This window comes from Roseburia sp. AF15-21, assembly GCF_003479505.1.
Lineage (GTDB): Bacteria > Bacillota > Clostridia > Lachnospirales > Lachnospiraceae > Roseburia_C > Roseburia_C amylophila.
Genome location: NZ_QUHG01000003.1, coordinates 230685 through 288355 on the forward strand (window position 1 = coordinate 230685; position 57671 = coordinate 288355).

The following is a 57671-nucleotide window of genomic DNA, read 5'->3' on the forward strand; positions in this document are numbered from 1 at the left end:
CCAATGAAGCATTGAAAATGGCAGACGGTGATTTTGTTGTGCTGACAGACCATGATGATTTACTTTCTCCGGAAGCACTGTATCAGTGTGCAAAAGCGGTACAGAAGGAGCCACAGACAGATGTGATTTATTCGGACGAAGATAAAGTGGATATGAGTGGAAAGAAGTTTTTTGAGCCACATTTTAAATCCGATTATAATATTGATTTGTTGTGTACCATGAATTATATCTGTCATCTCTTTGTTGCTCGCAAAGATGTGATGGAACAGGCTGGGCTATTTGAAAGCTGTTATGATGGTGCACAGGATCATGATTTTATTTTACGCTGCACCGAGAAGGCAGAGCATATCGTGCATATTCCGAAGGTGCTGTATCATTGGCGGTGTCATGCACAGTCAACCTCCGAGAATCCGGAAAGCAAGTTATATGCCTTTGAGAATGGGTGCAAAGCGGTAAAAGCACATTATGACAGAACCGGAATTCCGGCAGAAGTGGAGCAGGGACCCTTCTATGGGATGTATCGTACCCATTATCTCTGGAAGGAGCAGCCGTTAGTATCTATTTTGATTCCAAATAAGGATCATGTTGCGGATTTAAAAAAATGTATGGATTCCATAGAAGAAAAATCCACATACCGGAATTTTGAATTTATCATTGTAGAGAATAACAGTACAGAAGAAGAGACCTTCGCTTATTATAAAGAGATTGAGAAAAGGGATAATGTCAGGGTCTTATATTACAAGGAAGATTTCAATTATTCAAGAATCAATAATTTTGGTGCAAAAGAGGCGAATGGGGAATATGTCCTGCTTCTGAATAATGATACAGAAATGATTGAGCCGGACAGTATCAAAGAAATGCTGGATGTATGCATGCGTCCGGACGTGGGAATTGTGGGAGCAAAGTTAATATTTGAAGATAATACCATCCAGCATGCCGGAGTCATCATTGGATTTGGCGGTGTTGCAGGACATGCCTTTATCGGACAGGACAGAGATGATAATGGATATTTTTCAAGAATTATAAGCGTTCAGGATTTGTCAGCAGTAACGGCAGCCTGTCTGATGGTAAGGCGAAGTGTATTTGATGAGGTAGAGGGCTTAAATGAAGAATTTAAGGTAGCCTTTAATGATATTGATTTTTGCCTGAAGGTAAGAAAAGCGGGCTATCTTGTAGTATATAATCCATATGCACAGTTTTATCATTATGAATCAAAGTCCAGAGGGCAGGAGGATTCCGCTGATAAGGTGGCGAGATTCCAGCAGGAGATAGGTTTATTTGGAGAACGATGGGGAGAACTTTTAGAACATGGAGATCCGTACTATAATCCAAATTTAACACTGGATAAAGCAGACTTTTCATTAAAGGAATAATAAAATGATAAAATAAAAGATAGTAGATACAATGAAACATAATGGAGGTTTGGAAATGATTAATTTCAACGAACCACCTTATATGGAAAAAAGCATGGACTATATCCGTAAGGCGGTAGAAAATAAGAAAATATGTGGGGATGGGGAATATACCAAGAAGTGCAATGCCTGGTTAGAAGAACATACAGGAACAAAAAAGGCATTGCTGACAACATCCTGTACCCATGCAACAGAGCTTGCGGCAATTCTGTCAGAAATCAAGCCGGGAGACGAAGTAATTATGCCGGCTTATACCTTTGTATCAACAGCAGATGCTTTTGTGTTGAGAGGGGCAAAGGTGGTATTTGTAGATATCCGGCCGGATACCATGAATATTGATGAAAAACTGATTGAACATGCAATTACGGATAAGACAAGAGCAATTGTTCCGGTACATTATGCCGGGGTATCCTGCGAAATGGATACTATTCTTGCAATTGCAAAGAAATATAATCTTCTGGTGATTGAGGATGCGGCCCAGGGTGTGATGGCTTCTTATAAGGGGAAAGCACTTGGAACCATGGGAGATTACGGATGCTACAGTTTCCATGAGACAAAGAATTACAGTATGGGAGAAGGCGGAGCACTTTTAATCCGGGATGAGAAAAATGTGGAAAATGCAGAGATTGTCCGGGAGAAGGGAACTAACCGCAGCAAATTCTTCCGGGGACAGATTGATAAGTATACCTGGGTAGAAGCAGGTTCTTCTTATCTGCCAAGTGAATTGAATGCAGCATATCTTTATGCACAGCTTGAAGCAGCGGATAAGATTAATGAAAAACGTCGGTCTATCTGGAACCGCTATTGGGATGGATTGGAAAAATTATCTGATGAGGGTAAAATTATCCGCCCAACGATACCGGAGGGCTGCGTACATAATGCACATATGTTTTATCTGAAAGCAAGGGATTTAGAGGAAAGAACAGCTTTAATCAGTTATTTAAAGGAACAGGGGGTACAGGCAGTATTTCATTATATTCCATTACATACAGCACCGGCAGGTCGGCGCTATGGTATGTTTGCAGGAGAAGACCGTTATACAACGAGGGAAAGCGAGAGGCTGGTCCGCCTGCCGTTATATTATAATCTGTCATTGGAACAGGCAGACTATGTGATAGATAAGGTTAATGCATTTTACAAAGAGAGATAAATGAAAATACAGGAAAGAGGACAGAGGGCAGAGTAAATGGTTATTGTTATTGGGGCAACAGGATTTATTGGAATGTATACCGTAGACCGCTTCTTGGAAGAAGGTTATGAGGTGCTGGCAACTGGAAGAAATGCAATCATGAAGCAGGAACTGGAAGCAAAAGGCGTTACCTGTGTGTCATTGGATATTTCGAAAAAAGAAGATTTTGATAAATTACCGACAGAAGGTGTAGAGGGTGTCATTTTACTGGCAGGTCTGCTTCCGGCAAATGCACCGGTGGATATCAGTGCAGATGAGAATGCCGCAGACTATATCCGCATTAATGTGGAAGGAACCGTTAATGTATTAGAGTATTGCCGGAAGAATGGCATTAAGAAAGTGATTTCCACCAGCAGCTATGCAGATGTAAGAAATGCATGGAAAAAAGGCGTTGCCTTAAAAGAGACAGAGCCGAGAGATTTTATGTATACCGGAGACCATGCGGTATATGTGATTTCCAAAAATGCAGCCAATGATGTGATGGAATATTATAATGAGCAGCATGGCATGCAGTGTGCATCTTTCCGCCTGCCACCGGTATACGGAGTAGGACCTCATTCTGAGATTTATGTGAATGGTAAATATTATAAGACCGGAATCCAGACCTTTATTGAGAATGCAGAAGCCGGAAAAGACATTGAAATCTGGGGTGACCCACAGATTTCCAGAGACATTATTTATGTAAAGGATGTTGCAAGAGCATTTGTGCTGGCATTACGCAGTGATAAGACCTATGGTCTTTATAATATGACATCCGGTACAGAACTAACTTTAGAGGAGCAGGTGCAGACCGTTATTGACGTATTTGGACCGGGTAAGGGATCTAAGATTGTCTATCGCCCGGATAAGCCAAATAATACACCATCCTTTTTGTTTGACATAACAAAGGCGAAGGAAGATTTCGGTTTCGTGCCGGAGTATCTTTCTTATCGTGCAATAATGGAAGATTATAAAAAAGAATTAGAAAGCGGAAGATGGGATAAGTTTATCGCAAGCCGCCGCAAGGAAAGTTAAGTGCCGGGAGGATGGCAATATGAAGAAAATTGTAATTATAGGAGCGAATTCTTTTCAGAATCCGCTCATTTTAAAGGCGAAAGAGATGGGATATGAGACACATGTATTTGCATGGAAAGATGGCTCTATCGGAGAACGGACAGCAGATTATTTTTATCCCATCAGCATTGTGGAAAAGGAAGCAATCTTAGAAGAATGCCGGAGGATTCAGCCGGATGCAGTTGCAACAATAGCATCTGATCTTGCCAATATTACCGTGCAGTATCTGGCAGAGCAGCTTGGATTACCACATAATTCTGACAACTGTATCTATATATCTACCAATAAATTTGCCATGCGGGAAGCTTTTTCGAAGCATGGTGTGCCTACACCGGGCTTTGTCAGTGTATGCGAAGGGGATGATTATGCGGCGGCTGTAGCAGATATGCAGTTTCCAATGATTGTAAAACCGACCGACCGTTCCGGAAGCCGCGGTATTATGAGGGTGGAGAGCCTTGAGGAGATTGCTCCGGCAGTGGAAGAGGCAGTGCGTAATTCCTTTGAAAAGAAGGCAATTATTGAAGAATATATCGAAGGCAATGAATATAGCTGTGAATGTATTTCTTATCAGGGCAGACATCATGTGCTGGCGGTGACAAAGAAATATACCACAGGATATCCTCATTTTATTGAGACCGGACATATGGAGCCACCGGAGCTTTCTGAAATCGAAATGAACCGGGTGAAGGAATTTATTCCGAAGGCACTTACTGCTCTTGAGATTGAAAATGGTGCTTCCCATTCGGAATTTAAACTGGATGCCGATGGCAATGTAAGAATCATTGAAATCGGTTCCCGTATGGGTGGCGACTGTATTGGCTCCCATCTGGTATATTTATCTTCCGGATATGACTTTGTCCGCATGGTAATTGAGACTGCTTTGGGACAGGAACCGGAACTGACACCGGAACATGAGCCGATGTGTGCGGGAATCCGCTTTGTGTTTACAAAGAAGGATCTGGATGTTTTGGAAGAGATTAAGAGCAAAAGTCCGGAACTGCTTCAGATGGTAAGTGAAATGGAACCGGTAGGGGAACATCAGGTAGTAGACAGTGGAAGCCGTTTTGGTTATTACATTCTGGCTGGAAAAAATCAGGCAGAGATTAAGGATTGGTTGGAACGATGAGTAAAGTAGAAGGAAAGAAAAAGTGGCTACTGCTGATTTTACTGCAGCTGGTAATTATGATATACACATTATCCGGTGTGGCAGCAAAGTTTGCAGCAGGATATGAGTTTTTATCCATGGGATTTATCCTGTGTTACGGAGTAGAAATCTGCATCCTTGGATTGTATGCCATTTTCTGGCAGCAGATTATCAAAAGGGTTGATTTGTCGGTAGCATATGCAAACCGGAGCATTGCGATTTTGTGGTCTATGATCTGGGCAGCACTGATTTTTGGAGAACATATTTCGGTACAGAATATTATTGGTGTCCTTCTGGTAATTGCCGGCACCATGATTGTGAATAAGGAGGGATAGAAGGATGATATACTGGCTTTTTCTTGTAGCGTCTGTTATTGTTGCCTCTTTTTCTCAGGTCTTATTAAAGAAAAGTGCAGCAAAGAAGTACGATAACGTGATTAAGGAATATCTGAATCCTTATGTAATTATCGGATACATGATGATGGTTGGAACAACGGTACTGACGATTTTAGCTTATCATGGCATTGAGTATAAGAATGGCCCGGTCATTGAATCATTGGGTTATATTCTGATTATGATTTTAAGCTTTTTCTTTTTTAAAGAGCCGATTACAAAGCGTAAAGTATTTGGAAATGCACTGATACTGCTTGGTATTATCGTGTTTTACCTATAGGAGGGTATGAAAATGGATATATCAGTTGTAGTTCCGGTCTATGGATGCCGGGCAGCACTGCATGAATTGCATAGACGTCTGGTGGAATCAGTCAGCACGATTACCGATGATTTTGAAATTATTCTGGTAAATGATGCCTGCCCGCAGAATTCATGGGAAGTAATCGAAGAAATATGTAAAGAAGACAGCCGTGTAAAGGGGATTGAATTATCCCGGAATTTCGGACAGATTATGGCAATAACTGCAGGTCTGGATGCTTCCAAAGGAGACTGGGTTGTCGTAATGGACTGCGATCTGCAGGACAGACCGGAGGAAATTCCGAATCTTTATCGCAAAGCACAGGAAGGGTACGATGTAGTCTTTGCAAGAAGAGCTCATAGAAAAGATTCTTTCTTAAAAGTGCTTGTCTCAAAGATGTTCTATAAGATTTATTCTTTTGCATCGGATGGACATTATGACCCGGCAATCTGTAATTTCAGTATCAGCAAACGGGTGGTAATCGATAATTACTGTAAGATGCGTGAGATGCACCGTGCCTTTGTAATTTATGTGAAATGGCTTGGATTTAAGCAGACTGCAATTGATGTGGAACACGACCAGCGTTTTGAGGGAAAATCCTCTTATAACATGAAGAAACGTTTTAAGATGGCGGGAGAGATTTTAACCTCCCAGTCGGATAAACTTTTGAAATTCACCATGGGCTTTGGATTTCTGATGTCCATCATTTCAGCACTGGTGATTATCGGACTGATTATCTATTATTTTACCGGACATGTGGCAGCAGGCTGGACCAGTATCGTGGCAACCAACTGTCTCATCGGAGGAATTATTATTATGGTAGTCGGTCTGGTAGGCATTTATGTAGGAAATATCTTTATGCAGTCAAAACAAAGACCCCTTTATGTGGTACGCCAGATGCTGAATGAGGAGAAGGAAGATGCAGATTCAAGTCGATAGGAAGAAATGGTTAAAAAATGCAGCAGTATTGCTTGCAGAACTGGTTCTGATTCTTACAGGGCTGGTTCTGGTGGGAACGGTTGGAACAAGAGGTTTTGACAATCTAAAGATATATACCACTATTTTTCCACAGTATCAGGATATGGATGAAGTGTTAGCCGGGGCCAACGACCTGATTCCATCGGAGGATGGAAATGGTTATGTGACCGGAGAAGATACTTATTTTGTGATTCCGGTGGATTCGGATAAGTTAATTGATCTTGAGATGAGCCGTATTGAGGGCGAGGGAATATTAGGAGAAATCTGGCAGTCGGAAAACGAGACCTTTGCAGAAGAATCGTCTCCGTATACCTTTGAACTGGGGCACAATCCGGTTCAGATAAAGAAAACAACAAAGTATATCCGGGTTAAGATTTCTTCCCAGCCGGGGTTACATTATAATCTTACAAATGTAAGCTATCGCAATCCTTTCAGTGTGTTTGCAAGAATGCATAAGAAGGAGATTGCAAAAGCGGGAGCAGCACTGTGGCTTCTTTGTATTTTACTGCATGGAATGGAGTTGATTCCGGCAGAGTATAAAAAGCTTCGCAAGTGGCTGACAGTTTTTGTCTTTCTTGGATTTGTAGGAATTACAGCACTGTATGTATTCTACGATTTTATTTTTGGAGAGCGGCTTTTTATCTATATGGATATGGGCGCAGATACGATGCAGCAGTATTATCCGTATTATCTAAACTGTGTGCGAAGAATTACGGAAGGAACATTTTCCATTTGGAATTGGGATTATGGACTGGGAACCAGTTTTATCAATAATATTTCACAGACCCTTGATCCCTTTGGGCTGTTTGTGATATTAGGCGGCGTGGTACTCGGTATCGGAAAAGTAAGACGGCTTTTGGTAATTGCGCAGATTTTAAAAATTATCATTTCAGCATTGCTGTGCCGCTATTTCTTAAAGCTGTTTCCGGTAAGTGAGAAAGCTGCTTGTATCGGCGGGTATCTCTATGCTTTTAACGGATATTTGATGCTCTGGGGACAGCATTACCTTTTGGGAACCATCTGTATCTATCTTCTTTTGATATTGATTTTTTTAGAGAAGCTGATTCAGAAATTTAAGATAAGATATGTGGCAGGGCTTGGAATTTCCGTTGCAGCATCGATTATCTACAGTTATTACAATACGTATATGGCACTGGTATTTGCGGCAATCTATTGTATACTGCGGCTCTTGAATCCAAATCTTGGAATGAATGTGAAGGAGTGCATCAAAAGAGGCTGCTGCATATTAGGAAGTGTTATATGTGGTGTGCTGACCGGTGCAGTGACGCTGCTTCCGGCGGCATCCTATCTGACCTCCAGTTCTTCCAGACTGGTTTCGGAGGCATCGGCACTGGCAAAATTCTTTGGCGGTTTGTTTTCGTCCTATACCATGGCACAGAATGCAGAGACAGCAGGCAGACTGATTTCGAATAACTTATATTATATCAACGATTATAGCTGCATTGATGGCTGGACTAATTATTATGAGATGCCAAATGTGTGCTTTACGATATTTATCTATTTCTTTTTGGGACAGCTTCTTGTACAGAGCATAAAGCGATGTAAGGATGTAAAGAAAATATGGTATGGCGTGTTGATAACTCTAGTCGGAATTTTATTAATCTTTAATCCGGGTGTTGCTATTGCATTCAATGGATTTGCTTATGCACAGACGAGATATACCTTTGTGCTTATGCCGATAGCAGCTTTACTGGTTGCTGTGGAGTGGGACAGACTTATGATAAAAAAAGAGTTCAGCTTCACCGGGCTGCTACTTGGATTGGTAGCCAGCATGTATGTAGTGATTGAAGCATATAACCGGGCATCGGATGAAGTGAAGAAATATGATGCAGTAATTCTTACCTTATTTGTTGCTTTTGCAATTATTTTACTTGCGGTGGGACTTTGGAAGAATCGTCAGGTTCAAAAGGTTGCGGGGAGTCTGTTTTTGGTATGTATTCTGTTATCCACCTGTCTGGAAAGCCATATGACCAATAATAACCGTTGGACAGCATATACCTGGACAGAAGCAATGGGATATGATGGTCATACCATGACAAATGATACGATAGATGCCCTGCAATATTTAAAAGAGCAGGATAAAGGCTTCTTCCGTGTGGATAAAGGATATGCAGCGGTATCTACCTATGGAGATTCCCAGGTCATGGGTTATTCTTCTGTAACAGATTATAACAGTACCATTAACCGGCATCTTGCAGATTTTTATAATATGTTATATACCAAAGTAAAGGTCTCCGATGCCCAGAGGATTTTTGAATACTCGGATGAATCGGAAGTCTATCCAATGAGCCTTATTAACTTAAAATATATTTTATCTATGGGAGAATTGGATTATTCCTGGTGTGAATATGTTGGTAGAACAGGCAGCGTTTATATTTACAGAAATAAGTATGCTGATTCTGCTGCGTCCTTCTATACCAATACGATTTCTAAGAGCGAATGCGAATCTATGGATGAGACAGGACGGAGGCTGCTTTTAAGGGATACCTTAATCGTACCGGATGGAGAGGATGTGCTGCATGATACCGAAACCGGAGAAGTGACACTGGGTTCATTTGTAGCAGATGGAAAATATTTTATCGGAACTATTTCGAATGAAAAGGAAGGCTTTCTGCTTCTTACAATTCCGGACCAGGATGGATGGGAAGTTTATGTTGACGGTAAGAAAACAGAGATTATCAATGGAGATTATGGTTTTCTGGCAGTGAAGCTTGCGGCGGGAAATCATGAAGTGAAGGCAGTCTATCATATCCCTTATATGAAACAGGGGGTAGTAGTAAGTATTCTTGGAGCATTATTGCTGACAGGTTATTGTCTGTGGCTGTATCACAGGGATAGAAAGAGAAAACAGGGGTAAGGAAAATGAAGGAAAAGTTAAAGAAGATACCACCGAAATATATCGTGGCGGGAGTAGTTCTTATTGTCATGCTGTTGTTGCTGGTAAAGCATCGGAGCATATTCTATAACTCTAATCAGGATAATTATAATGATATGAGTGGGGAAGAGGAAAATATTGCTGCTGAAGATGCAGTGGTGTCACAGTATTTCACAATTTCCGGTAATATGCAGAATATCGCGTTGCTTATGACGAATGATTCCGGAGAGGACGTTACGATTCAGGCAATGCTTAGGGATGCAGAGACGGATGAGGTATTAAGTGCAGTAAAATGTAATGTGCCAAAGTCTACCGGAACAGAAGAAGTGGTAAGCATGGAACTGACCTTAGATGGGGTAGAGGGAACACGAAGTGTATATCTGACGTTAGAAGAGGAGACCAGGGCATCGGAGGTATATTATTGTGCCTTGGCCGGAGATTATGAGCAGACGCTTCTTGTTAATGAAGAGGCAACGGCTGCAAGACTTCGTATGTCGGTAGTCTATGGTGGTGGACTCAATAAGACATTTTTTGTTCTGTTTGCACTGGGAATGGCAGTGGTAATCGGAATCTTTGTAATGCCGGTAAAATGGGCAAAGCCGGAAAATATGGTACTGATACTGGTTTTTGTGATGGGACTTAGCATGGCAGTAATCAATCCGGCATTTCAGGAATGTGACGGACCTTCCCATTTCTACCGGAGCATGGACGTGTCCTATGGAAATATACTTGGTTCCTTTGCTAATCTCACACATGAGGATGGTGTGATTTATGTGCCGGAAAATGTGCAGGAAATTGCTTATCGACAGTTGACACCAAATGGCAGTGAAGGAACTGCCTATATGGAATATTTAAAGAGCCATAAGTTTTCTAAAAATAAGATAAAGATGACTTATTATGACAGTGTGACTTCCGTAGTATACTGGCCACAGGGGCTTGGAATCTTCCTTGGAAGGACGTTCAATTTCAGTATTTATGGTGTAATATTGATGGGACGTATCTTCAATTTGCTGGCATATATGGGACTGGCATATGCAGCGGTGCGGTTTATGCCGTTTTATAAGAATCTTATGGCAATGTTTGCAGTGATGCCTTTAAGCATTTATCAGGCATCCTCTCTTTCCCAGGATGCAGTATTAAATGGTGTGGGCTTCTTATTTGTAGCACTGTGCTGTTACTATGCTTTTGATGAAAAAGTGAAACTGAACTGGAAGAAAACACTGGTGCTTGGACTTTTATTATTGATGATGTTCTTAAGTAAATATGTCTATGCGTGTCTTGGCCTTTTGGTGTTTATGATACCGAAAGATAAGTTTAACAGCAGAAAAGATTACTGGAAATCCTTTATAATCGCATTACTTCCGTTCGTCATCTTAGGTGGCTATGTTATGCTGCGGGTATCCTCCGGAATCAGCGGCTTGCAGGCAGGTGCCAGCGGCGGTGCAGACACCATGACACAGATGCAGTATTTAAAGATGTATCCGGCTGCGGCAGTAAAGGTTATCATTTCTACCTTGTTGATAAATATCAATGCATATCTGATGCAGTTAAATATTTTAGGCAGTATGAATTATCCACTGACACTGTTTTTGGTATTTGGACCATGTTTCCTTTTGGGTGTTGGTCTATTAGACGGTCAGGAAGTAAGAGGACGGATTAAGATACGACACCGGATTATTATGCTGCTTGCTTTTATAATCACTTTTGCAGCAATTATGATGGGACTTTATATCGGGGATGGCATTGCCAATCCGGTAGGTTCTTCTGTCATCAATGGTATTCAGGGTAGATATTTTATTCTGATGCTGATACTTCCGTTTCTGGCACTGGGAAGTGACCGGGTGAAACAGGACATCAGACATTTTACGGTAAAATGTTCCGGATTCATGGGCATCATGCTTTTATATGCAGTATTTATGCTGGTGAACACCTGTTACTAAAGGAAGTTAGAATAAAGAAAAGCTAGAATAAAGAAAAGTTGGAACAAAGAAAAACAAAGGAAGACTTAAGGAAAAGGGAGATAACATACGATGGGATGGAACTTTGGAACTACAATTTTTTATGGAATAGCAGTGCTGGCACTTTTAAGTGGTGCATTCTTTAGCTATAAGTCAGAGCGGAAGCAGGCAGGAATGACATGGATGGTATTGCTGTTGATTCTGATGAACTGCTATCACACTTTCTGGGCAGCAATACTGAATGTGATTCATATTCCGGTTAATATTATTTCAATGGGAATCATTGATTTGCTTACCGGCGGATTGCTCTGGTTCTTTATCGTAAAGAAAAAGAAATGGCAGAGGTATGAGTTTGCCATAGCAGATGCAGCATTTCTTGTAACCGCAGTGGCAATTATTGCAATATTTGCCAAGGTAAGATATGGCGGAATGGCTTTTAATATTAATTTCCTGACCATTGATCCGGCAAATCATTTCCGGGCAGCTATGGATTTAGTAGAGACCGGAACCGTAACCAGTATGTTTTATGAGACGGTGTTAAACGGACTGCTTTTCGAATTCTTAGCTCCATTTGCACCGGTGGACTATTTCTATCGTTTCTTTGTCTTGAGCGAACTGATACAGCTGATGATGTCGGCATTTATCTTCTATGGAATTGCAAGAAGGTTAAGCAAAGACCGGTTTGGCAGAGTGGCAGCTTATGCCCTGTCCTTTATCTATATGATTGGTTATCCGCTGTGCGCCATGCTCTACGGCTTTGTTTACCTTGGCATGGGTGTAACGGTTATCGGAATGATTATCATTTTAACAGATGTTTACTTAAAGGATGATATGCCAAAATGGCAGAATATTGTATGCCTGATGTTAGGCTGTCTTGCCATTTTTGAATGTTACGTCATGTTTATGCCGGTTACCTTCTTTGCTTTGATCACCTGCATTTTTGTAAAACAGTTTAAAGCAAAGAAACTGGTATCCAAAGATACCGTGGCAATCTGTCTGACGGTATTCCTGTTCCCATGTATGGTAGGTTTTTATTATACATATGCAGGCATTTTTACCAATGGAGTAACCGTATCTTCCGCACTGGTAAATGAGGGGGCCTGCTACCGGGATTTGTTTTCAAACTTTGTGCTGTTTATTCCATTGATGCTCTTTGGATTCTATGGAATGTGCAGGAAGAAAGAAAATAATCTGGTATTGTTTTTGGCACCATATACGCTTCTGTTTGCTTTATATCTTTTCCTGAAGACAGTAAATGGACAAGCATCTACCTATTATTTTTACAAGATTCATTTCCTGCTGTGGCTGATTGCACTGGTGCTGGTCTACTATGCAGTTGTCTATGCAGAGAAACAGGCAAAAGTCCTGATAACTGGAAGCTTTCTGATGTGGGTGTTCCTGACAGGAATGTATCTTGGTAAAATAGAAGAGAAAATTGCCATGCATAGTGAATTGATGATTTCTACTTACAAGGCAGAAGATTTTAATGATATTTTGCGTTATAATTATGTATCATTTGGAATGCCGGGATATTCCAAAGAAAAGGAAGAACTTTACCACTGGGTATATAATGAATTGATTTGTAAGGGCGAGGAAATTGTCCCGATGGCAGGATACTGGGAAGATGATTTATGGTATCAGGCAATTTCAGACCAGCGGTATTATGGCTGGGGACAAAGTGACCCGGATCATACGGATTATTTTAATCACCTGAATGAATCCGGTGCCAACTATATTCTGGTATTAAAGGACAGCCAGATTTATGCGGATGAACAGGCTTATTTTGATTCGTTAGAGAGAATATATGATACCGGGATAGGTTTTGTGGCAAGAAAGGAATTGTATGAGTAAAAAAGTAAATGTATTATTGGCTGCTTATAACGGAGAAAAGTATATTAAGGCGCAGATTGACAGTATTTTAAATCAGTCCTATCCCAATGTGGAACTTTATGTCCGGGATGACGGCTCTAAAGATGGAACCCTTGCAATTGTAAGGGAATATGAAGAAAAAGGACTGCTTCATTTGGAAGCAGGAGAGAATGTGGGCTTCGTAAAAAGCTTTGAATGGCTCATTGCAAATGGCGGCGAAGCAGATTATTATGCTTTCAGTGACCAGGATGATGTCTGGTTTGAAGACAAGATTAAGATGGCAGTGGAAAAATTAGAACATGCAAGGGAAGATGTGCCGGTATTGTATTTTTCCAATTATGATTTCTATGACGGAGATTTAAATTTCATGGCGCACCGGGATGGGAAGACGCCGAATATTTCTTTTGTGAATTCATTGGTGGATTGTGTGTCTCTTGGCTTTAACAGTGTATTTAACCGCAAAGCAAAGGACATGGTAACAGAGCAGATGCCGGAGAAATCTACCGGACATGACTGGTGGATGTATATGGTCTGTGCTGGAATGGGCGAAGTAATCTATGATGAGCGTCCGACGGTAAAATACCGCAGACACAATAATAATGTCAGTGATGGTGGGGACAGCTTTATTAAGTTCCAGATCTGGCGTTTTAAACGTTTTTTCTTGAATCACTATTTCCATCATATTCATGAGCAGATTAAGGAATACAGTGAACTTTACAATGAAAAACTGACCCCGGAAAATCAGAAGGCACTGGCACTTTTTACCAGGGATGGTTTTCATCCGCTGATTGCACTGCGCAAGGTTTTTTATCCGAAGAAGTTAAGACAGAAAGTCGTAGATGAGATATTTGTGCGTCTGGTATTCCTCATCGGAAGGCTATAAGTTGCAAATTTTAAGAAAACATAGTAAACTGTATAAGTTAACAAGAAGGAGCAACGATGAAATTTACTGTTTTAATCGTAACCTATCATCCGGACTGGAAGAAATTATTAGTTACACTGGATTCTGTCATGGCACAGACCTTTAAGGATTATGAAATCGTAGTCTCAGATGATGGTTCAGAAGAAAACTGTTTTGATAAGATAGAAGCATATTTTACGGCACACCAGTTTGCAAATTATACCCTTATTCCTCATGAGAAGAATCAGGGAACAGTAAAGAACCTCATAGATGGTCTGGCAAAAGCAAAGGGTAAATATGTCCGGGATTTTGGACCGGGGGATGCATTCTATAATGAACATACCCTGCAGCAGGTGTATGACTTTATGGAAGAGAATCAGTATGAGTCCTGTTTTGGGCTGATGAGGGGCTATTGCCGCAGGGAAGATGGCGGTGTAGATTATGTGGAATTTCCGCATCCCTTTGATTTATCTCCATATAAGAACTGGAATGAGGATAAGATTGTAAAGAATCTGGTGCTGTATCGGGACAATGCTTCCGGTGCATGTACCTGTTATACCGTAGATTATTATATGACTTATCTTAAGAAGATAGAGGGAACGGTCATTTATGCAGAAGATATTTTTCAGATGATGGCAGGCTTAGATGGCAGACCGATGCATTTCTTCCCGGATTATCTGGTATGGTATGAAGCCGATACCGGAGTATCCACTAAGAAGAAAAGCAGCTTCTCGGAGCTTCTTGCACAGGATGTAGACCGTTTCTATGCCATGATTCAGGAGCAGTACAGCGATAATCCATATGTGAAGAAGCAGAAAAAGGTATTGGGATTATATAAAATCAGAAACCTTTATCTTCGTACTTTGTTACGGCTGTTCCGCAATCCGGATGCCATCCGTTATCTTGTAAGCCATATGCTGCAGGTGCGAAAAGGCGCATACCAGCCGGCGCATAAGCAGAAGGGATTTTTGGATAATCCGGAATTCGGCAAAGAAAAAGCAGAGTAAGAGTAAGAAAAGAATTACAATAGAAAGTGAAGCACAGCAATGTGGAAGAAGGAGAATGTCCATGGAAGTGATTAAGTACAGATTTCAGCAGCATGGGGATGAACGCGGTCAGCTGGTAGCATTGGAAGAGATGCGTGATATTCCATTTGAAATTAAGCGTGTTTACTATATGTATGATACCGTAGATGGTGTACGAAGAGGCTATCATGCACACCGGTGTTTAGAACAGATTCTGATTCCGATTCATGGAACCTGTAAGATTCATCTGGATAACGGCAGTGAGACGGCAGAGGTCTTATTGGACAAGCCATATGAAGGCTTATATATTGCAAATAATATGTGGCGGGAAATGTATGATTTCTCTGAGGATGCAGTGCTGATGGTACTGGCATCAGAATATTATGATGAAAATGATTATATCAGGGATTACGATAAATTTCTTGCATTTGTAAAAGAGGAAAATAAGGATAAGTAAAGGAGAATTGTCATGAAAATACCATTTGTGTCATTTGAGAAAATGCATGATGAAATCAAGGACGAACTTACCGGAAAATTTCAGCAGGTTTTAGCAAAAAACTGGTTTATCCAGGGAGAAGAATTAGCAAAGTTTGAAGAAGAGTATGCCGCATATTGTGGCGTGAAATACTGTGTCGGTGTAGGTAACGGACTGGATGCACTGTTCCTTCCACTGAAAGCATATGGAATCGGAACAGGCGATGAAGTCATTGTTCCATCCAATACCTTTATTGCAACTGCACTGGCAGTTTCTTATACAGGTGCAACTCCGGTATTTGTAGAGCCGACTTTAGAGTCCTTTGACATTGACCCGGCAAGAATCGAAGAGAAGATTAGTGATAAGACCAAAGCAATTATGGCAGTACATCTTTATGGACAGCCGGCACCAATGGATGAAATCATGGAGATTGCAAAACGTCACAATCTGAAAGTAATCGAAGATTCTGCACAGGCACATGGCGCACTCTATAAGGGAAAACATGTGGGAAGTCTTGGAGACGGAGCCGGATTCAGCTTTTATCCGGGCAAGAACTTAGGTGCATTAGGAGATGCCGGAGCTTTTGTAACCAATGATAAAGAGCTGGCAGATAAAGTACGTGCCCTTGGCAACTACGGTTCTGATTATAAATATCATCATATCTATCAGGGAAATAACTCCAGACTGGATGAGATGCAGGCAGCTTTCTTAAGAATTAAATTAAAGAACTTAGACCGCTGGAATGCAAACCGTATTGAGACAGCAGAGAAATATCTTGCCGGAATTAAGAATCCGGAAATCGCTCTGCCAACTATAATGCCGGATACGAAGCATGTATTCCACATCTTTGCAATCCGCTGTGCACGCAGGGATGAATTAGAGAAGTTCTTAAATGAAAAGGGAATTGGAACCAATAAACATTATCCGATTCCAATGCATCTGCAGGGCGCATATGAAAGCCTTGGCATCAAAAAGGGAGAGCTTCCACTGGCAGAAGAGATTTCTGCAACAGAGCTTAGCATTCCGATGTATTATGGAATGACAGAGGAAGAAACCGGATATGTCATTGATGCAATCAATGCATTCAAATAGAAGAGGAGAGACTATGTTTCGATTTGAAAAATATGAGGACAGTTTAGAGGAACAGTGGGATAAATTTATCGCAGAAAAATCCATAAATGGAACCTTTTTACAGAGCCGCCGGTTCTTCAATTATCATCCGGCAGGCAGATTTAAAGATGTATCTCTGGTAGTATATAATGAAAAAAATAATATCGCAGCCCTGATTCCGGCATGTGAATTGGAGCAGGATGGAAAAAAGGTATTTTTCTCCCACAAAGGAACCACATTTGGCGGTATCATTATCGACAAGAAGCATCACAATGCCAAACATGTAGTGGTATTAGTAGAAGAATTAAAAGATTATCTTAAGGAGCAGGGCTATAACGAGGCTTATCTTAAGATGACTTCCGATATTTTCTCAGAAGTAGAAAGTGATTTATTCCAGTATGCATTCCAGCATGCAGGCTATACGGAGCATAAGGAACTGAGCACTTATGTAAACTATGCTACCTATAAAGAGGCAATTCTATCTAACTTTGCACAGGGAAAACGTACCAATGTACACAACTGTGAGAAGGAAGGTCTGGAATGCAGACCGCTGACGACAGATGATGAGATTAAAGAATTCTATGATATTCTCTGTGAGAACCTTTCCAAGTATGATACCAAACCGGTACATACTTTAGCAGAGCTTTTAGATTTCAAGAATGACCGTTTCCCGGAGGAATGCGGCTTCTTTGGCATCTTCAAAGAGGATGAAATGTTAGCTGGCTCCATGATGTTTTATTTCGATAAAGTAGGCTGTGCCCATACACAGTATCTTGCTGCAAGACAGGCGTTTAATAAATTAAGCCCGATGACCTTTATGTATTATTCCATGATTGTGGAAATGAAGAATCGTGGCTATAAACGGATTTCCTGGGGAACAGCAACCGAAGATTTGGGTAATTATCTGAATATGGGACTGATTACCAGTAAAGAAGACTTCGGAAGTTCCTATTGTAATAACCTGACCTACTCAATTACATTGTAGGCACTGGAGGATAGTATGAAAGTAAGCGTCCTTGTGACTTTTTATAATCAGGAAGATTATGTGGATGAGGCATTGCAGAGTGTCTTTGACCAGAAATGTGATTTTGATTTTGAGGTGCTGATTGGTGACGATGGTTCTACCGATGGCACCATGGCAAAATTACAGAAATGGAAGCAGAAATATCCGGAAAGAATGGAAATTTATGTGATGGACCGGGAACCTGGTGTGAAATACAACAGCAGCCAGCGGGCATCAAGAAACCGTCTGAATCTTTTGCAGTATGTAAAGGGAGAGTATTTTGCTTATCTCGATGGGGATGATTTCTATATCGATGACCATAAACTGCAGAAGCAGGTAGAGGTTATGGATCAGCCGGAAAATGCAAAATATGCAGTCTGTGCCCACAATGTCTATGCCTATGATGAGAAGACGAAAGAAAATACACCATTTTTAAACTGCAATCATACGATGAAATTAAAGGGAAAAACCTATTGGGGACGTTTCTATTTCCATCCGGATTCTATTCTGATGCGAAGTGCCTATATCAAGGATATTCCGATGGATGTGGTAGCAGATTATTTTAATGATAATACCATTACGTTCTGTTTTATCAAGCATGGGGATGTATATTATATGCCGGATATTATGGCGAGCTATCGTCAGACCGGAGACGGCATCTGGACGGGAAATTCCCGGTTTATCAACTATCTTAGAAATTTGATGGACTATGACTTGGAGCAGAAGATTGCACCGGAATTTATCCGCTACAGTCTCGTACGTCACCGGGCAGATATGAGTTTCATGCATAAATGTAAGGAACAGCCAGCCGGAGAAAAGGTGGCTTTCTATGAGGAAAAGATAAAAAAAGACGGACTTACAGTATCCGAGGCGTGGTTAGAATATTGCAAGACCGGAAAGATGTCTGATAAAAAGGCATTAAAATTATACCGGAAGGCAATGCTTTGGTATTTTGTATGCCATGTAAAATGGCTGTTCATTGACAGTTTATTATTACACAATTAGGATATCTGGAATGGATGGAATCAAAGATGAGTGAGAAGAAAAAATTTGGCTTTGTGGTATTGCATTATTGCACTCTTGATATGACGAAGAAGTGTATTGCGGCAATTCAGGAGAAAATGGCACAGGCCGATTATGAAATTGTGGTAGTAGATAATGCATCCGGCAACGGAACCGGCAAAGATTTAGCAGAGTGCTATAAAGACACAGAGCATGTAAGTGTTCTTTTGAGTAAGGAAAATCTCGGCTTTGCCAAAGGCAACAATCTTGGCTATGTATATGCAAGAGAAGAGCTGCACTGTGATTTTATCTGTGTGATGAATAATGATGTGATTTTATTGCAGGATAACTTTGCACAGCTGGTGGAGGCAGCCTATGAAGCCCATCAGTTTGCAGTAATGGGACCGCATATTGAATTAAAGGATGGCAGGGAAAATGCCATGTATTATGAAATTGCATCCATTGAGGGTTTGAAAAAAGAACGCCATGTATATGAGACGAGATTAAAACACATTACCTCTTCCATTTATCCGCTTTGGAATCTTTGGGACAGAGCAAAGCTGCTACTTCGCATCTTCCTTGGAAAGATTCATGTCATGCCGGAATTAAAGAAACATGAAGACTGCACAGAAGGCTCCTTGGAATATCAGGATGAGCTGGTACTGCATGGCTGCTGTCTGATTTTCTCGCCGATTTATCTTACAAAATATAAAGATGCATTCGTGCCGGATACCTTTATGTTCCGGGAAGAAGAACTTTTATATTTAAGATGTAAAGAAGCGGGAATACCGATGGTATACTGTCCGGAGGTAAGAATTCTTCATCTTGAGGATATCTCTACGGATTATATTTATAAGACCGAGCGTAAAAAAGAAATCTTTAATCTGGAGAATCAGATTAAATCACTTGGAATTCTCTTGGAACATTTAGAGGTAATGCAGAAGTAACAGCGAGGACATATTGTGAAAGAAGTAAAATCAATCAAATTTAACTTTATAATGAATCTGATTCGGGTTTTGATGACGATATTATTCCCGCTGATTACCTATCCGTATGCAACGCGGGTACTGAATTCTGCCGGAGTAGGACGGGCTGCCTATGTAGCATCCATTGTCAGCTATTTTCAGCTGATAGCATCCTTTGGTGTCAATAATTATGCCATTACAGAGGGCGCAAAAATCCGTGATGATAAAGCAAAATTAAATAAATTTGCTTCGGAAATGTTTTTCATCAATCTGGTATTTACGGTGCTTGCCTATATCGGATTTGCAGGTGCGTTGTTCCTGCCGAAGTTTGACGGCTATGAAATGCTGCTGTTAATCAGCAGTTCTACGATTCTATTTACCACCCTTGGTATGGAATGGCTTTATGAACTGTTGGAAGAGTATGAATATATTACGATTCGTTCCGTTATTTTCCAGGTGGTAGCACTTGTAATGCTATTTGTGCTGGTGCGGAATGAAGGTGATGTGGCATGGTATGTGGTATTGACTGCGGTATCTACCGTTGGCTCCGGTGTGCTGAATTTTATTCACAGCAGACATTACATCCATTTATTTGAAACAAGAGTCCATTGGGCTGATATCAAGGTTCATATGAAACCGATGGTATATATGTTTGGCGTTTCGATTGCATCTGTTATTTATCTCAATTCCGATATTACAATGTTGGGATGGATGAAGGGAGATAAGGATGCGGGAATCTATACAACGGCATCGAAGATGAATCAGGTTTTGTGTACGCTGATTAAATCTCTGAGTACGGTTATCATGCCCCGGATGGCATATTATCTTGAAAATGACCAGAAGGATAACTTTGACCGGCTGTTAAAACAGGCATTCCGTTTTATGATGATGTTAATTGTACCATGTATGGTGGGTATGCTTTTGATTTCGCCGGAAGTCATTCATCTGATATCCGGTAAGAATTACAGCGAGTTTTTCCCGAGTGTTACAACATCGAGAATTCTTGCCATCAATTTGTTCTTCTCGCCGATTAACGGCTTTATTGCATATCAGATATTTATGCCAAAGAAGAAAGAGAAGATTATTTTCTGGGCAACCTTGGGTGGTGCAATCAGTAACCTTATCATTAACTACCTGCTGATTCCGGTATTAAGCTACGATGGAGCAGCAATTGCTACCGTATTGGCAGAGGCAATGGTAATGTTAATCTGCATTATCTTAGGACATAAGATGATACCGTTTAAGGGAATGATGCAGGGTGTCTGGAAATATGTCATCGCATCCGTTCCGATGGTCATTGCATATGTGCTGTTTCAGAAGGTAACTTTCAGCAGTTATTTGATTTATATGTTACTGATGATTATCATTGGAGTAGTAACCTATGGCATTATGCTTTTAATCTTAGGGGATGAACTGGTGCGTGAAGAAGTACGCATGATATTTGGAAAATTGAAACACAATGAAAAATAAGGAGGATACACATGAAAATTGCAGTAGCAGGAACCGGTTATGTGGGATTGTCAAATTCCATTTTATTAGCACAGAATAATGAGGTATGGGCAGTCGACATTGTTGAAGAGAAGGTCGATCTGATTAATTATAAGAAATCTCCAATCGTCGATAAGGAGATTGAAGAATATTTAGCAGAGAAACCATTGAATCTGCGGGCTACCACAGATGCAAAGGCAGCATATGAAGGAGCAGATTTTATTATCATTTCCACTCCGACCAACTATGATGAGAAGAAGAATTACTTTGATACATCATCCGTAGAAGCCGTAATCAAGCTGGTTATGGAATATGCACCGGATGCAATTATGGTTATCAAATCTACAGTTCCGGTTGGCTATACCGAAAAAGTAAGAGCGCAGTTTGGCAGCAAAAATATCATCTTCTCTCCGGAATTCTTAAGAGAAGGAAGAGCATTATATGATAACCTCTATCCATCCCGTATCGTAGTGGGATATCCGAAAGAGGATGAAAGCTTAAGGGCAAAGGCAGAAGAGTTCGCGGGCTTATTAAAACAGGGTGCTATCAAAGAGGATATTCCGGTATTATTAGCACACCTCACCGAGGCAGAAGCAATCAAATTATTTGCAAATACTTATCTTGCACTGCGTGTTTCCTATTTTAATGAGCTGGATACCTATGCAGAGGTAAGAGGATTAAATACCAGACAGATTATCGAAGGCGTAGGCTTAGACCCGCGAATCGGTAACTATTATAACAATCCGTCCTTCGGATATGGCGGATACTGCCTGCCAAAGGATACCAAGCAGTTACTGGCAAATTATGCGGACGTTCCAAATAATATTATCGGAGCAATCGTTGCGGCCAATACGACAAGAAAAGATTTCATTGCACAGCAGATTTTAGATAGAAATCCTTCTGTAGTAGGTATTTATCGTCTGACCATGAAGACCAATTCCGATAACTTCCGCCAGTCTTCTATTCAGGGCGTTATGAAACGTCTGAAAGCAAAGGGCATTGAAGTAGTGATTTATGAGCCAACCTTAAAGGATGACAGCTTCTATAATTCCAAAGTAATCCGTGACTTAGACGAGTTTAAGAAGATGTCCGATGTTATTGTATCCAACCGTAACAGTGCAGACTTAGAGGATGTGCAGGACAAGGTATATACCAGAGATATTTATGACAGAGATTAATTTTAGAAAATAAAGCTGCCTGATTAGAACGACGAGATTAGCGCAGTGAGATTAGAGCAGTGAAAAAAGGAGACAAGATGAAACTGAGCCTTTATAACCTCAGAAAAGGTTTCCGATATTTAAAAAATTATGGTTTAAAGGAATTCTTCATCCGCCTGAAAGAAAAAGGAGAACCGGAGCAGATTTCCTATGCGGAATATGCAGCAGGCCATAAGGTAACAGAAGCACAACTTAAGATACAGACAAAAGAATCTGATAAGTGGTCCTACCGACCGCTTATCAGTTGTGTTTATATGGGAGAAAATAGAGAAGATGTATTGGCTATGTTAGAGCAGCAGAGCTATACGAACTGGAATGTAACCTGTATCAATAAGCTCTGTACCGGAAAAGAAATAGAACTTTCCGGGGAATACGCAGCTCTTATTGAGGCGGGTGACACCTTAGAACCGGATGCTTTCTATGAGCTTGCCCATGCCATTGCTTTTCCAAAAGAGACAAGGCAGTCAGGAATTCACTGGGAAGAAATCGGAAAGCCGGATTTGATTTATACGGATGAAGATGTCAGATGTCCGGATGAATCAAAGACAACGGAGACAGCAGAGCCTCTTTTAAAGCCGGACTTCAGCCCGGATTATCTGGAAAACTACTGTTATATCAGACATTTATGCTGCATCAGAAAAACGGTATTCCTGCAGGCACTGAAAGAAAATGACGGAAATCCTGCAATAGAAGAACTGATCTGCCGGGCGGCAAAGCAGTCCGATAGTATCATCCATATTCCCAAAGTGCTTTATCATACAAAGGCGGAGCATGCACCGAGAGTAGAACATGCCTCTATGGCAGCGGGTAGTCACGAAAAGAAGCAGCCACTGGTATCTATTCTGATACCGAATAAAGACGAAAAAGCTTCTTTGGAAAAATGCATCACATCCATTCGGCAGGGCAGCTACCGGAATTATGAGATTATCATTATAGAAAATAACAGTAAAAGCGAAGAAATCTTTGATTATTATAAAGAGCTGCAGATGCAGTATCCGGATATCCGCGTGGTAGAATGGAAACCTGAAATACCGGGTACTTTTAATTATTCAGCCATTAATAACTATGGAGCATCCTATGCAAAAGGAGAATATCTTTTATTCTTAAATAATGATATTGAGATTATAACAAAGGATTACATGGAACGGATGCTTACCCTGTGCGGAAAAGAAAATACCGGAGCAGTGGGAGCAAAGCTTTATTACCCGGATGATACGATACAGCATGCCGGAATTGTCATAGGCATCGGTGGACATGCCAGAGGAATTGCAGCCAATATGTGTGTAGGACAGGTACGCAGCGATAGTGGGTATATGTATAGAGCCAGCCTGCGGCAGAATTTAAGTGCAGCAACAGCAGCATTTCTTATGGTGCCGGCAAAGGTGTTCCGTGAGGTGGACGGATTCTGCGAAGCTTTATCAGTAGCATTTAATGATGTGGATTTGTGTCTTAAAATCCGGAAGAAGGGTTATCTTATTATATATGAACCATCCGTAGAAGCGTACCATTATGAATCAAAGTCCAGAGGACAGGAGGATACAGAGGAGAAAGTACGCCGTTTTCAGGAAGAGATTGAATATATGAGAACCCGCTGGATTGATATTTTAAAGCAGGGAGATCCCTATTATCATCCCGGACTGACCCGTTACCGGACAGATTATTCCCTGGGACAAAAGCACTAAGGCATTGCAGAATTTGTAAGAAAGTGGTAACTTTGTAACTGAGTATAGAGAAAAACAAGTAACAGGGAGGTAGAGTTACACATGATGAAAGTTTATATTTGTCCGAAATGTGGCTGGATACGGACGGTTTCAAGAAGAAATGAAGTGGAATGTTTTAAATGTGGAAATGAAAAGATGGTTCTGGCAAAGATTCCGTATGAGAAATATGGGAAGATGAGTGAGAAAGAACGGAAAGACTATTCGGAAAGCTGGCTGTATATTCACAGAAACAGCATTTGACAGAAGAAGAACATACTTTTTTCACAGAAAATTAAGAAAGAATTCGGTTGTACCTGACAGGGTAGGACTGGTATAATATTCCTAAAAAGATGGCTTGTATTGCATAAGAGGGAATAGATTATGTATAAAAAAGAACGAAAAAGCTGGATGAAGCATCTTGACTTTACGATTCTGGATATTATCTGTCTGGAACTTGCATATGCCTTATCCTATTTTATGCGTTTTGGAAGAAAAAATGAGTTTTTAAATGAGGAATATCAGCGATTAGCGGTAGTCCTTATTTTGATTGATATCTGCGTGGTATTTTTCGGCGAATCCTATAAGAGCATTCTGCGGAGAAAGAATACGCAGGAATTTAAGCATGTTGTTATTCATACAACAATCATTGTTGCTGGAATGATGGTATATGGATACTGGACCAGACAGTCTGACTTTTCCAGACAGATTTTCCTGATGTTCTGGGGACTGTCTATGATTTTTGAATTTGTCGGTCGTTCCGGACTTAAGAATTTTATTAAGAAAAAGATGATGAATGATAGAAATCTGTCTGCCATGATAGTGGTAACGACAGATGAACTGGTGGAGAGCTGTCTTAAGGAATTTGAAAATCTGCCATATCGGGAATTTGCCGTGCACGGAGTTGTTGTAGTGGATGCAATGCGTAAGGGAGAAATTATCCGGGGCATTCCGGTGGTAGCAAATGCAGATGATTTCTTTGAATATGTAAAAAATAATGTGGTAGATGAAGTATTTATCAATGGCAATACGATAGCCAGCAGCCAGGCACTGGCAGATGATCTGCTGGAAATGGGCGTTACGGTGCATTTTAATCTGGTACATGCTTCCAAGCTGATGCCGAATAAAGTAATCGAGCAGTGCGGAAATTATATGGTTTTAACTTCCAGTATGTGTATTGCAACACCACGTCAGTTGTTTTTTAAACGTCTGATGGACATTGTAGGCGGTTTTGTGGGATTGGTGATTGCCGGTATTGCTACCATTATTTTTGCACCGATTATTAAGAAGCAGTCACCGGGACCGATTTTCTTTTCTCAGATTCGTGTGGGGAAAAATGGCAGGAAATTCCGCTTTTATAAATTCCGTTCCATGAATGTAAATGCAGAAGAACAGAAAAAAGAGTTGATGGGGCAGAATGAGATGTCAGGGCTGATGTTTAAGATGGAAGATGATCCGAGAGTATTTCCGGTTGGCAGGTTCATGCGGAAGTTTTCCATTGATGAACTGCCACAGTTCTGGAATATTTTAAAAGGGGATATGAGTCTGGTAGGCACAAGACCGCCGACGGAGGAAGAATTTGCCGGATATGAGGCAAGGCACCGGGCAAGACTCGGAATTAAGCCGGGACTTACCGGAATGTGGCAGGTCAGTGGAAGAAGCAACATTACGGATTTTGAAGAAGTGGTACAGCTGGATACCTACTATATTACAAACTGGTCACTGGCATTGGATATTAAAATCTTGTTTAAGACCATTCAGGTTGTTATAACAGGAAAAGGATCGAAGTAAGCAATGGGATTAACGAAAAAGGCTGCATATGCAGTTGGAATGATACGCAAGCATGGACTCCGGGGACTGGCGATTAAAGTAATGGAAACAAAATATGAGCCCATAGACCATGAATATACGAAAAACTGGCAGAATTATATGGTGACAAAAGAAGAATGGAAGGTGCAGCGGAATACGTTGTTTGAACATATGCCGCTGGTTTCTGTTGTAGTACCATTATATGAGACACCGGAATGCTTCTTACGGGAACTGATAGAGGGCATGCTGGGACAGTCCTATGAAAACTGGGAACTGTGTCTTGCAGATGGAAGCCCTACCGATAAAATCGAACGTTTTCTTGCAGAAAATTATAAAGAGGATGCAAGAATACGTTACCGCAGACTGTTGGAAAATGGTGGGATTTCAGAGAATACCAATGAGGCAGTTGCGATGGCAATGGGTGAATATATCGGATTATTGGACCATGATGATGTGCTGGCTGCCAATGCCCTTTATGAAGTGGTGCGGATGTTAAATGCCCATCCGGATGCACAGGTGATTTATTCCGATGAAGATAAAATTGATGCAGAATCCGGGATACACAGCCGGCCACATTTTAAGACGGATTATAATCCAGAATTACTGATGCATTATAATTATATCTGCCATTTTCTGGTGGTAAAGAAGACCATGTTAGAGAAGGTGGGGGATTTCAATCCCTGCTATGATGGTGCCCAGGACTATGAACTGGTGCTCCGCCTGACGGAGCAGACGGATGCCATTTATCATATTCGAAAGATTCTTTATCATTGGAGAATACACAGTGGTTCCACGGCAGGCAGTTCCCTGTCCAAGGATTATGCCTATGATGCGGGAAAGCGGGCATTGGAAGCTTACGTGCAGAGGCGGAAAATCCCGGCAGAGATTAAAGAAGCCCAGGGGCATAATTCTTATGAAGTGATTTATGAACAGGAAGTTCCGGAGCCGGAGCTTATTAATCTTGCGGAAATAAAGGAAAAAGATGCTTTAAATGAACTGGTAGAAAACAGCACAAGGGAATATCTTTTCATTTATGACAGCCGTCGCACCAGATTGCTTGGGGAGAGAGAACGAAAAGAACTGGCACAATATGCCTGTTTAAATAAAGTGGGACTGACAGGTGTCCGGTTTAAAAAACACCGGAAGTTAGTTTCGGCAGGCATTGGCGTATTACCGGATGGAAAGATGGGATATCTTTTTGAAAAACTTCCGGTCTGCTTCAAGGGATATTTCAACCGGGCAGTGCTTCCGCAGAATGTCAGCGCCGTTCCGCTGGAACAGTGTATCATAAAGAAAGAAGCATATCTTAAGGCTGGCGGAATTGCGCTGGATAAAGAACCGTTAGAGCGGGCAATAGATTTTGCCGGACGTCTGAAAAAAGCGGGATATCAGATTATGCTGGATGCAAAACTTACAGCAGTTTATAAGGAATAGAAAATGAAACATGTATTTATTATAGGCAGTAAAGGAATTCCGGCGGCTTACGGCGGGTTCGAGACATTTGTAGAGAATCTGACCGGACAGGCAGTCAGTGAAGAAATTCAGTACCATGTGGCGTGTATGTCCGACCATAATGAAGAATTTACTTATCATAATGCGAAATGCTTCCGGGTGAAGGTGCCGGATATCGGACCAGCGAGAGCCGTGTATTATGATTTGGCAGCATTTCGTTACTGCATTCAGAAAATTAAAAAAGAAAAGATAGAGGATGCCGTTGTCTATGTGCTGGCATGCAGAATAGGACCATTTGTGGGGCACTTTAAAAGGCAGCTGCACCGGTTGTCTGGTACACTTTATGTAAACCCGGATGGACATGAATTTATGCGGGCAAAATGGAATAAATGGATTCGTAAATACTGGAAATATTCGGAAAAGGGAATGGTAAAGCATGCAGATTTATTAGTCTGTGATTCAAAGAATATTGAACAGTATATCAGGGATGAATATCATAAATATCAGCCGAAGACCACATTTATCGCATATGGAACACTATCTTATAAAGCAGGTGAACCAACAGAGGATTTGCTGGCATGGTATCAGAAGTTTGATATCAGAAAAGAAAATTATTATCTTATCGTCGGGAGATTTGTTCCGGAAAATAATTACGAGACAATGATTCGGGAATTTATGGCATCTGATTCCACAAAAGATCTTGTAATTATTACAAATGTGGAAGAAAATGCTTTTTATGAAAGCTTAAAAGAAAAAACCGGCTTTTTAAATGATAAGCGGATTAAATTTGCAGGAACCGTGTATGATGCTGCATTGCTGGCAGAAATCCGCTACTTTGCTTATGGATATTTCCATGGACATGAGGTGGGAGGAACCAATCCATCCCTTCTTGAGGCACTCAGCACCACAAAACTGAACCTGCTTTTAGATGTGGGCTTTAATAAAGAAGTGGGAGAAGATGCCGCACTGTACTGGAATAAGGAAAACGGAAATCTTGCCACACTGATTCAGAAGGCGGATACTATGGATGAAGCAGAGCGGGAGGAGCTTGGCCGGAAAGCGAAGGACAGAATGAAGAAATGGTATAGCTGGGAAGCAATTGTACAGCAGTATGAAACACTGTTTCTTACAGGAGAGGAAGAGAGAGAATGATATCGGTCTTAGTAGTAACCTATAACGGAGAAACCTATATCAGAGAACAGATAGACAGCATACTTAAAAATATCGGACTGGGTGATGAACTGGTGGTATCGGATGATGGTTCACTGGATACTACGAGGGAAATCCTTAAGTCCTATCAGGAACAGGATGCAAGAATCCGTGTTATGGAAGGACCGGGTGAAGGCGTTATTGCCAATGTGGAAGCAGGACTTAGGGCGTGCCGGGGCGATTATATTTTTCTTGCAGACCAGGATGATGTCTGGATGCCGGATAAAGTAGAGAGAGTCATGGAAGTATTCCAGAGGAAGAAAGCCATGGTTGTGGTTCATGATGCCAGAGTGACAGATGCTGCATGCAAAGAGACACTGATGCCGTCCTTTTTTGTTTACCGCCACAGTGGAAGAGGTGCGATTAAAAATATTATTAAGAATACCTATATGGGCTGCTGCATGGCATTTCGGAAAGAGGTATTGGATGCAGTACTTCCGATTCCGAAGGATGTTACCATGCATGATCAGTGGATTGGTGTGAAATGTGATTTGAAATATCACCGCACGGTATTTTTAAAGGAACCATTGATTCTTTACCGGAGGCATGAAAAAAATGTATCCGATTTTTCCCATAACAGCGTGGGTGTAATGATTAAGAATCGCTTAATTTTTCTAAAAAGGATATTAAGCTATCATGGATAATATTGACACAAAAAGTGTTTTGTTATATATTAGTTTCAATTGTTTTGAAAAAATGAATAGAAACTGTTTAACATTAGGAAAATAAGATAATGGAGATGACTTATGAGTACAAGTAGTAATAATAGAAACCGTAAAAGAAAGAAAATGACCAGACGCCAGAGAAGAAAGAGAAAATTGATTCTTTTTATAGTGGAAGGTACTGGTTATCTTAATTCTTCTGGCAGCATTATTTGTAATTATTAAATTAAACAAACTCAATAATACCGGTGATTTGGATGAAGATAAGCTGAATATTAATATTGATGCCAAAACCCAGGAATTGTTAGATGGTTATACGAACATTGCATTATTTGGTATTGATAACCGCAGTACCGGCAAATATGAGTCCGGAAACAGTGACTGTATCATGATTGCAAGTATTAATAATGATACGAAGGAAGTAAGACTGATATCGGTTTACCGTGATTCCTTCCTGGCAGTAGATGATGATGACAATTTAAGAAAACTCAATGCAGCATATGCAAAAGGCGGTCCGACCGGTGCAGTTGCAGCATTGAATAAGAATCTTGATCTGGATATTAAAGAGTATGTAGCTGTGGACTTTAATGCAGTTATGGAAGTGGTAGATGCACTGGGTGGAATTGAACTTGATATTAGTTCCAAAGAAGCAGAAACCATGAAAATATATATCAATGAGATGAATGAGGTAATGGGAACCAATGGAACAGCAGTTTCCGGACCTGGACTACAGACAGTGAACGGAATCCAGGCATTGGCTTATTGCCGTGACCGTTACAGCGGTGGTGATGACTACGGCCGTACCGAGCGTCAGAGAACCGTTATCAGTAAAATAGTCGAGAAGGCAAAAGCAGCCAGTCTTCCTACATTAAATAAGGTGATTGATAAATTATTCCCGGATATTTCCACAAGTCTTAGCAGTTCTGAAATATTGGGACTGGCAGCAGGCATCAAAGACTACGAGCTGGCAGATACACAGGGCTGGCCATTCCAGCTTACCACAGAGCGTATGGGAGGAAAGCTTGGCGATGTAGTAGTTCCTACAGATCTGGAAACCAATGTAAATTTACTGCATCAGTATTTATTTGATGTAGAAGATTATGAGACAACACAGACCGTAAAGAATATCAGTAAATCCGTAATCAATGAGACTGGAAAGACTGCTTCGGATACAGTAAGAGATACAAATCCGTTTACGGCAGAGGACACAGAGGCGGATACCCAGACACAGTAAAGAAAGATAAATAAAAATATTCATAGGAAAAGCTGTCTGGAATAGGACAGCTTTTCTTTCGCAGGAAATAAGGAAGAGACGAAAAAGAGACGGAAAATGAATTCAGAAAAGTTGTTTCTTATATCATGACAGGAGGTTCTCCATGGCGGGAAGAACATCGGAAAAAGGGAATACAACAGGAAAAACAATATTCTGCTTTATCGGAAAGGTGATAGGAGCCGGAATTACAGCATTTGCAATTCTGGCGCTTTTTTGCGTATTTTATTACAACCCTCCGGTACATGAACCATGTGGAAATGGAGTGACCAGCTATGTAAGACAGGCAGATACGTTCTGGGCGAGAGGAACGGAAGGTTTTGCCATGGGAACTACCGATAACAATGGTTATAACAACAGTTATCCTTCTGAGGGAAGAAAGACTGCTATTTTAATGATGGGTTCTTCCCAGACGGAAGGACTGTATGTCAACGAGGATGATTGTGCATCTTATTTGCTAAATGAGAAATACGACGAAGATGGAAGCAGCCGCTATGTATACAATGTGGGAATGTCAGCCCATACCATTTACCGTAATATCAGTAATTTGGAAAATGCTCTTAAGGTTTATCAGCCTGCTGAATATGTTGCGTTAGAGACCGGAACACTGGCAATGAATCCGGTAGAAGCTGCTCAGGCATTAAATCATGAAATGCCGGAGCTGACAGCGGGAAGCGGAATACCGGCACTGGAAGTATTAGAAAAGAATCCTTATATCAAGCTATTGTATCAGCAGTATAAGAATCTGCAGAGCCAGAACAATGGAGAAGCAGATGTAACAATTACGGAAAATGCCGGATATGATGTATTTGGTGATGACACCTATGCGGCCACGGAGGAACTGCTTTCTTATATCAGCAGGACGGCGGAAGAAGCCGATGTTCAGGCAGTGATTTATTATATTCCGGATATGACATTGACAGAGGATGGTAGTTATGAATGCTCTGCAAGTGTGGACACCAGAGATACTTTTGCAGAATTATGTGGAAAATATAATATTATTTTTGCGGATATGACAGATTCCGTAGAGGAAGCCTATGTGAAAGAGCATATCGTAGCCAGTGGATTTGATAATACAACAGTTGGCTATGGGCATCTTAATGCATATGGACATGAGCTTCTGGCACAGTGCATTTATGATGCAATCGGAGAGGAGGAGCAGAGATGAGTTTTGCAAGTGTAAGCTTTTTACTGTTTTTTCTTGTAGTGCTTCTTCTTTTACTTCTTGTACAGAGGGTGCTGCCTTTGGCGGAAATAAAGCGCCGCATCATATGCCAGGGAATCCTTCTGATAGCCAGTTATGTTTTTTATGGCTGGTGGAATATGCGGCTTTGCCTGCTTTTAATGGGAATTACATGGATTTCCTTTTTTACCGCGGTAAAAAAAGATGAAAAGCATCTGCGGCAGAGCCGGATTTCTCTTCTGATTGGAGTAGGCACGCCTTTGGCGGTCCTTGGAATTTTTAAATATTATGATTTCTTTGTGACTTCCTTTTGTGATGTGTTTCATCTGATACCGGGAGTACTGAATCTGATTCTTCCGGTAGGAATTTCCTTTTATACCTTTCAGGCATTGAGCTATACCATTGATGTCTATACCGGGAAGATAGAAAAAGAAAAAAGCTTTTTGCAGTTTGCGTTGTACTTAAGTTTTTTTCCACAGCTTGTAGCGGGACCGATTGTAAAAGCATCGGAGTTTCTGCCACAGCTTAAGGAGAACCGGAAGGTTACACTTGCGGGACTGGAAAGTGGAATACAGATATTTGTATTTGGTATGTTTAAAAAAGTGGTACTGGCGGACAATATTTCTGTATTTGTGGATGAAGTATATCGCAGTCCGCAGATATTTGGTTCCGGAACGGTTGCACTGGCAGTAGCAGCCTATGCCATTCAGATTTATATGGATTTTTCCGGTTATTCGGATATGGCAATCGGCTGTGCAAAATGTATGGGCTATGAATTACCGGTGAACTTTAACCTTCCATATATATCCCATAATGTCAGTGAGTTCTGGAAACGGTGGCATATCAGCCTTTCAAGCTGGCTGATGCAGTATCTTTATATTCCGCTGGGTGGTAACCGCAAGGGACGTATTCGTACTTATGTAAATCTGATGATAACGATGCTTTTAGGGGGACTCTGGCACGGTGCAGAATGGAGCTTTGTATTGTGGGGTGGTCTCCATGGACTGGCTCTTTGTATCCATAAGGGCTTCCGGAAACTGGCTGGGTATCAGAAAGGGCAGGAGAGAAAGAAAAATGTTCTGGTGGATACCTTATCCATCCTCGGAACGGACATTTTTGTCTGCATCTGCTGGATATTCTTCCGGGCAGAAAATGTGCCGAAGGCATGGCTGGTATTAAAACAGTTATTTGGCTTCCAGGCGGGCATTACACATCCGTACAGCTTTGCCATTGCAGCAATTATTATTCTTTGCATTGCAACAGTGGCTGCATATCTTAGGGCAGCAAAGAAAAAAGAAAAGACCGTCAATGGTTTTTATCCGGTTATGGATTTAAATCATTTCTGGTCTCTTGTGATTTTCTTTGTTGAGATAGGCCTTATCCTTGGTCTGGCTTATGTGAAGGGCAGTCCGTTTATTTATTTTCAGTTTTAGGTAAGGCAGTTTGTGTGTCTGCCATGGAGGTCTTTGGTGTCATCGGTTCATCAATAATGAATGGTGGACGGTTTCTGGTGGCATCATAAATACGCCAGATGTAGGAACCAATAATACCGATGGAAAGCATAATAATTCCCATACCCATTAAAAGTACGATTAATAATGAGGTATAGCCTTCTGCAGTTATAATTCCGGTCATTTTCCGGTAAATTGTAATAAAGAACAGAATGAGTGCAAAGAGAAATACTCCGGCACCGGCTGCAGTGACCATGGTAATCGGAAAGCTGGAGAATCCTATCAGGGAATCCGTGGCAAGTTTTATTTTTTTGTGAAGAGTCCATCGGGAATGTCCGATGGTTCTTTTTTTCCGGATATAAGGAACAGTTGCAGTCTGAAAGCCACTCCACAGGACCTGTCCCATAAGAGAGGTATTTTTTTCCTTCATTGCGACCAGCAGGTCAATGATTTGGCGGTCAATCAGAAAACTGTCAAATCCACCTTTGGGCATGGTGGGAAGTGCAACCTCCTTCATAATATAGGCATAAAGGGAAGAAACAGCTTTCTGTGTAAGAGGTTCCTCACGGTCAGCACGGGTAGCAAGTACTACCTTATTACCATCCCTGTATTTTTCTAACATACTTAAGATTAATTCGGATGGTTCCTGTAAGTCTGCAGCTTTGCGGACAGCACAATCGCCACTGCAGCGGGAGAGTCCTGCAAGAATGGCAGCATGTTCACCAAAATTACGGGATAATTTTAATGGGATAATATGTGTATCCAGGCGGGCAAGCTCGCAGATGACATCATAGGATTTATCTTTGGAACCATCATCAACCATGAGAATTTCATAGTCACAATCTAGTTTACATAAAACCTTTTCCCGCAGATCATTGTAAAGTGGAAGAAGGTTATCATGGTTAAAATACACTGGTATTACAATGGATAGTTTCATAACATTGGCTCCTTTCATAAACTATTACTTCTTGATTCTTTATTATGATAACGTATGTTTTTGTAAAATCAATAGGGTAAAGAAAGTCTTAAGAAAATAGTAAGAGAACTCTTAGTTGTCTGGATAAGTTTTCAGGAGTATAATACCAACGATTCATCATGAAGAAGAAATTAATAATGAAAAGGAAATGAGAATGGAAAAGACAAATCAGACTCTGAAAAGAGGGTATTTAATATGTTTATTTCTGGCATTGACAATTTGGAGTATGGCAACTACTTCCGGAAGCGGGCCGGATGAAGCAATGAAATATGATATCTGTAATTATATAGCGTCCCATGGAAAGCTTCCTGATGGAACGGACCCGGCGCTAAGAAATCCAATCTGGGGAATATCATATGGATTTACTCCGATTCTGTCATATATGATAAGCGGAGTTTTTTTGAAAATAGCTTTTTTATTTACCACAAATGCGTATTGGCTGTATGTGGCAGTCAGATTCACCAGTGTACTTTCCATAACCGGAATGGCATATTTGATGTTTCAGATAGGAGAGTACTTATTTCAAACCAATAGAAGCAGATTTTTGTTCGTAATGTCTGGAACCCTGCTGCCCCAGGTAATGTATCTTGGAAGTTATCTGAATAATGATTCCTTTGCATTATTTACAATTGCATGGATTATTTATGCCTGGCTTAGGGGCAGGGACAGACACTGGGACTGGAAAAGCTGTATCCTATTAGGAACTGGAATAGGGTTATGTGCATTATCTTATTATAATGCCTACGGTTATCTTTTGATGAGTATACCGTTTTTCTTTATTTCCTACTGGAAGGAAAGGCAAATAGAAGGTGAAGGAAAAAGAACTGACATGCATCGGATGTTCAGGATGGCAGCAGTAATTGCTATTGTAGCAATACTTTTAGCTGGCTGGTGGTTTATCCGGAGTGCAATATTATATGATGGTGATTTCCTTGGACTTCGAACAACGGATAAATATGGGGAAATGTATGCACAGCCGGGATTCCGTCCGTCAGAACGGCCGACGCCATATCATCAGGGTTGGTCATGGTACCAGATGTTATTTACTTCCGGCTGGCTGAGAACATCACTGATCAGCTTTATTGGAATATTAAGGACCTGCGACTGGAGTCTGATGGGCAGGGGCTATCTGGGGATTGGAATACTTTTTCTTGCTGGAATCATTGGCTATCTGGCAGGCGGGTGGAAAAGAAAAATATTTTCGTCAGACAGACTGCTGCATATCACATTTCTGATATGCATGGTAATTCCATGCGGATTGAGTATTTATTATTCTTTTTATAGTGACTATCAGCCACAGGGGCGGTATCTGATGCCGATGCTGATTCCGTTTCTTTATTTTGTCACGACAGGACTGACTTTGGTACTTGAAAAGATACCACAAAAAGTAAATCGTATGTTATACGGTGGAATTTATATGTTTTTCATATTGATATCTGCAGCAAGTTTTTATTATGTTCATGCGCTGATATAGATTTCAAAAAAGGACTGGATAATCCTTGGTTTATCTTATATAATGTCAAAAGGACTATAAAGACAGTTCTATAAAAGACAGGATGAAACAACAGCAATTGGAATAGAATGTAAAAGAAAAGCAGGAGGAAGAATTATGTGCGGAATTGTTGGATATATAGGGAAGAAACAGGCTGCACCAATTTTGTTGGATGGACTTTCAAAACTGGAGTATCGTGGTTATGATTCGGCAGGTATGGCAATCTTTGATGGGAAGAAGATTAACATGGCTAAGGCGACCGGAAGATTAAAGGTATTATCTGAGCTGACCCATGAGGGTGCTACCTTGCCGGGAACGGTTGGAATCGGTCACACACGCTGGGCAACCCATGGTGCACCGAGTGATATCAATGCGCATCCACATTTCAATGAAGCCGGTACGATTGCTGTGGTACACAATGGTATCATTGAAAACTATATGAAATTAAAGAAAAAGTTATCAGAAAAAGGCTATAAGTTTCGGTCAGACACGGACACTGAGGTTGTGGCCCAGCTGCTGGATTATTACTATACCGGGAATCCATTGGAAACCATTACCAAGGTCATGCATCGTGTGGAAGGTTCTTATGCACTGGGAATTATCTTTGCAGAGAATCCTGATGTTATCTATGCAGTCCGTAAGGACAGTCCTCTGATTGTAGGAAGAGGTGAGGGGGAGAATCTGATTGCATCCGATGTCCCGGCAATTTTAAAATATACCAGAGATGTATATTTTATTGAAAATGAAGAAATTGCCCGCCTCTCCGAGGAAAAAATAGAATTCTTTAATGTAGACGGGGAATCTATCGAAAAAGAATGCAAACATATCGAGTGGGATATTCATGCAGCAGAAAAAGGCGGCTATGAGCATTTCATGTTAAAAGAAATGAATGAACAGCCAAAGACCATAAGAGATACCATCAGTCCACGTATCAAGGATGGCAGAATTGTCATCGATGAGCTTGGAATGAGTGACGAAGAAATCAGAAATATCAGCAGAATTCACATTGTTGCCTGCGGTTCTGCTTATCATACCGGATTTACCAGTAAGTATATTTTCGAAGGAATGGCAAGAATTCCGGTAGATGTAGATGTGGCATCCGAGTTCCGCTACCGGAATCCGATTTTAGAGGATGGAGCCCTTGTCATTATTATCAGCCAGTCCGGAGAGACAGCAGATTCCCTGGCGGCACTCCGTATGGCAAAAGAGCGTGGTGTTAAGACCCTTGGTATTGTAAACGTAGTTGGAAGCTCCATTGCAAGAGAGGCAGATAAAGTAATGTATACCTGGGCTGGACCGGAAATTGCAGTTGCAACTACAAAGGCATACAGTGCACAGCTTGTGGCACAATATCTTCTGGCAATTAAATTTGCACAGGTTCGTGGTAAAGTTACGGAAGCAGAAGTAGGAGAAATGCTTCGTGACCTTAAGAAGCTGCCGGATCAGGTAGAAATGTTACTGAGCCATAAAGAGAAGATCCAGAAATTTGCCAACCGTTTCATTGCAGCTAAGGATATTTTCTTTATCGGAAGAGGAATTGATTATGCGATTTCCATGGAAGGCTCTTTAAAATTAAAAGAGATTTCCTATATTCATTCTGAGGCATATGCAGCAGGTGAGTTAAAGCATGGAACCATTTCCCTGATTGAAGATGGTACACCGGTCGTTGCAGTGGCAACACAGGATGCACTGCTGAAAAAGACCATCAGCAATATTGTAGAAGTGAAGACCAGAGGCGCATTTGTCATGGCAGTCACCAATGAAGGCAATACAGAGATTGAAAAGACAGCAGATTATGTCATTTATATTCCACAGACCAATGCATATTTTGCCAATTCACTGGCAATTATTCCATTACAGCTGTTCAGCTACTATGTAGCAGTTGGAAAGGGCTGTGATGTGGATAAACCAAGAAATCTTGCTAAATCTGTTACGGTTGAGTAATTTATAGAGCAATTGGAAAAGAAGATGCGGTTTTACTTAGAATTCTATTTCTATGAAAGGACATTTTATTTTGTGCACACTAAAATGCCAGCCGTTCTAAAATTTCGTTTTGCTTGCTTGTAAACTGTCTTTCCGTTGCTTTGACTTAAGATAGCTCCACCGTCCGTTGAATACGGATGCCACATAATGCCTGCAAGGGGCACTAAGGATTTCGGATAAAGTTTAATTCATCTGGCAACCGGCGCATATTCACATCCATGTTCAGATGCGCCTCGCTGGCACGTCCTGTGCCAGCGTTGCCGGGTGCCAGACGAAATCCTAAGTGCCCCTAACAGTCCTTATCAGGCATCCGTACTTCGACGAACGGTGGAGCTATCTATGTCAAACATTGGAAAGACTGTTTTTATAGCAAAAAGCAAAACGAAATATTAAGAACGGTGGTATTTCGGTGTGAAAATAAAATGTCCTTTTTTATAGAAAAAATTCTAATGTAAAATATATCCTCTTTTGCAGAGCTTTTTACAAATTAAACATAAAAGAAACATATTTTTCTCAATAAATAAACACAGAACTGACACAATTTGCGGCTATTATCATAATCAGAAAGAGACAAAGAGATGAAAGGAGTAATCTTTATGGATAACAATTTTAATAACAACTACAACAATAATAATTATAACTCCGGCTCTTCTTATTCATATAATCCGACAAATCAGCCTACAGGAGATGGAACGAATACATCCTGGAGCGGTCAGGTGAATGGAACAGCTTCACAGAGCTATAATCCAAATTATCAGACAAACAGCCAGCCAAATGGTCAGACCCAGTATGGACAGGGAAATGCCTATTATAGTCAGGGAACACAGCCATATGGACAGAATCAGCAGAAGAAAAAACGGAAAGAAAAAGTAAAGAAAGAACATGGTAAAGGCGGATTTGGTGTAAAACTTGCAAAATGTGCAGCTATTGCATTAGTCTTTGGATTGATTTCAGGAAGCGTATTTGCGGGAACAAATCAGCTGCTTGGAACGAAGTGGAGCAACTCTGAATCTGCTAAGACAGAGGCTTCCCTGAATAAGAGCAGCAGCGGAGATACCGTTAAGGCAGCAAATACTTCATCCAAAGCAGTAACCGATTTGACGGATGTCTCAGATATTGCAGATAATGTAATGCCATCTATTGTTGCAATTACGAATATGAGTGAAAAACAGGTAAGCACCTGGTATGGATATACTGCATCACAGCCACAGGAAAGCTGTGGTTCCGGAATCATAGTAAGCCAGGATGACCAGTACATCTATGTAGCAACGAATAATCATGTGGTATCCGGTGCCCAAAGTATTACCGTGCAGTTCTCAGATGACAGCACAGTAGCCGCAGAAGTAAAAGGAACAGATGCAGGAAGTGACTTAGCAGTCGTTGCAGTTCCGATTTCCGATATCAGCGCAGACACCTTAAGTACCATTAAGGTTGCAACCCTTGGCAATTCTGATGACTTAAGTGTAGGTCAGGCAGCAGTCGCAATCGGAAATGCGTTAGGTTATGGGCAGTCTGTTACAACCGGTGTTATCAGTGCATTGAACCGAGAGGTGTCCGTAGAAAATGATGACGGTTCTACCACCACCAATGAACTGATACAGACTGATGCGGCTATTAACCCTGGTAATAGTGGTGGCGCATTACTGAATGCCAAGGGTGAAGTAATCGGTATCAGTTCTGTAAAATATTCTGATACCAGTGTAGAAGGTATGGGCTATGCTATCCCGATTAATACAGCGTCTCCGATTATTGAAAAATTAATCAACCGGGAACAGGTGGATGAATCCCGTTCCGCATATCTTGGAATCTCAGGTGTAGATGTATCCTCCGCCGTTGCACAGACCTATAATATGCCGGAAGGAATATATCTCTATCAGGTAAAGGAAGGTTCACCGGCAGAGCAGGCAGGCTTACAGGCAGGAGATATTATCACATCCTTTGATGGAAGCAAGGTTTCATCTACAACAGAATTAAATGATGCGATTAAGTATTGTGCAGCAGGTGATTCTGTAGAAGTTGTATTTGAACGTCAGACAGATGGACAGTATCAGGAACAGACGGTAACCGTAACTTTAGGGCAGAAAAACTAAAAACGGATAACAAAATGTAACCCTTAGTCATCTATAAAGCAAAGCTACCGATAAGGCAGATAAAACAGCAGTGTCTTAAATATGTTGAAGAAAACATGGACACTGCTGTTTTTTTACTTTACAGGAAATTGCTTTCCTGTAAAGTAAAAAACGCTCCGCGAGGATGCACACTGCGGCGTATAAGGTAGATGTCGCAAGCGACCGCCGCAGGCGCGAGAATGTGCCAAGGCACATTCTTTGTTACGCAAGTAGCGAGAAAAAATCTAGCAGAAAAGAAGGAGCCAGGTTTGTTTGAGCGAACTTCTTTTCTGCCAGACTTTGGTAAGCGCTGCGATAACTTTAGAAAAAATTAATAGTTGTTTCGGGTATTTTCTGATATGATAGAAAAGTAAGAAAAATAAACTTATGAGGAAAGTAAAAGATGAATCCATTAGATTTTAGCAGAATAAAAGACGAGGCACATCCGGAGGATTTTTTAAGTGAGATGAAACCCTTTGGGGATTTGATGATGTATTACCGGTGTGCCATGATGGAAGTGGAAACAAAGTTTAAGGTATTAAATGAGCAGTTTTCCACACAATATAACAGGAATCCGATTGAGTCCATAAAAACAAGACTGAAGAAACCGGCAAGTATTATTGAAAAAATCAAACGGAAGAATATTGGATTTTCCATGAAAGCAATTGAGGAGAATATGTTTGATATTGCGGGAGTGCGTGTCATCTGTTCTTTTCAGGAAGATATTTATACTATGGCAGATTTGCTGCTGCAGCAGGATGATATCATTCTGGTAGAGAAGAAAGATTATATTGCACATCCGAAGGATAACGGATACCGTAGTCTGCATCTGATTGTAGATGTGCCGATATTTTTATCGAACGAGAAGCGCCATATGAAAGTGGAGGTGCAGCTCCGGACCATTGCCATGGATTTCTGGGCGAGTCTTGAGCACAAGCTTCGCTATAAGAAACATATTAATAATTCAGAAGAAATAGCAGATAAATTAAAGCATGTTGCAGATGTAATTACAGAAATGGACTGCGAGATGCAGGATATTCGTCATATGATAGAATTTATAGACGATAATACAGAATCGTAGTATACTATAGATATCTGGCACAAGGAGGAGGTAATAAGATGACAGAGGGTGGACTTCTGATTTTCCTTGGAATTTTAATCTTATTTGTAATAATTGTAGCTGTAATAGCGGTAGTAGCCGCAGTATCCGGGGCCGCAGCGGCAATTGCAGATGAGGACAAAGAAGAAGAGTAGAGAAAAAGAACGTTCCTGAATGGAAATTATTCCAGACGGGAACGTCCTTTTTTGTCTTTTACAATGTTATAAATCGATACCAAGTCCTTCAAAAAGCACTTTCATAGAGTCTATTTCAAGAATCAGAATCATGGCACTTTTAATCTGGGTATGGGCAAAACTTAACCGTTCATCAATAAAGAGAACCTGATAATCCAGTCTTGTAAATTCTTTTTCCGGGACAGCCAGAATTTCACCAATGGTACCAAGATGGTTCTGCGGTGGTTCAATATCAATAAAGGTATTTGTCATTTTTGCAATAGAATTTACATAAGCAGCAGTTGTGATGTTTGCCATTTCGCGCAATACGGATAAATCCATATCATTCAGTGAATCAATGGAATCGACATGTTTTTCATAAAAGGTGTTGATAAGCCGGCTGGTAAATTCTTTCTCCACAATCTGAAGCATAACACCATTCATATCGCCTTTTACATTTACAGTCATACCAATAGCAGTTTTATCTGCCCCACCAAGATAATCTGCAGCTTTGGCATAATCCATCAGGCAGATATTTGGCACTTCAATATCTACCGGTGTATTTAAGAGACTTGCCAGTGCAGTAGCAGCATTACCGGAACCGATGTTGCCAATTTCAGCTAGAACGCTTAAATGCATAGAATCCAGTTCTTTTAAATTTAGCATAGACATAAAAACTCTCCCTTTGTCATTACAGTATAAATTTTTCTCGTGTTCGTTTATTATAACATAGGATACAGGCAATGAGAATGGATTCTTATGGCATTTCAAAAGGAATTATAAAGAATTTTGAAGAATAAAAAACTCACCCTTGACAAAAGTGCCTGGCAAATTTAATATAAAGCCTAGAGATAAAGGTAATGAGAAAGAGAAGTACATCGGTACGGTTCTAAGAGAGGACAGCTCATCGGCTGAAAGGTTGTCTGAATACGACAGATGGAAGGTAGCTTTCGAACCGGAAGACCCAGAAAGCCTGCAAACGGAATCTCATAAAGAATCCCAGAATGGCATAAGTTTTCCCGGCACTCCACGTTACGGAGAAGAGATATGCATAGATACTATGCATAACGAAGGTGGTACCGCGCTGATTCGCCCTTCTTATCCAGTTGGATAGGGAGGGCTTTTTAACTTTACAGGAAATTGCTTTTCTGTAAAGTTAAAAACGCTCCGCGAGGATGCACCAAGTCCCATACCTTTCAGATAACTGAAATGTCTATGAATAAAAATAATGCTTTTACAAATTACGAAACGTCCAATTTAGAAAAAGGAGAACAATTATGAGCAAAGAACTTGCAAAAACCTACGACCCAAAAGGGATTGAAGACCGACTTTATAAGAAATGGGAAGACAATGGATATTTCCATGCACAGGCTGACCGCAGCAAGAAACCGTTTACCATTGTAATGCCGCCGCCAAATATTACCGGACAGCTTCATATGGGACATGCATTGGATAATACCATGCAGGATATATTAATCCGTTACAAGAGAATGCAGGGATATAATGCATTATGGCAGCCGGGAACAGACCATGCAGCCATTGCAACAGAGGTAAAGGTTATTGATTCCTTAAAGAAGCAGGGAATTGACAAGAATGACCTCGGAAGAGAAGGCTTCTTAGAAAAATGCTGGGAGTGGAAGGATGAGTATGGCAGCCGCATCATCAACCAGTTAAAGAAAATGGGTTCTTCCGCGGACTGGAGTAGAGAACGTTTTACCATGGATAAAGGATGCTCTGATGCAGTTCTTGAGGTATTTATAAAATTATATGAAAAAGGTCTTATTTATAAAGGCTCCCGTATTGTAAACTGGTGTCCTGTCTGCAAGACATCTATTTCCGATGCTGAGGTAGAACATGAAGAACAGGATGGCTTCTTCTGGCATATCAATTATCCGGTAGTAGGAGAAGCGGGAAGATTTGTAGAAATCGCAACCACCCGTCCGGAGACTTTATTTGGTGATACTGCAGTAGCAGTAAATCCGGATGATGAACGTTATCAGGATATTATCGGAAAAATGTTAAAGCTTCCGATGACAGACCGTGAGATTCCGGTTATTGCAGACTCCTATGTAGATAAAGAATTTGGAACCGGATGTGTAAAGATTACACCGGCTCATGACCCGAACGACTTTGAAGTGGGAAAACGTCATAATCTGGAAGAAATCGTTGTTATCAATGATGATGCAACCATGAACAGCAAAGCCGGCAAATATGCGGGCATGGACAGATACGAATGCCGGAAAGCACTGGTAGAGGATTTAGAGAAGGAAGGACTTTTGGTAAAAGTTGTTCCGCATTCCCATAACGTAGGAACCCATGACCGCTGTGGCACAACCGTAGAGCCAATGATTAAACAGCAGTGGTTTGTAAAAATGGATGATTTAATCAAACCGGCAGTAGAAGGTGTAAAGAATGGAGATATCAAGCTCCTTCCAAAACGTATGGAGAAAACCTACTTCAACTGGACGGATAATATCCGTGACTGGTGTATTTCCAGACAGCTCTGGTGGGGACATCGTATTCCTGCATATTACTGTGATGAATGCGGAGAAATGGTAGTATCTAAGAACGCACCGGAGAAATGCCCGAAGTGCGGCTGCACCCATATGACACAGGATCCGGATACTCTGGATACCTGGTTCTCTTCTGCATTATGGCCATTTTCAACCTTAGGCTGGCCGGAGAAAACAGAAGACTTAGATTATTTCTATCCGAATGATGTATTAGTAACCGGATACGATATTATTTTCTTCTGGGTAATCCGTATGATTTTCTCAGGATATGAGCAGATGGGCAAAGCACCATTCCATACTGTATTATTCCACGGACTGGTTCGTGATTCCCAGGGCCGTAAGATGAGTAAATCTCTTGGAAATGGAATTGACCCGTTAGAGGTTATTGATAAATATGGTGCAGATGCCTTGAGACTGACACTGATTACCGGAAATGCACCGGGAAATGATATGCGTTTCTACTGGGAGCGTGTAGAAGCATCCCGTAACTTTGCCAATAAAGTGTGGAATGCATCCCGTTTCATTATGATGAACTTAGAGGGTATGGAAGTAACAAAGCCTGCAATTTCTGACCTGGCACCGGAAGATAAATGGATTCTTTCAGCAGTTAATACATTGACCAAAGATGTAACAGAAAATATGGATAAATTCGAACTTGGTATTGCAGTACAGAAAGTATATGACTTTATCTGGGATGAATTCTGTGACTGGTATATCGAGATTGCCAAAGTTCGTACTTATAAGAAAGACGAGGATGCCAGGGCTGCCAACAGTGCACTTTGGACACTTCGTACTGTATTAGGACAGGCATTAAAATTATTACATCCATATATGCCATTTATCACAGAAGAAATCTACTGTACCTTAAATCCGCAGGAAGAGACCATTATGCTGGCTGACTGGCCGGTTTACAAAGAAGAGTGGAATTTCTCGGCAGAAGAAGAGATGCTTGCTCATGTAAAAGAGCTGGTAAAAGGCATCCGTAACTTAAGAACAGAGATGGATGTTCCGCCATCCAGAAAGGCAAAGGTATTTATCGTATCTGAAGACAAAGCACTTTGTGAGACCTTCGAGAGCATGAAGAAAACATACCAGAATCTTATCAGTGCCAGCGAGATTGATGTCCAGTCCGATAAGGCAGGAATCGGAGAAGATGCAGTATCCGTAGTTATTCCGGGAGCTGTTGTATACATGCCGTTGGAAGACTTGGTAGATATGGAAAAAGAAAAAGAGCGTCTTTTGAAAGAAGAAGAGCGTCTTAAGAAAGAACTTGCCCGCTCCCACGGCATGTTAAATAATGAGAAGTTTGTAAGCAAGGCACCTGCTGCAAAGATTCAGGAAGAGAAAGATAAGCTTGCAAAATATGAGCAGATGATGGCTACCGTACAGGAGCGTCTGGCTCAGATGAAATAGTTACAAAAGTTAAAAGACAGGTATTGTCGATTCGCCGCAGTTTCTGCGGCGAAAACTTTTTATGGAAACAGGATAACCTCTTGAAAAAATTTTCCACTATATTATACTTAGAAAAGTGGTGACAAAAATGACTTATGAAGAGATTTGCAATTATATATATGAAATACCAAAGTTCACAAAGAAAAACAGTTTAGAGCATACGAAAGAAATGCTGCAGAGACTTTCTATCAGAGAGCATCAGTTTGAAATCATCCATGTGGCAGGAAGCAATGGCAAAGGAAGTGTCTGTGCATTTATCAATCAGGTGCTGGTGGAACATGGATGTGAAGTGGGACTCTTTACTTCTCCGCACCTTGTATGCATGGAAGAACGTTTCGTAATCAATGGCGAAAAGTGCAGTCAGGAAGAATTTGTAGAAAGCTTTGAGGCAGTGCAGAAGGTGGTAGAGCAGATGGAAGCAGAAGGACTGCCGCATCCAGCATTTTTTGAATATCTTTTTGCCATGGGCATGTATCTTTTTCAGAAGCGGAAAGTACATTATCTTATTTTAGAGACCGGACTTGGCGGAAGGTTAGATGCAACGAATGTATTTGAGGAACCGTTGCTTACGATTATTACATCTATCAGTCTCGAGCATACACAGATTTTAGGAGATTCCATTGAAGCAATTGCAGGAGAAAAGGCAGGGATTATCAAAGAAGGCGTTCCTGTTATCTTTGATGGAAGTAATGAAACAGCGGCAGAAGTGATAAGGCAGACTGCAAGGGCAAAAAGAGCACCTTATTACTGTATTTCTTTAGAAAGTCTTAAAATTCATAAAATAACCGGGAAAACTATTGATTTTTGTTATACCAATGGGTATGATGTTGTTGATTTGAAAATCCCGTTTCCGGCAGAATATCAGATGATGAATGCGTCACTGGCATATCGGGCGTTATCTGTCCTTCAGGTGGAAACCGGAATTGGAAAAGCAGAGATTATCTCTGCAATGGAACATACCAGATGGATGGGCAGAATGCAGCAGGCAGAGCCATTTATCTATTTTGATGGAGCACATAATGCAGATGGTATTGCCCACTTTGTGAAAAATGTGCAGAAGATTGCGGAAGAAAAGCCAGTTCTTCTTTTTTCCATGATGGAAGAGAAGAATCATAAAGAAGCAGTAAAAGTACTGTGCAAGGAAGTTTCGTGGGATAGTATTGTACTGACCCGCATCCCGGACAGCCGTGGAATTGACCCATTGAAATTGCAGGATGAATTTATGGCAAACGGCCGGGAAACAGTAGTAATAGAAGACTGTGCACAGGCATACAGATATGTAAAGGAATACAGGAAGGACAACCAGATGGTATTCTGTGCGGGTTCCCTGTATTTGATTGGAGAATTGGAAAAGATAGCAGGAGGAAATGAAGCATGATAGATTTTGAAGAAGAATTAAAGAAATTCAAACCAAGCCTGGAAGTAGAAGAGGCAGAGGAAGCTATTTACAATCAGGACTTAACGGATATGACAGACATTTTAAGAGAAATGATGAAAGAAGCAAGACGACAGTAGAATTCGTTAAGTGAGGTAAAGTATGAAATGTTATAATTGCGGAGCAGATCTGACAGGGGACAACCGTTGTCCGAACTGTGGAATTGATGTAAAAGTATATAAGAAAATTGTGATGACCTCTAATTATTATTATAATCAGGGATTAGAGCGAAGCAATGTCCGTGATTTATCCGGAGCGATTGAAAGTCTTAAGAAGAGCCTTCGGTTTGACAAGACGAACATTCAGGCGCGAAATCTTCTGGGACTGGTACTTTTTGAGACCGGTGAGGCGGTATCTGCCATGGGTGAATGGGTGATTAGTAAGAGCCTTCAGCCAAAGGATAATGATGCAGGACGTTATCTGGACGCTGTGCAGAAGAATCCGGCACAGTTAGAAACGGTAAATCAGACCATTAAGAAATACAATCAGGCATTGTTATATTGCAGACAGAATAGTACAGATCTTGCAATTATCCAGTTGAAGAAGGTATTGTCCTTAAACCCGAGACTGGTAAAGGGACATCAGCTGCTGGCTCTTTTGTACATGAAAGAGAATAAATTCGAGCAGGCAAAGAAGTCATTGCGGGCAGCTATGAAAATTGATTCCAGCAATACGATTACACTGCGTTACATGAAAGAGACCAATCAGATGCTGCGCAGTGCCAACAGCGGTAAGAAGAAAAAGAAAGAAGATGACCTTATTTCCTATAAGAGTGGAAATGACCTCATTATCCAGCCGACAAAATTCAAAGATACTTCAGGTTTTGCCACAATACTGACCATTTTGCTTGGGGTGGCAATTGGTGTTGCAGTCACCTGTTTCCTTGTAGTGCCAAGTGTAAGACAGAAGGCAAAGAGTGATGCCAATACGTCAGTGGTTCAGGCAAATGATACCATAACCACGAAGAATCAGCAGATTACCAATCTGGAAAATCAGATTGATGACCTGAACCAGCAGGTGTCTTCTGCAAAAAGCGATTCCGAGGAGACTTCCAATAAGATTAACAGCTATGACCAGCTGCTTTCAGCATATAAATCCTTCCAGGAGGGAGATATTACAGCAGCAGGAGATGCACTTTCCGGTGTGAAGGAAGAAAACCTTTCCGATACCGCAAAGGAAATTTATCAGAATATCAACGCAACTGTAAATGACCAGTATCTTCAGGTGACTTATGCAGACAGTTATCAGGCATACAGTAATTATAACTATGAAGAAGCGAAGACCGGATTTGAAAAAGTAGTAGAGATGGATGAGGCATACCAGGATGGCAATGCGATTTATTATCTGGCACAGACCTACCGGAATCTGGGCGAGAATGAAAAAGCCATCGAATACTATCAGAAAGTGATTGACGGTTATCCGAATACGGAACGTGCAGCCAATTCTTCCCGCTATCTGGAAGAATTACAGAATGCAGAACAGTAACAGAATAAAGAAAAACAGTTTACAAAAGACGTCAGGCAGATTGCCGGGCGTCTTTTGTAGTTTACAGGAAATTGCTTTCCTGTAAACTACAAAACGCACCGCGAGGATGCACACTGCGGCGTATAAGGTAGATGTCGCAAGAGACCGCCGCAGGCGCGGGAATGTGCCAGGGCACATTCTTTTTACGTAATGTATATGGAGGATAGAAGAATGGAATTTAAGTATGAATTAGAAAATGGATGTCTTACCATCCGGGTGCCAAAGGAGTTGGATCATCATTGCGCCACACAGCTGCGGGCAGAGGCGGATTTACTGATTGATTCTTACCGGGTTAACAAACTGGTTTTTGATTTTGCCGGTACAGAATTTATGGACAGCTCAGGAATTGGCGTGGTAATCGGAAGGTGCCGGAACATGAATTACAGCGGCGGAAAAGTGGTGGCAGAGAATATGAATGAGCGGATCCGGAAAATTTTTGTGGTATCAGGTCTGCATAAACTGGTTCAGATGAAAGAAGGGGAGAAGAAGTAGGTATGAAAATGGAGGCTGTAAATATGGAAAGAAGAAATGAGATGAAACTGGAATTTGAGGCATTATCCGTAAATGAAGGATTTGCCAGAGTAGCGGTAGCAGCATTTTGCGCCCAGATGAATCCCACACTGGATGAGTTAGAGGATATTAAAACTGCGGTATCGGAGGCGGTAACCAATGCCATTATCCATGGCTATGAAGAAAAGGAAGGAACGGTAGTGATGCAGTGCTGTCTTTCCGGAAGTACCGTACATATTACCGTAAAAGACAGCGGGAAGGGAATTGCGGATATTGAACGGGCAAAGGAGCCGTTTTTTACGACAAGGCCGGAGCTGGAACGGTCCGGTATGGGCTTTTCTTTTATGGAGGCTTTCATGGATGAAGTAGAAGTACGTTCAAAGGTCGGAGAAGGAACTGTTATAAAAATGAAAAAAAATCTGGTGCGGGAAAGTTAAGTGGAGAATGGAACAGACAATTGCTTATATCAAACGGGCACACAAAGGGGATAAGCAGGCAAGAGATACGCTGGTGCTTGGAAATCAGGGACTGGTCTGGAGTGTGGTACAAAGATTTTTAGGAAGAGGACATGATAAAGAAGAACTGTTTCAGATCGGATGCATTGGACTGATGAAGGCAGTGGATAAATTTGATGTAAGTTATGAGGTATGCTTTTCCACTTATGCAGTGCCGGTGATTATGGGAGAAATCCGCCGCTTCCTGAGGGATGATGGCATGGTGAAGGTCAGCAGGAGCATGAAAGAAAAAGGCTATCTTATCAGCAATGCAAGAAAGGAACTGACAGACATGCTTGGAAGGGAGCCGGAGTTAAAGGAACTGGCAGAAAAAACCGGGCTTTCGGAGGAAGAGATTGTCCTTGCAGTGGAAGCCAATGGAGAAGTAGAATCCATTTACCAGAGCGTCTATCAGTCAGATGGCAGTGAAATCTATCTATTGGACCGGTTAAAGGATAAGAAAAATGCGCAGGAAGAACTGGAAAATAAGCTTCTGATAGAAGAATTGCTGCAACAGTTATCCGGAAGGGAGCAGCAGCTGATTAAGATGCGTTATTTTGAAAATGCCACGCAAAGCCAGATTGCAGCAAAGCTTGGCACCAGTCAGGTGCAGGTCAGCCGCATGGAGAAGAAAATATTACTACAGATGAGAAAATATATGAGCCAGGGTTGACAAACAAAGGGGGTGGAAATATACTAAAAAAGGATTAAGCAAGATTCCCTTGTCAAAGTGTTCCGGCTTTGATGGGGACTTTTTTTTACAGGAAAAGAAGAGAAAGGAAGTGGAAAGATGATTAAGTACTATTGCAGTGAACAGAACCGTATCACCGAAATTGAATCACCAGGGGAGGATTGCTGGATTTCCCTTGTAAATCCAACAGAGGCAGAAGTCGCAGCAATGGTAAATCAGTATGGAATTGATGCAGATGCCATGCGTTCTGCACTGGATACGGACGAGCGCTCGCGTATTGAAACAGACGAGAATTATACCATGGTATTGGTTAATATCCCGAATATTGAAACCCATAATGATAAGGAACTTTATGATACCATTCCACTTTCTATTTTTGTGGTAAAAAAAGCAGTCATTACAGTAAGTCTTGAGAAGACTCCGATATTAGAAGCATTTGCCAATGGCACGGTGCGGGATTTTAATCCTGCCATGCGTTCCCGCTTTGTGCTTCAGATTTTGTACCGGACATCCTCTCTTTTCTTACAGTACTTAAGAAGTATTGACCGCCAGAGCGAAATTGTGGAAAACAAGCTGCACAAGTCCACACAGAACCGGGAGTTAATCGAACTTTTGAAACTGGAAAAGAGTCTGGTTTACTTTACGACAGCACTCCGCTCCAATGAGGTGGTACTGGAGAAATTATTTAAAAATGACAATATTAAAAAATATCAGGAAGATGAAGAACTTCTTGAGGATGTTATTGTTGAAAACAAGCAGGCAATTGAGATGGCAAATATTTACAGCGGCATTTTGAGCGGAATGATGGATGCTTTTGCATCAGTTATTTCCAACAATCTGAATGTGGTAATGAAGGTGCTTGCCATAATAACAGCTGTACTTTCTGTTCCGACTATGATATTCTCAGCGTATGGCATGAATGTGGCTGCAAAGGGAATGCCGTTTGCAGAGAGTCCTTATGGATTTCTCATTATCGTATTAATCGCAGTGGTATGCAGTCTTATTGTTGCATTAATCTTTGCTAAGACAAAGATGTTTAAATAAAAGAAAGAGATGGAAGGTAATATGTACGACAATTATGTGTTTGACCTGTATGGAACACTGGTAGATATCCATACAGAGGAAAACGATGCTAAGGTATGGGAAAAACTGAGTCTGTTTTACGGATTTTATGGAGCTTTATATGACCCGCAGGAATTACAGGAATCTTATCTGGCATTGATTCAAAGCAAAGAGACAGATTTAAAGGGAGAGTTGGAAAAGGAGCCACACTATGCCCATGAGGCATTTCCGGAGATTCGTATTGAAGAAGTATTCAAAGAGCTTTATGCGAAGAAGGGGATAAAGGCTGATGATGCACTGGCAGTTCATACCGGACAGTTCTTCCGGGTACTGACTATGGAGTATGTGCGGATTTATGATGGCGTAAGAGAATTATTAAAAGCATTGAAAAAATGTGGTAAAAAGGTATATCTTTTATCCAATGCCCAGAGAATCTTTACGGAATATGAGATGAATTATTTGGATATTACAAAATATTTTGACGATATTTTAATTTCATCCGATTATGGAACCAAGAAACCGGACATCCGTTTTTTTGAACAACTGATAGAAAAGGATCATCTGGATGTGAAGAAAACACTGATGATAGGAAATGATGTGCGCTGTGACATCAACGGGGCCAAAGAGGCAGGCCTTGACACTTTTTACATTCATTCGAATATTTCTCCAAAAGATGACAAAAAGCCGGACAGTACCTATTACCTGCCTGCAATGGATATGAAAAAAGTAAAAGAACTTATCCTGCAAAACGCTTCCGGTACTCACGGGGTGTAACATAAAAGCGTTTCTTAAACAGCCGGTTGAAGTAAGAGAGGTTGTCAAAGCCTACTTCAGCGGCAATGTCTAATATAGAAGCTTCAGACGAAATAAGCAGCCGGCTGGCCATGGTCAGCCGGTAATCATTTAAATATTCTGTAAAAGTAGTTCCCATGGTATTTTTGAAAAACTTCATAAAATGAGACTGGCTTAAGTCCAACGCATCTGCCATTTCTTCAATGGAAATTTTACTGGCATAATTTGTCTCAATATATTTAATGATGCGTTTCATCTTTTCCAGGGATTTCTGGTTCTTGCGGGAGACACTTGTTTCGCAGCAGTTAGAAATCAGAATGGAAAAGAGCAGGAAAAGCTGTCCTTTAATCACAAGCTGGAAGGCCGGGGGATTGGTCCTGCAGACTTCATCCGCAGCATTGATACAACCGGCAACCTCGTTATAGAATGGCATACCCGGTGTAAAATGTGTGGTAAGCCGCAGTGTGCCGTCTAAAAGCGGTGTAAAGTAGCGGCTGTTACAGATATCTGTCTGTTTGGCAAGGAGCATTTCCAGTTTAAAAATAATATTAATATATTCCATTTTGTAATCGAGATACTGTTCAATGGAATGAACCTGTCCCGGAAGAATCAGAAGAATACTTCCTTCCTGAACCGGGTATTCTTCCAAATCTACGGTAATCAGTCCGCAGCCTTTTTTGATGTAGATAATTTCCGTTTCATCATGCCAGTGGGCAGGCACCCGCTCAAAATCTAAGGGAATTGAACAGGGATAGGTGATATATGGGAAACTTTCTGAACCATGTGATTTCTTTTCCTGGTAATTTTCATATTCGAGAATATTCATGGGAAACGCCTTTCGTCAAAATGTACAAAAAAGTGATTTTTTCTAAAATCACCGAAATATGATAGTATTGTACCACTTTTGACCGGTATATTACAAGAAAATGTAAAAGAAATGTTAGATAATGCATACATAAGAGAACGAACTGAATTCAAATTTTACGGAGGGTCAAAAATGAATTTACAGGAAATCGTAACAAAGAAATATAACAAGGGAATTGCTGATTGCTCTAATGAAGAATTATACTTCGCATTATTAGAGATGACAAAAGCAATGGCTGAGAAGAAAGAAAACCACAACGGAAAGAAAAAATTATATTATATTTCCGCAGAGTTCTTAATTGGAAAACTTCTCTCCAACAACCTGATTAATTTAGGTGTATATGATGAAGTGAGAGATGTACTTGCAGCAAATGGCAAAGACATCTGTGCAATTGAAGAGGTTGAGCCGGAACCATCACTTGGTAACGGTGGTCTTGGAAGACTTGCAGCATGCTTCCTTGATTCTATTGCAACATTAGGATTAAACGGTGATGGAGTTGGACTTAACTATCATTACGGATTATTCAAACAGGTATTTGAAAACAACCTTCAGAAAGAAACCAAGAATCCTTGGATTCAGGATGAAAGCTGGCTGACAAAGACAGATAAGAGCTATCAGGTACAGTTTGGTGGATTTAATGTAACTTCAAAATTATATGATATTGATGTTACCGGATATGAAAACACAACCAACAAGCTTCATTTATTCGATATCGAAACAGTAGATGAGAGCATCGTTGGTGATGGAATTGACTTTGACAAAGAGGATATCAAGAAAAACCTGACATTATTCTTATATCCGGATGACAGCGATGACAAGGGACGTCTCCTTCGTGTTTACCAGCAGTACTTCATGGTAAGCAACGCTGCACAGTTAATCTTAGATGAGGCAGTAGAAAGAGGATGTAACTTACATGATCTTGCTGATTATGCAGTAATCCAGATTAATGATACCCATCCATCTATGGTAATCCCGGAGATGATTCGTCTGTTAATGGAAAGAGGAATCGGCATGGACGAGGCTATTGCAATCGTTTCCAAGTGTTGTGCATATACCAATCACACCATCTTAGCAGAAGCATTAGAGAAATGGCCAATCTCTTTCTTAGAGAAAGTTGTTCCACAGTTAATGCCAATCATCTACGAATTAAACAACCGTGTAGTTGCTAAATATGATGACAAGTCTGTATACATCATTGATGATGAAAAACGTGTACACATGGCTCATATGGATATCCACTACGGATTCAGCGTAAATGGTGTTGCATACCTTCATACAGAAATCTTAAAAGATTCTGAGTTAAATAACTTCTACAAGATTTATCCTGAGAAGTTCAATAACAAGACAAACGGTATCACATTCCGTCGTTGGTTATTACACTGTGATAAGGGATTGACATCCTTAATCGAAGAACTGATTGGACCAGGATTCAAGAAAGATGCAATGGAACTGGAAAAATTAGGACAGTTCGTAAATGATGATGCAGTATTAGATAAATTACTTGCAATCAAGACTGAGAACAAAGTTGTTCTTAAGAACTACTTAAAGGCAACACAGAACATCGACTTAGATGAGAACTCAGTATTTGATATCCAGATTAAGAGATTACATGAGTACAAGAGACAGCAGATGAATGCACTCTATGTAATTAACAAATATTTTGAAATCAAAGCAGGAAAGAAACCGGCAAGAAAGATTACTGCAATCTTTGGTGCAAAGGCAGCTCCGGCTTACATCATTGCAAAAGACATTATCCATTTAATTCTCTGCTTACAGCAGTTAATTGCAAATGACCCGGAAGTAAGCCCATACTTACAGGTTGTTATGGTAGAGAACTACAATGTTACTTTAGCTGAGAAATTAATCCCGGCAGCAGATATCCATGAGCAGATTTCCTTAGCTTCTAAAGAGGCATCCGGAACATCTAACATGAAGTTCATGTTAAATGGTGCAGTAGCAATCGGAACCATGGACGGAGCAAACGTAGAAATGCATCAGTTAGTAGGAGATGATAACATCTACATCTTCGGAGAGTCTTCTGACGAAGTAATTGAGCATTACGCAAAAGCTGATTATGTATCACGCAAGTATTATGATAATGATGCAGATATCAAACGTGCAATCGACTTCATCGTAAGTGATGAAATGAAAGCAATCGGAAATGCAGAGAACTTAGAGAGACTTTTCAATGAGTTAATCAACAAAGACTGGTTCATGACTCTTCCGGATTTCGAATCTTATCGTGCAAAGAAAGATGAAATGCTTGCAGATTATGAAGATAGAAAAGCATGGGCAAAAATGATGCTGACAAACATCAGCAAAGCCGGCTTCTTCTCATCTGACCGTACAATTGAGCAGTACAACAAAGATATTTGGAAATTAGACTAAATTTTGATAAAAGTATTCTCCAACCTTTAAAAACAATGAGGGACAGATAGAAATATCTGTCCCTTGTTGCGTTTTATGAAATACGACTTAGAGTTTCAATCCCTTTAACAGTGCGCCAAGGCTGGTAGAAGCACTTTCATCAGAGGTGTAGGCGGATAAGTCTTCTTTTTCTTCTACAGAAGTATCTACCATTTCTTCTTCCAATGCACGCATGCTTAAGCTGATTTTGCCGTCGTTGGTATTTAAAAGCTTGGCTTTTACATGCTGTCCTTCCTTTAATACTTCGGAAGGCTTGTTGATACGGCGTTCACAAATCTGGGAAATGTGGACAAGTCCCGTAAGTCCGTCCCCAAGGTTGATAAATGCACCATATGGCATCAGGCTTTCCACGGTTCCTTCTACAATACTGCCCGGAACTAACATGGCAATCTTGTGATTCCTCTCTTCTGCTTCTTTTTCAAGAGCAACGGATTTACCGGAGAGCACCAGACGGTCATCTTCCTCGTCTACAGTAATGACACGGACTTCTAATTCTTTGCCAACATAGCTTTCGGTATCTTCTACATAGGCTGTGGTAATCTGTGAAGCCGGAATAAATCCGCGAATGCCATAAAGGTATGCAACCACACCGGCTTTTACCGCTTCACTGACCTTTACGGTAACAACGGTTTCGTTTTCCAACAGCTCTTTTAACTTATCCCAGGCAAGCACTTCGTTGGCTTCTTTCATGGAAAGTAAAATGTTGCCTTCTCCATCATCCCGGCGGATGACCGTTGCTTCTAAGACATCTCCCGGATGAATGTGTTCGTCAATGACAAAGGATGGGTCGTTGCTGACTTCATCTGCTTTGATGATTCCCGGGGCATAATACTTTAAGTCCAATGTGATGGCGTCTTCATCCACAGAGATAACGGTTCCGGTTAAGATGTCTCCTTCGTTAATTTTCCGGAAGGAAGCCTCAAGCTCTGCTTCAAAGTCCTGCATGGTTTCTTTTGCTTCGTTTTCTGACATAGTAAAACCTCTTTTCTTATCTGATTCTGGTCAGGCGATTGCGAAAGGGGACAGGAGCTGCCGGTAAAGAAGTTTTGCGGTATTCCAAGACACTGTTTTTCGGATGATGAAATACCACCGTTCTAAGTGGTTCGTTTTTCTTTTTACGATAAAAACAGTCTTTTCCATGTTTGAACAGAATCGGGACACTGTCCGTCAAAGTACGGTTGCCAGATGAAAGAAAAAGTATGCCGAAATTCCCCGTGCCCCTTGCAGACATTATGTGGCATCCGCCCTTGATGGACAGTGCCCCGATTCTGTCAAAGCAAGTGAAAAGACAGTTTATAATCAAGAAAAATAAACCACTAAGAACGGTTGGCATTTCACATCAAAGAAAATCAGATTCCCTTGGAATGCCGCAAAATTTTTTTGCCGGAATCCTTTCTGTCTCGCTTCGCAATCGCCTAACCATATGCATGAGAATAACTCATGATTTTTCTTGCAGTGTATCACAGGAAACGAAGAAAAACAAGCCGGGGCGAGGTTGAAAGAAGAGCCTTAATTTGCTATACTAAAGCGGATGAAAGCGAGGCAATTATGAAGAAAATAAAATATATGGCAGTTGTACTTGTCACAGGATTACTGTTGGCCGGCTGTGAGGAGGATGAGACACAGAATAATAAAGATGCATATCGGCAGATAGGCATCAACTGTATGCAGGAGGGTGACTATGAAGGCGCCATTGATGCATTTCAGAATGCACTGGACCAGTCGCTGGCAGTTGTGGGAGAAGAAGAAATAGATACCTGTTATTATAAAGCAGCAGCGCAGTATGCCGCAGGAAAGAAAGAGGATGCCATTGAGACCTATCAGGCATTAATCAATTATGACAAGAAAAATGCCCAGGCATATTTCCTGTTAGGAGAACTGTACCGGAAAGAAAATGACATGGATAAAGCAAAAGAAAATTTTAATCTGGCAGCACAGTATGCCGGCACTGACTATGAAATGTATATTGCTTTGTACCAGGAGTGTTATGCCGCAGGAATGCAGACCGAAGGTCAGGAGTATCTGAAAAAAGGTATTGAAGCAGGTGGTAAATCAGCGGAGGACTATGCCCAGAGAGGAAGAATTTATCTATTACTGGGAGATTATGATAATGCGGAAACAGAGCTTACGACAGCTATTAATAAAAAGAGCACGGAAGCTTCTTTGTATATGGCACAGCTCTATGAAGTGAAAGGCGAAGATGAGAAGGCAGCCGGATTATATAAAGAATATATTGATGAAAATCAGGATAATCCGACAGCATTGATCTGTCTGGGAGGAATGGAATTAGAAAAAGGTAATTATGACAGTGCAATAAACTATCTTAAGATGGCACTGGATTTAGATGCAGGCTCACAGAAGCAGGAGGCGCAGCGTAAACTGATACTGGCATATGAACAGAGCGGAGATTTCGCATCTGCAAAAAGCGAGATGGAGGATTATACAAAGAATTATCCGAATGACGAAGAAGCTGCCCGGGAATACTTGTTTTTGATGACACGTTAAGCAAAAAGGGCAAAATGTATGGGACAGGAAAACGAGGGAAAAAGGCAGAGAGGAACAATATGAAAATGAGCGAAACCTATGAGATTATCGTGCTGGATTTAGATGGCACCTTAACTAATTCAAAGAAAGTCATTACACCAAAGACGAAAGACGCACTGATGCGGATTCAAAAAGAAGGGAAAAAAGTAGTGCTGGCATCCGGCCGTCCTACCGGGGGCATCGTAAAGCTGGCAGACGAACTGGATTTGAAGAGCTATGGCGGATTTGTACTGGCATTTAATGGTGGAAAGATTATTAATTATGAGACCGGAGAGATTGTATACAATAAGACAATACCGGTAGAACTGGTGCCGGCAGTGTATGAGCAGGCATGCAGACTGGGTGTGGGCGTGCTTACTTATAAAGGAAATACCATCATCCATGGAAACGGAGTGAATGAATACAGCAGTATCGAGGCAAAAA

Annotated in this window: 50 protein-coding genes (2 of these 50 cut by a window edge); 46 read left to right on the forward strand and 4 right to left on the reverse strand. The window is 41.0% G+C overall.

Annotation, left to right across the window (positions count from 1 at the left end; genetic code table 11):
* The 29 genes from DWW33_RS06285 to DWW33_RS06420 form a co-directional block, all read left to right on the forward strand.
* Positions 1–1373, forward strand: partial view of a glycosyltransferase family 2 protein gene (locus DWW33_RS06285; protein WP_243088560.1) — the 3' portion only. Its footprint begins 1066 nt before the window's first position; only the last 1373 of its 2439 coding nucleotides appear in the window; its start codon lies beyond the left edge, outside the window; its stop codon occupies positions 1371–1373.
* Between the two features lie 55 nt (positions 1374–1428).
* The gene (rffA, locus tag DWW33_RS06290; protein ID WP_118639090.1) at positions 1429–2562 is read left to right on the forward strand and encodes a dTDP-4-amino-4,6-dideoxygalactose transaminase; all 1134 of its coding nucleotides are present in this window, start codon (positions 1429–1431) and stop codon (positions 2560–2562) included.
* Between the two features lie 36 nt (positions 2563–2598).
* Positions 2599–3615, forward strand: a complete 1017-nt coding sequence (locus DWW33_RS06295) for an NAD-dependent epimerase/dehydratase family protein (RefSeq protein ID WP_117840468.1) — start codon at positions 2599–2601, stop codon at positions 3613–3615.
* A 19-nt stretch (positions 3616–3634) separates the two neighbouring features.
* Positions 3635–4780, forward strand: coding sequence for an ATP-grasp domain-containing protein (locus DWW33_RS06300; protein WP_117840470.1), 1146 nt, complete (start codon positions 3635–3637; stop codon positions 4778–4780).
* Positions 4777–5133 carry a hypothetical protein gene (locus DWW33_RS06305; protein ID WP_022244461.1) on the forward strand — a complete coding sequence of 119 codons (357 nt, stop codon included), beginning with the start codon at positions 4777–4779 and terminating at the stop codon, positions 5131–5133. Before DWW33_RS06300 ends, DWW33_RS06305 begins: the two co-directional genes overlap by 4 nt.
* A 4-nt stretch (positions 5134–5137) precedes the next feature.
* The gene (locus tag DWW33_RS06310) at positions 5138–5470 is read left to right on the forward strand and encodes an EamA family transporter (RefSeq protein WP_117840472.1); all 333 of its coding nucleotides are present in this window, start codon (positions 5138–5140) and stop codon (positions 5468–5470) included.
* Positions 5471–5482: 12 nt separating this feature from the next.
* On the forward strand, positions 5483–6427 hold the full coding sequence (locus DWW33_RS06315; RefSeq protein ID WP_117840474.1) for a glycosyltransferase family 2 protein: 945 nt from the start codon (positions 5483–5485) through the stop codon (positions 6425–6427).
* A complete protein-coding gene (locus DWW33_RS06320) occupies positions 6408–9344 on the forward strand; it encodes a YfhO family protein (RefSeq protein WP_158577461.1) in 2937 nt (978 codons plus the stop codon). The genes DWW33_RS06315 and DWW33_RS06320 overlap by 20 nt, the downstream gene beginning before the upstream one ends.
* A gap of 5 nt (positions 9345–9349) precedes the next feature.
* Positions 9350–11302, forward strand: a complete 1953-nt coding sequence (locus DWW33_RS06325) for a DUF2142 domain-containing protein (RefSeq protein WP_118639092.1) — start codon at positions 9350–9352, stop codon at positions 11300–11302.
* 90 nt (positions 11303–11392) lie between these two features.
* Positions 11393–13171, forward strand: coding sequence for a hypothetical protein (locus tag DWW33_RS06330; RefSeq protein WP_118639093.1), 1779 nt, complete (start codon positions 11393–11395; stop codon positions 13169–13171).
* Entirely contained in the window at positions 13164–14072 is a 909-nt protein-coding gene (locus DWW33_RS06335) for a glycosyltransferase family 2 protein (RefSeq protein WP_117840482.1), read from the forward strand. Before DWW33_RS06330 ends, DWW33_RS06335 begins: the two co-directional genes overlap by 8 nt.
* Positions 14073–14128: 56 nt before the next feature.
* The gene (locus tag DWW33_RS06340; protein WP_118639094.1) at positions 14129–15097 is read left to right on the forward strand and encodes a glycosyltransferase family 2 protein; all 969 of its coding nucleotides are present in this window, start codon (positions 14129–14131) and stop codon (positions 15095–15097) included.
* A gap of 61 nt (positions 15098–15158) precedes the next feature.
* On the forward strand, positions 15159–15572 hold the full coding sequence (locus DWW33_RS06345) for a sugar 3,4-ketoisomerase (RefSeq protein WP_022244453.1): 414 nt from the start codon (positions 15159–15161) through the stop codon (positions 15570–15572).
* Between the two features lie 12 nt (positions 15573–15584).
* On the forward strand, positions 15585–16682 hold the full coding sequence (locus tag DWW33_RS06350) for a DegT/DnrJ/EryC1/StrS family aminotransferase (RefSeq protein ID WP_118639095.1): 1098 nt from the start codon (positions 15585–15587) through the stop codon (positions 16680–16682).
* Between the two features lie 13 nt (positions 16683–16695).
* Positions 16696–17685 carry a GNAT family N-acetyltransferase gene (locus DWW33_RS06355; RefSeq protein ID WP_118088229.1) on the forward strand — a complete coding sequence of 330 codons (990 nt, stop codon included), beginning with the start codon at positions 16696–16698 and terminating at the stop codon, positions 17683–17685.
* Positions 17686–17700: 15 nt separating this feature from the next.
* The gene (locus tag DWW33_RS06360) at positions 17701–18708 is read left to right on the forward strand and encodes a glycosyltransferase family 2 protein (protein WP_118639096.1); all 1008 of its coding nucleotides are present in this window, start codon (positions 17701–17703) and stop codon (positions 18706–18708) included.
* A 26-nt stretch (positions 18709–18734) separates the two neighbouring features.
* Positions 18735–19652 (forward strand): glycosyltransferase family 2 protein, encoded by a 918-nt coding sequence (locus DWW33_RS06365; protein ID WP_158561572.1) that lies wholly within the window; start codon positions 18735–18737, stop codon positions 19650–19652.
* A 15-nt stretch (positions 19653–19667) separates the two neighbouring features.
* Positions 19668–21140: a flippase gene (locus tag DWW33_RS06370; protein ID WP_022244448.1), complete on the forward strand. Its 1473-nt coding sequence runs from the start codon at positions 19668–19670 to the stop codon at positions 21138–21140.
* 11 nt (positions 21141–21151) lie between these two features.
* A complete protein-coding gene (locus DWW33_RS06375; RefSeq protein WP_118639098.1) occupies positions 21152–22336 on the forward strand; it encodes a nucleotide sugar dehydrogenase in 1185 nt (394 codons plus the stop codon).
* A 77-nt stretch (positions 22337–22413) separates the two neighbouring features.
* A complete protein-coding gene (locus DWW33_RS06380) occupies positions 22414–24057 on the forward strand; it encodes a glycosyltransferase family 2 protein (protein ID WP_118639099.1) in 1644 nt (547 codons plus the stop codon).
* Between the two features lie 81 nt (positions 24058–24138).
* Positions 24139–24336 (forward strand): hypothetical protein, encoded by a 198-nt coding sequence (locus DWW33_RS06385; protein ID WP_022244445.1) that lies wholly within the window; start codon positions 24139–24141, stop codon positions 24334–24336.
* Positions 24337–24456: 120 nt separating this feature from the next.
* Entirely contained in the window at positions 24457–25863 is a 1407-nt protein-coding gene (locus DWW33_RS06390; RefSeq protein WP_118639100.1) for a sugar transferase, read from the forward strand.
* A gap of 3 nt (positions 25864–25866) precedes the next feature.
* Positions 25867–27315: a glycosyltransferase family 2 protein gene (locus DWW33_RS06395; RefSeq protein WP_118639101.1), complete on the forward strand. Its 1449-nt coding sequence runs from the start codon at positions 25867–25869 to the stop codon at positions 27313–27315.
* 3 nt (positions 27316–27318) lie between these two features.
* Entirely contained in the window at positions 27319–28485 is a 1167-nt protein-coding gene (cps2T, locus tag DWW33_RS06400) for a beta 1-4 rhamnosyltransferase Cps2T (protein WP_118639102.1), read from the forward strand.
* Complete coding sequence (locus tag DWW33_RS06405; protein ID WP_118639103.1) at positions 28482–29186, forward strand: glycosyltransferase family 2 protein; 705 nt, start codon at positions 28482–28484, stop codon at positions 29184–29186. Before cps2T ends, DWW33_RS06405 begins: the two co-directional genes overlap by 4 nt.
* 102 nt (positions 29187–29288) lie before the next feature.
* Positions 29289–29429: a hypothetical protein gene (locus DWW33_RS15940; protein ID WP_243088562.1), complete on the forward strand. Its 141-nt coding sequence runs from the start codon at positions 29289–29291 to the stop codon at positions 29427–29429.
* Between the two features lie 28 nt (positions 29430–29457).
* Positions 29458–30438 carry an LCP family protein gene (locus tag DWW33_RS06410; protein WP_243088564.1) on the forward strand — a complete coding sequence of 327 codons (981 nt, stop codon included), beginning with the start codon at positions 29458–29460 and terminating at the stop codon, positions 30436–30438.
* 142 nt (positions 30439–30580) lie between these two features.
* On the forward strand, positions 30581–31642 hold the full coding sequence (locus DWW33_RS06415) for an SGNH/GDSL hydrolase family protein (protein ID WP_118639104.1): 1062 nt from the start codon (positions 30581–30583) through the stop codon (positions 31640–31642).
* Entirely contained in the window at positions 31639–33090 is a 1452-nt protein-coding gene (locus DWW33_RS06420) for an MBOAT family O-acyltransferase (protein WP_118639105.1), read from the forward strand. The genes DWW33_RS06415 and DWW33_RS06420 overlap by 4 nt, the downstream gene beginning before the upstream one ends.
* On the opposite strand, the gene DWW33_RS06425 is transcribed toward DWW33_RS06420, so the two are convergent.
* On the reverse strand, positions 33071–34045 hold the full coding sequence (locus DWW33_RS06425) for a glycosyltransferase family 2 protein (RefSeq protein WP_117697452.1): 975 nt from the start codon (positions 34043–34045) through the stop codon (positions 33071–33073). The two genes, DWW33_RS06420 and DWW33_RS06425, sit on opposite strands and share 20 nt — an antisense overlap.
* Positions 34046–34238: 193 nt before the next feature.
* Here DWW33_RS06425 and DWW33_RS06430 point away from each other — a divergent pair, with 193 nt between their 5' ends.
* From DWW33_RS06430 to DWW33_RS16135, 5 genes are all read left to right on the forward strand, one after another.
* Complete coding sequence (locus DWW33_RS06430) at positions 34239–35558, forward strand: ArnT family glycosyltransferase (RefSeq protein WP_117946452.1); 1320 nt, start codon at positions 34239–34241, stop codon at positions 35556–35558.
* Between the two features lie 135 nt (positions 35559–35693).
* Positions 35694–37520 carry a glutamine--fructose-6-phosphate transaminase (isomerizing) gene (glmS, locus tag DWW33_RS06435; protein ID WP_117697456.1) on the forward strand — a complete coding sequence of 609 codons (1827 nt, stop codon included), beginning with the start codon at positions 35694–35696 and terminating at the stop codon, positions 37518–37520.
* A 635-nt stretch (positions 37521–38155) separates the two neighbouring features.
* Entirely contained in the window at positions 38156–39649 is a 1494-nt protein-coding gene (locus DWW33_RS06440; protein WP_118639157.1) for a S1C family serine protease, read from the forward strand.
* A 421-nt stretch (positions 39650–40070) separates the two neighbouring features.
* Positions 40071–40748 carry a GTP pyrophosphokinase gene (locus tag DWW33_RS06445; RefSeq protein ID WP_117840515.1) on the forward strand — a complete coding sequence of 226 codons (678 nt, stop codon included), beginning with the start codon at positions 40071–40073 and terminating at the stop codon, positions 40746–40748.
* A gap of 38 nt (positions 40749–40786) precedes the next feature.
* Positions 40787–40921, forward strand: coding sequence for a hypothetical protein (locus DWW33_RS16135; RefSeq protein WP_022244432.1), 135 nt, complete (start codon positions 40787–40789; stop codon positions 40919–40921).
* Positions 40922–40987: 66 nt separating this feature from the next.
* Here the strand turns inward: DWW33_RS16135 and DWW33_RS06450 are convergent, their stop codons facing one another.
* The gene (locus DWW33_RS06450) at positions 40988–41611 is read right to left on the reverse strand and encodes a chemotaxis protein CheC (protein WP_118639106.1); all 624 of its coding nucleotides are present in this window, start codon (positions 41609–41611) and stop codon (positions 40988–40990) included.
* 605 nt (positions 41612–42216) lie between these two features.
* On the opposite strand from DWW33_RS06450, the gene DWW33_RS06460 reads away from it, so the two are divergent.
* The 9 genes from DWW33_RS06460 to DWW33_RS06495 all read left to right on the forward strand — a co-directional run bounded on the left by DWW33_RS06460 (position 42217) and on the right by DWW33_RS06495 (position 51394).
* Positions 42217–44865 carry a valine--tRNA ligase gene (locus DWW33_RS06460; protein WP_118172987.1) on the forward strand — a complete coding sequence of 883 codons (2649 nt, stop codon included), beginning with the start codon at positions 42217–42219 and terminating at the stop codon, positions 44863–44865.
* Between the two features lie 127 nt (positions 44866–44992).
* Positions 44993–46282, forward strand: a complete 1290-nt coding sequence (locus DWW33_RS06465; protein WP_118639108.1) for a bifunctional folylpolyglutamate synthase/dihydrofolate synthase — start codon at positions 44993–44995, stop codon at positions 46280–46282.
* Entirely contained in the window at positions 46279–46419 is a 141-nt protein-coding gene (locus tag DWW33_RS15810; RefSeq protein WP_022244427.1) for a hypothetical protein, read from the forward strand. The genes DWW33_RS06465 and DWW33_RS15810 overlap by 4 nt, the downstream gene beginning before the upstream one ends.
* Before the next feature lie 22 nt (positions 46420–46441).
* Positions 46442–47824, forward strand: coding sequence for a tetratricopeptide repeat protein (locus DWW33_RS06470; RefSeq protein ID WP_118639109.1), 1383 nt, complete (start codon positions 46442–46444; stop codon positions 47822–47824).
* A gap of 210 nt (positions 47825–48034) precedes the next feature.
* Positions 48035–48355 carry an STAS domain-containing protein gene (locus tag DWW33_RS06475; RefSeq protein ID WP_022244425.1) on the forward strand — a complete coding sequence of 107 codons (321 nt, stop codon included), beginning with the start codon at positions 48035–48037 and terminating at the stop codon, positions 48353–48355.
* A 23-nt stretch (positions 48356–48378) separates the two neighbouring features.
* Entirely contained in the window at positions 48379–48810 is a 432-nt protein-coding gene (gene spoIIAB / locus DWW33_RS06480) for an anti-sigma F factor (protein WP_117697634.1), read from the forward strand.
* Positions 48811–48817: 7 nt separating this feature from the next.
* The gene (locus DWW33_RS06485) at positions 48818–49540 is read left to right on the forward strand and encodes a SigF/SigG family RNA polymerase sporulation sigma factor (RefSeq protein WP_118056454.1); all 723 of its coding nucleotides are present in this window, start codon (positions 48818–48820) and stop codon (positions 49538–49540) included.
* A 117-nt stretch (positions 49541–49657) separates the two neighbouring features.
* Positions 49658–50602 carry a magnesium transporter CorA family protein gene (locus DWW33_RS06490; protein ID WP_022244422.1) on the forward strand — a complete coding sequence of 315 codons (945 nt, stop codon included), beginning with the start codon at positions 49658–49660 and terminating at the stop codon, positions 50600–50602.
* Positions 50603–50623: 21 nt separating this feature from the next.
* The gene (locus DWW33_RS06495; protein ID WP_243088565.1) at positions 50624–51394 is read left to right on the forward strand and encodes an HAD family hydrolase; all 771 of its coding nucleotides are present in this window, start codon (positions 50624–50626) and stop codon (positions 51392–51394) included.
* On the opposite strand, the gene DWW33_RS06500 is transcribed toward DWW33_RS06495, so the two are convergent.
* Complete coding sequence (locus DWW33_RS06500) at positions 51357–52238, reverse strand: AraC family transcriptional regulator (RefSeq protein ID WP_117697475.1); 882 nt, start codon at positions 52236–52238, stop codon at positions 51357–51359. The genes DWW33_RS06495 and DWW33_RS06500 overlap by 38 nt on opposite strands.
* A 171-nt stretch (positions 52239–52409) precedes the next feature.
* On the opposite strand from DWW33_RS06500, the gene DWW33_RS06505 reads away from it, so the two are divergent.
* Positions 52410–54665, forward strand: a complete 2256-nt coding sequence (locus tag DWW33_RS06505; RefSeq protein WP_022244419.1) for a glycogen/starch/alpha-glucan phosphorylase — start codon at positions 52410–52412, stop codon at positions 54663–54665.
* Positions 54666–54752: 87 nt separating this feature from the next.
* Here the strand turns inward: DWW33_RS06505 and DWW33_RS06510 are convergent, their stop codons facing one another.
* The gene (locus DWW33_RS06510) at positions 54753–55676 is read right to left on the reverse strand and encodes a 30S ribosomal protein S1 (RefSeq protein ID WP_118639111.1); all 924 of its coding nucleotides are present in this window, start codon (positions 55674–55676) and stop codon (positions 54753–54755) included.
* A gap of 468 nt (positions 55677–56144) precedes the next feature.
* On the opposite strand from DWW33_RS06510, the gene DWW33_RS06515 reads away from it, so the two are divergent.
* Both DWW33_RS06515 and DWW33_RS06520 read left to right on the forward strand, forming a co-directional pair.
* Positions 56145–57209 (forward strand): tetratricopeptide repeat protein, encoded by a 1065-nt coding sequence (locus tag DWW33_RS06515; protein ID WP_118639112.1) that lies wholly within the window; start codon positions 56145–56147, stop codon positions 57207–57209.
* Positions 57210–57268: 59 nt separating this feature from the next.
* Positions 57269–57671, forward strand: the start of a protein-coding gene (locus DWW33_RS06520; protein WP_243088566.1) for a Cof-type HAD-IIB family hydrolase. 413 nt of this gene lie beyond the right edge of the window; only the first 403 of its 816 coding nucleotides appear in the window; its start codon is at positions 57269–57271; its stop codon lies off the right edge, out of view.

Coding starts and splice junctions, on each gene's coding strand:
- rffA (WP_118639090.1), top strand. CDS start 1,429: ATGATTAATTTCAACGAACCACCTTATATGGAAAAAAGCATGGACTAT.
- DWW33_RS06295 (WP_117840468.1), top strand. CDS start 2,599: ATGGTTATTGTTATTGGGGCAACAGGATTTATTGGAATGTATACCGTA.
- DWW33_RS06300 (WP_117840470.1), top strand. CDS start 3,635: ATGAAGAAAATTGTAATTATAGGAGCGAATTCTTTTCAGAATCCGCTC.
- DWW33_RS06305 (WP_022244461.1), top strand. CDS start 4,777: ATGAGTAAAGTAGAAGGAAAGAAAAAGTGGCTACTGCTGATTTTACTG.
- DWW33_RS06310 (WP_117840472.1), top strand. CDS start 5,138: ATGATATACTGGCTTTTTCTTGTAGCGTCTGTTATTGTTGCCTCTTTT.
- DWW33_RS06315 (WP_117840474.1), top strand. CDS start 5,483: ATGGATATATCAGTTGTAGTTCCGGTCTATGGATGCCGGGCAGCACTG.
- DWW33_RS06320 (WP_158577461.1), top strand. CDS start 6,408: ATGCAGATTCAAGTCGATAGGAAGAAATGGTTAAAAAATGCAGCAGTA.
- DWW33_RS06325 (WP_118639092.1), top strand. CDS start 9,350: ATGAAGGAAAAGTTAAAGAAGATACCACCGAAATATATCGTGGCGGGA.
- DWW33_RS06330 (WP_118639093.1), top strand. CDS start 11,393: ATGGGATGGAACTTTGGAACTACAATTTTTTATGGAATAGCAGTGCTG.
- DWW33_RS06335 (WP_117840482.1), top strand. CDS start 13,164: ATGAGTAAAAAAGTAAATGTATTATTGGCTGCTTATAACGGAGAAAAG.
- DWW33_RS06340 (WP_118639094.1), top strand. CDS start 14,129: ATGAAATTTACTGTTTTAATCGTAACCTATCATCCGGACTGGAAGAAA.
- DWW33_RS06345 (WP_022244453.1), top strand. CDS start 15,159: ATGGAAGTGATTAAGTACAGATTTCAGCAGCATGGGGATGAACGCGGT.
- DWW33_RS06350 (WP_118639095.1), top strand. CDS start 15,585: ATGAAAATACCATTTGTGTCATTTGAGAAAATGCATGATGAAATCAAG.
- DWW33_RS06355 (WP_118088229.1), top strand. CDS start 16,696: ATGTTTCGATTTGAAAAATATGAGGACAGTTTAGAGGAACAGTGGGAT.
- DWW33_RS06360 (WP_118639096.1), top strand. CDS start 17,701: ATGAAAGTAAGCGTCCTTGTGACTTTTTATAATCAGGAAGATTATGTG.
- DWW33_RS06365 (WP_158561572.1), top strand. CDS start 18,735: ATGAGTGAGAAGAAAAAATTTGGCTTTGTGGTATTGCATTATTGCACT.
- DWW33_RS06375 (WP_118639098.1), top strand. CDS start 21,152: ATGAAAATTGCAGTAGCAGGAACCGGTTATGTGGGATTGTCAAATTCC.
- DWW33_RS06380 (WP_118639099.1), top strand. CDS start 22,414: ATGAAACTGAGCCTTTATAACCTCAGAAAAGGTTTCCGATATTTAAAA.
- DWW33_RS06385 (WP_022244445.1), top strand. CDS start 24,139: ATGATGAAAGTTTATATTTGTCCGAAATGTGGCTGGATACGGACGGTT.
- DWW33_RS06390 (WP_118639100.1), top strand. CDS start 24,457: ATGTATAAAAAAGAACGAAAAAGCTGGATGAAGCATCTTGACTTTACG.
- DWW33_RS06395 (WP_118639101.1), top strand. CDS start 25,867: ATGGGATTAACGAAAAAGGCTGCATATGCAGTTGGAATGATACGCAAG.
- cps2T (WP_118639102.1), top strand. CDS start 27,319: ATGAAACATGTATTTATTATAGGCAGTAAAGGAATTCCGGCGGCTTAC.
- DWW33_RS06405 (WP_118639103.1), top strand. CDS start 28,482: ATGATATCGGTCTTAGTAGTAACCTATAACGGAGAAACCTATATCAGA.
- DWW33_RS15940 (WP_243088562.1), top strand. CDS start 29,289: ATGAGTACAAGTAGTAATAATAGAAACCGTAAAAGAAAGAAAATGACC.
- DWW33_RS06415 (WP_118639104.1), top strand. CDS start 30,581: ATGGCGGGAAGAACATCGGAAAAAGGGAATACAACAGGAAAAACAATA.
- DWW33_RS06420 (WP_118639105.1), top strand. CDS start 31,639: ATGAGTTTTGCAAGTGTAAGCTTTTTACTGTTTTTTCTTGTAGTGCTT.
- DWW33_RS06425 (WP_117697452.1), bottom strand. CDS start 34,045: ATGAAACTATCCATTGTAATACCAGTGTATTTTAACCATGATAACCTT.
- DWW33_RS06430 (WP_117946452.1), top strand. CDS start 34,239: ATGGAAAAGACAAATCAGACTCTGAAAAGAGGGTATTTAATATGTTTA.
- glmS (WP_117697456.1), top strand. CDS start 35,694: ATGTGCGGAATTGTTGGATATATAGGGAAGAAACAGGCTGCACCAATT.
- DWW33_RS06440 (WP_118639157.1), top strand. CDS start 38,156: ATGGATAACAATTTTAATAACAACTACAACAATAATAATTATAACTCC.
- DWW33_RS06445 (WP_117840515.1), top strand. CDS start 40,071: ATGAATCCATTAGATTTTAGCAGAATAAAAGACGAGGCACATCCGGAG.
- DWW33_RS16135 (WP_022244432.1), top strand. CDS start 40,787: ATGACAGAGGGTGGACTTCTGATTTTCCTTGGAATTTTAATCTTATTT.
- DWW33_RS06450 (WP_118639106.1), bottom strand. CDS start 41,611: ATGTCTATGCTAAATTTAAAAGAACTGGATTCTATGCATTTAAGCGTT.
- DWW33_RS06460 (WP_118172987.1), top strand. CDS start 42,217: ATGAGCAAAGAACTTGCAAAAACCTACGACCCAAAAGGGATTGAAGAC.
- DWW33_RS06465 (WP_118639108.1), top strand. CDS start 44,993: ATGACTTATGAAGAGATTTGCAATTATATATATGAAATACCAAAGTTC.
- DWW33_RS15810 (WP_022244427.1), top strand. CDS start 46,279: ATGATAGATTTTGAAGAAGAATTAAAGAAATTCAAACCAAGCCTGGAA.
- DWW33_RS06470 (WP_118639109.1), top strand. CDS start 46,442: ATGAAATGTTATAATTGCGGAGCAGATCTGACAGGGGACAACCGTTGT.
- DWW33_RS06475 (WP_022244425.1), top strand. CDS start 48,035: ATGGAATTTAAGTATGAATTAGAAAATGGATGTCTTACCATCCGGGTG.
- spoIIAB (WP_117697634.1), top strand. CDS start 48,379: ATGGAAAGAAGAAATGAGATGAAACTGGAATTTGAGGCATTATCCGTA.
- DWW33_RS06485 (WP_118056454.1), top strand. CDS start 48,818: ATGGAACAGACAATTGCTTATATCAAACGGGCACACAAAGGGGATAAG.
- DWW33_RS06490 (WP_022244422.1), top strand. CDS start 49,658: ATGATTAAGTACTATTGCAGTGAACAGAACCGTATCACCGAAATTGAA.
- DWW33_RS06495 (WP_243088565.1), top strand. CDS start 50,624: ATGTACGACAATTATGTGTTTGACCTGTATGGAACACTGGTAGATATC.
- DWW33_RS06500 (WP_117697475.1), bottom strand. CDS start 52,238: ATGAATATTCTCGAATATGAAAATTACCAGGAAAAGAAATCACATGGT.
- DWW33_RS06505 (WP_022244419.1), top strand. CDS start 52,410: ATGAATTTACAGGAAATCGTAACAAAGAAATATAACAAGGGAATTGCT.
- DWW33_RS06510 (WP_118639111.1), bottom strand. CDS start 55,676: ATGTCAGAAAACGAAGCAAAAGAAACCATGCAGGACTTTGAAGCAGAG.
- DWW33_RS06515 (WP_118639112.1), top strand. CDS start 56,145: ATGATTTTTCTTGCAGTGTATCACAGGAAACGAAGAAAAACAAGCCGG.